The sequence below is a fragment of the Actinomadura sp. KC216 genome (assembly GCF_004348535.1).
Taxonomy (GTDB): domain Bacteria; phylum Actinomycetota; class Actinomycetes; order Streptosporangiales; family Streptosporangiaceae; genus Spirillospora.
The window spans coordinates 1-45,371 of sequence record NZ_SMJX01000029.1 but is presented as its reverse complement, the minus strand read 5'-3'; the positions used below and the strand labels follow the sequence as shown (position 1 = coordinate 45,371).

The following is a 45,371-nucleotide window of genomic DNA, read 5'->3' as shown; positions in this document are numbered from 1 at the left end:
CGCCCGGCCCGAGCACCAGCGCCCACCCGCCCGATTCTCTGCTCAGCGTCATGCCGGCGAGCCTAGGAAGCGCGGCACCCGCCCCGCATCCGGCGACCGGCCGAACCCGGCATCGGTCTCCGGACCGATCCGTTGTATCTTGACATCGAGACAAGTGCCGGGACACGTGAGGCGGACTATGAACACGGTGTGGGACCCAGCGCAGTACGAGGCCTTCGGCGGCGAACGCGCCAGGCCCTTCCGCGAACTCACCGGACGCCTCGACGGCGCCGACCCCGCCCGCGTGGTCGATCTCGGCTGCGGGACGGGGGAGCTGACCGCGACCCTCGCCGCCCGCTGGCCGGGGGCGGTCATCGACGCCCTCGACAGCTCCGCCGAGATGATCGCCGAGGCCCGGCGGCGCGAGATCCCGGGACGGCTGAGCTTCCGCGTCGGCGACGTCGCCACCTGGCGGCCCGAGGGCCCGGTCGACCTCATCGTCAGCAACGCCGTCCTGCAATGGGTCCCGGAGCACCTCGACCTGCTGCCCCGGTGGGTGGACGCGCTCACACCGGGCGGACGGCTCGCCTTCCAGGTCCCCGGCAACTTCGGCGAGCCCAGCCACGTCCTGCTGCGCGAGCTGGGCCGCTCCGACCGGTGGCGCGGCAAGCTCGGCGCGTTCCAGCGGGACGCTCCCGTCCTCGACGCCGCCGGCTACCTCGACCAGCTGACCCGCCACGGCTGCGCGGTCGACGCCTGGGAGACGACCTACATCCAGGTCCTGCACGGCGACGACCCGGTCCTCGAATGGGTCAAGGGCAGCGCGCTGCGGCCCGTCCTGTCCACGCTCGACCCCGCCGAGACGGAGGAGTTCCTCGCCGAGTACCGGGAGCGGCTGCGGCAGGCGTACCCGTCAGCGCCCTACGGCACCGTGTTCCCGTTCCGGCGGATCTTCGTGATCGCCACGCGCGTCGATTCTTGACCTCAAGATACCGTCTGGTGCATGCTGTCTCTTGATGTCGAGAGACACCGTGCCGAGCCGCGGCCTCTCGACGCCCAAGGACGGGGTGCCGCCAAGGCCCTGCCGAGGGACGCGAATCGTTCCCCTGCGGTGTGCCACCTCGGATGGTCCGGCGGCGTCCGGCGTATCCCGGCCTCGCGACCCGAGACCGGCGACCCCAGCCGGCGGCCATCCGGACGAACTCCGGACGGCCGCCGGTGCCGCCCGCCGGATACCGCCGCTTCTACGCTGACGACCCCGTGGGCAACCGTCTGGAATTCATGCAGGCGGACCGGTAGTCACGCGGCCTTCGGCCGTCACGCGGACGGGTCGGCGATCTCCGGGTCGCGGCGGCCCCTGCGCTGGGCCTTCTCCGCCTTGGCCGCGGCCTTCTCTTCCCTGGCGGCGGCCCTCTCCTCGGCCTTCTCCGCCTTCGCGGCGGCCTTCTCCGCGCGCTTCTCCGCGCGCTCCTGCTCCTTGCGCCGCTGGCGCGGATCGAGCGACGGCCTCGGCTCCAGCCCCGACAGGCCGTTCCACGCGAGGTTCACCACGTGCGCGGCCACGTCCTCGCGGCGCGGCTTGCGGACGTCCAGCCACCACTGGCCCGTCAGCGCCACCATGCCGACCAGGCTCTGGGCGTACAGCGACGCGAACTTGTCGTCGTAGCCGTGCCGGTCGAACTCCTGCGCGAGGATGTACTCCACCTCGCCGGCGATCTCGCTCAGCAGGCTCGCGTAGCTGCCGGTGCCGGTGCCGCCGTGCGAGTCCCGGACGAGGATCCGGAAGCCGTCCGGGTTCTCCTCGATGTACTTCAGCAGCGCCAGCGCGGCCTTCTCCAGCTTGCTCCGGTAGTGGACGGCCGAGTTCAGCGCCTCGGTGACGAGCCTCAGCAGCCGCTCGAACTCCCGGTCGACGACGACCGCGTACAGGCCCTCCTTGCCGCCGAAGTGCTCGTACACCACGGGCTTCGACACGCCCGCCGCGGAGGCGATCTCCTCCACCGACGTGCCGTCCAGCCCGCGCGCGGCGAACAGCGTCCGCCCGATGTTGAGCAGCTGCTCGCGGCGTTCCTTGCCCGTCATCCGCTTTCTGCGGGTCCGGGGTGCGGGATCTGTCACGGCATCAATTGTGGCGCTCACACCGCCTGCTTGGTGCGCTTCGCGGCCAGCCGGTCATCGTTCGGCCACCGGACGTCATAGGCCCAGCCCGCCTTCTCGAACAGCCAGATGATCCGCGCGCTGATGTCGATCTGCCCCTTCAGCACCCCGTGCCGCGCGCACGTCGGGTCCGAATGGTGCAGGTTGTGCCACGATTCGCCCAGCGAGGGGATGGCGAGCCACCACACGTTCCTGGACTTGTCGCGGACCTCGAAGTCCTCCTTGCCGAAGGTGTGGCAGATCGAGTTGATCGACCACGTGACATGGTGGACGAGCGTGATCCGGACGAACCCCGCCCAGAACAGCGCGGTCAGGAACCCGGCCCACGACATCGAGACCATGCCGCCGATCAGCGCCGGCAGCAGGAACGACACCGCCACCAGCCCGGGGAACGCGAGATGGATGCGCCTGATGTCGGAGTCGTTCAGCAGGTCCTTGGCGAACCGGCGCTTGGACGTCCGGTTCCCGTCGAACAGCCACCCGTAGTGCGCCCACGCCAGCCCCTTGGTCAGCGCCTTCCAGTCGTTGCCGAAGCGCCACGGGGAGTGCGGGTCCATCTCCTTGTCCGAGTGCTTGTGGTGCCGCCGGTGGTCGGCGACCCACATGATGACGGGCCCCTCGATCGCGAGGCTCCCCGCGAGCGCGAGGAAGACCTTCAGCGGACGCTTGGCCCTGAAGGACCCGTGCGTGAAGTGCCGGTGGTATCCGACCGTGATGCCGCCCGCGGACAGCACGTAGAAGACCGCCATGAGGATGATGTCCGTCCAGCCCAGGAACCTGCCCCAGGCCAGCGGGATCGCCGCGAACAGGGCCAGGAACGGGACGCCCGTGAACACGGCGACCAGCACGCGTTCGGCGTTCCCCTGGGGCACGGGCTCGGTCTCCGGGAGCCCTTGGCGGCGAGGAGGACCCACGGCCGGCGCTGTCGTCATTGCGTAACCACTCCCTGTGACTCGCGCTTCCTGCTACTGATGCCCTACCTACGCCACCGTAACCTACGGAACCGTAGGTTGGACACCGACGAACGGTAAATTCAGCAGGAAACTGCCCCACGAGCCACAAAACACTCTTCTCGCACCGACGTCCCGTTCCGGCCCGAGGCCGTCCCCGCCCGTCGCGGGGGCCGGTAATGGGTGTGGGCGCCGACCCTCCGACCGGTATCGTTGGTCCGGCAGGTGATCTCCGGCGGGGGGAATGTCCCGCCTGATCCGGCGTGGTGTAATTGGCAGCACCTGGGTTTTTGGTACCCATAGTTCAGGTTCGAGTCCTGGCGCCGGAGCCCTTGCGAGCGTCCGGGGCGCGCCGTCGATCGTCCAGGTCGGGCCATCGGTGGTGGCTGGATCGTGCCACGGGTGGGCGGCGGGGTGACAGGTCCGGAGCGGGCGGTATCCTGCCCGTGTCGGGTGCGTCCGGCCTGGTGGACAGGGATGTCGCGGGTGGACGTGCTCGCCGAACCGATCCCGTCCGCGATGCCGAGGAGCCTCCTTGTGAGTGCTGCGAGCCGACCGGCCGCCGTCATCGTTCTCGCCGCGGGCGAGGGCACCAGGATGAAGTCCCGTACCTCGAAGGTCCTGCACGAGCTGTGCGGGCGAAGCATGCTCGGCCATGTGCTGGCCGCCGCCCGCGAGCTGGAGCCCGAGCGGCTCGTCGTGGTCGTCGGGCACCGGCGCGAGCAGGTCGTGGAACATCTCGCCGAGGCCGCACCGGACGCCGAACCGGCCGTCCAGGAGCAGCAGAACGGGACCGGGCACGCCGTCCGGATGGCGCTGGAGCAGACCGGCGCGCTCGACGGGACCGTGGTGGTCCTGAACGGCGACGTCCCGCTGCTGCGGGGCGAGACCCTCACCGCGCTCGTCCGGACCCATGAGGGCGAGGGCAACGCGGCGACCGTCCTGACGACCGAGATGCCCGACGCGACCGGCTACGGGCGCATGGTCCGGGCGGCGGACGGCAGCGTCGAGGCGATCGTCGAGCACAAGGACGCGACCGAGGCGCAGCGCGCCATCAACGAGATCAACGTCGGCATGTACGCCTTCGACGGCGCCCTGCTCGCGGACGCCCTCAAGCGCGTCACCACCGACAACGCCAACGGCGAGGAGTACCTCACCGACGTGGTCGCGATCGTGCGCGGGGACGGCCACCGCGCCGGCGCGCACCTGGCCGCCGACTGGGTCGAGACGCAGGGCGTGAACGACAAGGTCCAGCTCGCGCAGGCGCGCAGGCAGCTGAACGACCGCATCCTCGAAGCGCACATGCGGGCCGGCGTCACCATCGTCGACCCCGCCACGACCTGGATCGACGTGCAGGTCACCGCCGAGCGGGACGCGGAGGTCCACCCGGGCACGCAGCTGCACGGCCGGACGCACCTGGGCGAGGGCGCCCGCGTCGGGCCCGGCTGCACGCTCACCGACACCCGGGTCGGCGACGGCGCGACCGTGACCAACGCGGTGTGCGTCGAGGCGGAGATCGGCCCCGAGGCGTCGGTCGGGCCGTACGCCTACCTGCGGCCCGGGACGCGGCTGGCCCGCAAGGGCAAGATCGGCACCTTCGTCGAGACCAAGAACGCCGACATCGGCGAGGGCAGCAAGGTCCCGCACCTGACCTACGTCGGCGACGCGGAGATCGGCGAGCACTCCAACATCGGCGCGAGCTCGGTGTTCGTGAACTACGACGGTGTGAAGAAGCACCGCAGCGTCATCGGGTCCCATGTGAAGACGGGCAGCGACAACATGTTCGTCGCGCCGGTGACGGTGGGCGACGGCGCCTACACGGCCGCCGGTTCGGTGATCGTCCAGGACGTCCCGCCGGGGGCGATGGCCGTCGCGCGGGCACGGCAGCGCAACGTCGAGGGCTGGGTCGAGCGCAAGCGCGCGGGCACGCCCGCCGCGGAAGCCGCCCGCCGGGCCCGCGAGGCGGAAGAGGCGGACGAAGCCCAAGAGGCTCATGAGGAGGACGCGCCGTAACCCGGCGCGTCCGGCGAAGACTGCCCCGCCCCAAGGCGGGGAGGTGGAGGACATCGGCGTCCTCCGCGAACAACAAGGCAACCCCGTGCCCCGGACTCTTGTGGTGCGCGGGGAGTGGGGACAACAACCCACGTGAAGGCATTTTCCATTGAGGGGGAGTTGTCAGAGGTGAGTGGGATCAAAGCGAGCGGCCAGAAGAAGCTGATGCTCTTCACCGGCCGAGCCCACCCGGACCTGGCCAAGGAAGTAGCCGACAACCTCCACGTCGACCTCACGCCGACGTCCGCGTACGACTTCGCGAACGGTGAGACGTTCGTGCGCTTCCTGGAGTCCGTCCGCGGCTCCGACGCCTTCGTGATCCAGAGCCACACCGCGCCCATCAACCAGTGGATCATGGAGCAGCTGATCATGGTGGACGCGCTGAAGCGCGCGTCGGCCAAGCGGATCACCGTGGTGGCGCCGTTCTTCGGGTACGCCAGGCAGGACAAGAAGCACCGCGGCCGCGAGCCGATCTCGGCCCGGCTGATGGCGGACCTGTTCAAGACCGCGGGCGCCGACCGGCTGATCACGGTCGACCTGCACACCGCGCAGATCCAGGGCTTCTTCGACGGCCCGGTCGACCACCTGTTCGCGCTGGACCTGCTGGCGCACCATTTCGAGAGCCGCCTGGACACCTCGCAGGTGACGGTGGTGGCACCGGACGCGGGCCGGGTCCGGGTGACCGAGCGCTGGTCGGACCGGCTCGGCGGCGTGCCGATGGCGATCATCCACAAGAAGCGCGACCCCGACGTGGCGAACGAGGTGAAGGTGTTCGACGTCGTCGGCGAGGTCGCGGGCCGCACCTGCGTCGTGGTGGACGACATGATCGACACCGGCGGCACGATCGTGAAGGCGGCGGACGCCCTGTTCGACCACGGCGCCAGCCGCGTCGTCGTCGCCGCCACGCACGGCGTCCTGTCGGGCCCGGCGGTCGACCGTTTGAAGAACTCGCGCGTCTCTGAAGTCGTGTTGACCAACACCCTGCCGATCCCGGAGGAGAAGCAGTTCGACAAGCTCACCGTCCTGTCGATCGCCCCCTTGGTAGCCCGCGCCATCAACGAGGTCTTCTCCGACGGCTCGGTCACCAGCCTCTTCGGCGGGCATTCTTAATATCTCCTCCTTCTGGCCCCGGCGTCGCAGGCGCCGGAGGGGCGGCTGCGGCTTGGGGTGGGTCTTCGATCGGCTAGACTTTGGCGACCGCGTTTGCCTCAGGTCGTTCAGTGCGTGCCGGTTAGGTCCCGCGCTCCCTGGGTAACGCAATGAGTCTTTGAGTCGCCCGCCCCCCGTTGGCGTGCGAGGATCGCTACTGTCCGTAGCGGACGTCCGATGGCGGACGGCCGTGGATCGCAACAATGAGGAGTTTTCGCCGTGTCCGAGGTACGCATCGCCGCCGAACCGCGCACCGAGTTCGGTAAGGGTGCCGCGCGGCGCACCCGCCGGGCCGGCAGGGTGCCCGCCGTGCTCTACGGTCACGGAACCGACCCGCAGCACATCTCGCTTCCGGGCCACGACCTGATGCTCGCGCTCAAGACGCCGAACGTGCTGCTGACGATCGAGGGCCTCGGCGGCGGCGCCGAGCTGGCGCTGCCGAAGGACGTGCAGCGCGACCCGATCAAGGGGTTCCTGGAGCACGTCGACCTGCTGCTGGTCAAGCGCGGCGAGAAGGTCACCGTCGACCTGCCCGTCGTGCTGGTCGGCGACGTGGTCGCGGGCGGCCAGGTCGCGCAGACGGCGGTGGAGATCTCCGTCGAGGCGGAGGCCACGCACATCCCCGAGTCCGTCGAGCTGGACATCAGCGGCCTGGAGATCGACAGCCAGGTGCTGGCCAGGGACCTGAAGCTGCCGTCCGGCACCACGCTGATGGCGGACGAGGAGACCCTGATCGTCCAGATCCGCGACGCGACCGTGTCCACGGAGCCGGAGGTCGAGGCCGAGGCGGAGGCCGCCGAGGGCGAGGGCGAGGCCGGCGCCGAGGGCGAGTCCGCCTCCGAGTGACGGAGGCGGCCGGGCGCCGGGTGACCGGCGTTCTTCGGGCCGCATAGTCCTTCACGGTCCCTGCGGGTGTGCGCACCGGCGGGGGCCGTCCTCGTTGTGGAGGAGTTCGGGTGAGCGCGGATCTCTGGCTGGTGGCCGGCCTGGGCAATCCCGGGCCGGGCTACGCGAAGAACAGGCACAACGCCGGGTTCATGGTGCTGGACGTCCTGGCCGCGCGGGCGGGCGGGCGGTTCAAGGCGCACCGGGCGCGGGCGGAGGTGCTGGAGGGACGGCTGGCGGGCGCGCGGGCGGTGCTGGCGAAGCCGCGCTCGTTCATGAACGAGTCGGGCGGCCCGGTCAAGGGGCTGTGCGACTTCTACAAGGTGCCCGCGGAGCGGCTGATCGTCGTCCATGACGAGCTGGACATCCCGTTCGGCGCGGTGCGGCTCAAGCTCGGCGGCGGTGACAACGGCCACAACGGGCTGCGGTCGATCACGAAGTCGCTCGGCACGCGGGAGTACCTGCGGGTGCGGTTCGGGGTGGGGCGCCCGCCCGGGCGGATGGACGCGGCCGCGTTCGTCCTGAAGGACTTCTCGGCGGCCGAGCGGAAGGACCTCGACCTCGACGTGGACCGGGCGGCGGACGCGGTGGAGGCGCTGATCGCCGACGGGCTGGGCGCGGCGCAGAACGTCTTCCACGCGGGCTGAGCGAACGGCCTGCGTTTTCCTACGGACTGACCGGATCCGGCCACAGAGCGGGACCGCAAGATCACGATGAGAGACGATCCCCGAGGTCCGGGGGCGGTTCCGCCGCACGTCCGGCCTGTTTTGCCGGTGTTCTCGTGGTTTTGGGGGTGTCTGTCCGCTGACCACGGCAAAGGCGGTCGTAGGATGCTGCTCGAACGAGGTTCGTGATGCTTGTGAACCTCACGCGACGTTCAACCGTCTTCGGTGTGAATCGCGCTGACGGGGCGCGCGTTACAGGGGATTGGTGAGTGGTTTATGGCCGTCGTTGACAAGGTCCAGGCCGAGTCATCGATCAGCCATGAGCAGCGACGCGTGACCTCCCAGAGCTGGAGCGGATCCTACCGCCGGTTCGCCGGATGTCTCGATTTCTTCAGCATGCTCCTGGCCGGTGTGATCGCGTTCGTGCTCCGCTTCCCGGGCGTGCCGGAGAACCCCACGGGGTCCTACACGGCGCCGTACGTGGCGCTGACCTTGGCGCTGCCCGTGCTGTGGGTGCCGACGCTCATGCTGTGCCGGGCGTACCAGCCGAGGTACATCGGCGTCGGCTACGAGGAGTTCCACCGGGTCCTGCGCGCCGGGTTCATCTTCACGGCCTCGCTGGCGATCATCGCGTACGCCACCAAGACGGAGGTCGCGCGCGGCTACGTGGTCATGGCGATGCCGCTTGGCACGCTCCTCAACGTGTTCGCGCGGTACCGGCTGCGCAAGTGGCTGCACCGCAGGCGCTGGAACGGCGAGTGCATGCGCCGCGTGGTCGCGGTGGGGCACCGCACGTCCGTCGCCGACCTCATCCGGGTGCTGCAGCAGAAGCGCTACCACGGGATGGACATCGCGGCCGTGTGCCTGCCGCCCGCGCTGGCCGCGGGCGACGACGCGGTGAGCGAGGTCGAGGGCGTGCCGGTGCTGGGCGACTTCAGCCAGGCGGCCGCGGTCGCCGACCGGATCGGCGCCGACTCGGTGGCGGTGCTGGCCTGCCCGGAGATGGACGGCACCGCGCTGCGCCGGCTGGCCTGGCAGATCGAGCGCGACGACGTCGAGCTGGTGGTCGCGCCCGCGCTGATGGACGTGACCGGCCCCCGCATCTCGATCCGCCCGGTGGCGGGCCTCCCGCTGCTGCACGTGGAGCACCCCGAGCTGGACGGCGTCCGCAAGGTCCTCAAGGGGATGTTCGACCGGACGGCGGCGCTGGCCGGGCTGGTGCTGCTGAGCCCGCTGCTGGCGGTGGTCGCGCTCATGATCAAGGTGACCAGCGCGGGCCCGGTGATGTTCCGGCAGGTGCGGGTCGGGCGCGGTGGCCGCGAGTTCACGGTGTGGAAGTTCCGCACGATGGTCCGGGACGCGGAGGCCCGCAAGGTCGAGCTGCTGCAGCACAACGAGAACGACGGCGTCCTGTTCAAGATCCGCGCGGACCCGCGGGTGACGCCGGTGGGCCGCTGGCTGCGCCGGTACTCGCTGGACGAGCTGCCGCAGCTGTTCAACGTGCTGCGCGGCGACATGTCGCTGGTCGGGCCGCGCCCGCCGCTGCCGGAGGAGGTCGCCCAGTACGGTGGCGACGTGTACCGGCGGCTCGTGGTGAAGCCCGGGCTGACGGGCCTGTGGCAGGTGAGCGGCCGTTCCGACCTGACGTGGGAGGAGTCGGTCCGGCTCGACCTGCGGTACGTCGACAACTGGACGCTCGCCCTCGACCTGCAGATCATGTGGAAGACGTGGTCGGCGGTCTTCCGCGGCTCCGGCGCGTACTGACCCTGCCTATCCGACCGCCCATGCCGGGATCGTCCACCCTGCCGCGCGGCGGCATCCTGGACGCATGAGAAAGTTGACCGAGCAAACCAGCCGAGCCGGGAACGTGATCAAGGAATGACGGTGCAAGCGGCGGCGGACGATCACGCGCTGGCGGCGGACCTCGCCGCCGCGGCGGGACGCCTGCTGCTGGACGTGCGGGACGAGCAGGGATTCGCCGACGCGCGGGCCCTGAAGGACACCGGCGACCTGCGGGCGCACGAGTACCTCATGGCGGCGCTGGCGGAGCGCTGTCCCGGCGACGCCGTCCTGTCCGAGGAGGGCCGCGCGTCGGTCGCGGGGAAGCGGGCGGGCGGCGACGACCGCGCCCCGACCCGCAACGCCTCCGACGCGGAGCGGCGCACCGCCGACCGGGTCTGGATCGTCGACCCGCTGGACGGCACCCGCGAGTTCTCCGAGGAGGGCCGCCGCGACTGGGCCGTCCACGTGGCGCTGTGGCGGCGTGACCCGTCCGGCGGCGGGCGGCTCGTGGCGGGTGCGGTCGCGCTCCCGGCGCAGGGCCTGACGCTTCGGACGGACGCGACCGGCGGCGCGTCCCTCGTCCGGGTCGATCCCGGCGAGCCCGACCCGGTGACGGCCGGGAAGGACGCGTCCCGCAAGGGGCAGCCGCGCGAGGTCCCGCTGCACGCCCCGGCGCCGGACGCGGGCAAGCTCCGCATCGCCGTCAGCCGCACCCGCCCGCCCGACTTCCTCCGGCAACTCGCCGACAGGATCGACCTGGACGTGGAGCTCGTGCCGATCGGGTCGGCGGGGGCGAAGATATCCGCGGTGCTGCTCGGCGAGGTCGACGCGTATGTGCACGCCGGCGGCCAGTACGAGTGGGACTCGGCCGCTCCGGCGGCGGTGGCGCTCGCCGCGGGGGCCCACGCGTCCCGGGTGGACGGGGCGCCGCTGGAGTACAACCGGGAGGACCCCCGGCTGCCGGATATCCTGGTGTGCCACCCCGTGTCGGCGCCGACGCTGCTGACCGGCATCCGGGACGTGCGCGGCGCCTTGCCCGACTGACCAGTCGGCCCGGGCGACCCGCATGGCCCGACCGGCCCGCACGGCCGGGCTGCCCGGCGGACCGCCCGAAAGGGCCACCGCCGGGCGGGACTGAATCACCGCGGGCCGGCGTTCGATCCGGTGTGGCCTCGTCCCGTCGGCCACCGGTGCATCTGCCACAACAGCGTGAAAAGAGCCCTAGAACATGCAGCGTTGCGACTATCTGCTGTCCCAGTTGGACATCCTTGAGGCCGAGTCGATCCATATCTTCCGCGAGGTGGCGGCCGAGTTCGAGCGGCCGGTGCTGCTGTTCTCGGGCGGCAAGGACAGCATCGTGATGCTGCGGCTGGCGCAGAAGGCGTTCTGGCCGGCGCCGATCCCGTTCCCGGTGATGCACGTCGACACCGGGCACAACTTCCCCGAGGTGATCGAGTTCCGCGACCGCAGGGTCGCCGACCTCGGCATCCGGCTGGTGATCGCGTCGGTGCAGGAGTCGATCGACAGCGGCCGGGTGGTGGAGGAGAAGGGGCGCCGCGCGTCCCGGAACCGGCTGCAGACGACGTCGCTGCTGGACGCCATCGAGGAGCACCGGTTCGACGCGGCGTTCGGCGGGGCGCGCCGCGACGAGGAGAAGGCACGGGCGAAGGAGCGGGTGGTGTCGTTCCGGGACGAGTTCGGCCAGTGGGACCCGAAGAACCAGCGGCCCGAGCTGTGGAACCTGTTCAACACCAAGATCGTTCAGGGTGAGCATGTGCGGGTGTTCCCGCTGTCGAACTGGACGGAGCTGGACATCTGGGACTACATCCGCCGGGAGGGGCTGGAGCTCCCGCCGATCTACTTCGCGCACACCCGCCGCGTGTTCGAGCGGGACGGGCTGCTGCTGGACGCGGAGACCGGGTTCGCGAACCGCGGCGACGACGAGCCGGAGTTCGAGGCGACCGTCCGGTACCGGACGGTCGGCGACGCGTCCTGCACGGGCGCGGTGAAGTCGTCCGCGGTGACGCTGGACGAGGTGATCGAGGAGATCGCGGCCACGCGGATCACCGAGCGCGGCCAGACCCGCGCCGACGACCGCACCAGCGAGGCCGCGATGGAGGACCGTAAGAAGGAGGGCTACTTCTAATGGCCGGAACCGAGCCCGAGCAGGGCCCTTCCACTGTGAAAAGCATGGACCTCCTGCGGTTCGCCACCGCCGGCAGCGTCGATGACGGCAAGTCGACGCTGATCGGGCGGCTGCTGTTCGACTCCAAGTCGATCTTCGAGGACCAGCTGGAGTCGGTGGAGAAGACGAGCGCCGACCGGGGCGAGGAGTACACGAACCTGGCGCTGCTGACCGACGGGCTGCGCGCCGAGCGGGAGCAGGGCATCACGATCGACGTGGCGTACCGCTACTTCGCGACGCCGCGCCGCAAGTTCATCATCGCCGACACCCCCGGCCACATCCAGTACACGCGGAACATGGTGACGGGCGCGTCGACCGCCGACCTCGCGATCATCCTGGTGGACGCCCGCAAGGGCATCCTGGAGCAGTCGCGGCGGCACGCGTTCCTGACCACGCTGCTGCAGGTCCCGCACCTCGTCGTCGCGATCAACAAGATGGACCTGGTCGACTACGACCAGGGCGTCTACGAGCGGATCGTGGACGAGTTCACGGCGTTCGCCTCCAAGCTGGAGGTGACCGACATGACGTTCATCCCGATCTCGGCGCTGCACGGCGACAACGTCGTCCAGCGCAGCGTGAACATGCCCTGGTACGAGGGGTCGTCGCTGTTGCACCACCTGGAGCACGTGCACATCGCGTCCGACCGGAACCTGATCGACGTGCGGTTCCCGGTGCAGTACGTGATCCGCCCGCACGCGTCCACCGACCCGGAGCTGCACGACTACCGCGGCTACGCGGGGCAGGTCGCGGGCGGCGTGCTCAAGCCCGGCGACGAGGTCGTGCACCTGCCGTCCGGGCTGACCACGACGATCACGCACATCGACGGGCCGCGCGGCCCGGTGGACGAGGCGTACGCGCCGATGTCGGTCACGCTGCGCCTCGCCGACGACATCGACATCTCCCGCGGCGACATGATCGCGCGCCCGCACAACCGGCCCGAGGTCGCGCAGGACATCGACGCGATGGTGTGCTGGATGACCCCCGACCGCACCCTCGCGCCCCGGTCCAAGCTGATCATCAAGCACACGACCCGCACGGCCCGCGCCCTGGTGAAGGACCTGCACTACCGCCTGGACGTCAACACCCTGCACCGCGACGAGCAGGCCGCGGCGCTGGAGCTGAACGAGATCGGCCGCGTCTCCCTGCGGGTCACGCAGCCGCTGTTCGTCGACGACTACGGCCGCAACCGGCTCACCGGCGGCTTCATCCTCATCGACGAGGCCACCAACAACACCGTCGGCGCCGGCATGATCACCGGCGCCCGGTAGCCAGGAGAGGCCACCACAAAGCAGACGCATCACACTGAACCGGGTCACACCGCCCGGTGAGGTGCGGAACAATGGGCTCCCTACACCCCCCGAACCTGCGAGGTCGAGCCGATGACGCATGTCCCCCCACCGGAGCGCGGACGTGTCCGCTGAGCCCGCCGGAAGCGAGACCGGGCCCGCGGACCGGACGGACCCGCCCCGCGTGCTGTTCCTCGGCGGCCTCGGCCGCAGCGGCACCACGCTGGTCGAGCGGCTGCTCGGCGAGCTGCCCGGCGCGATGGCGCTCGGCGAGGTCATCCACCTGTGGGAGCGCGGCGTCCACGCGGGGGAGCGGTGCGGCTGCGGCGTCCCGTTCGGCGAGTGCCCGGTGTGGCGGCGCGCCGGGGAGGCGGCGTTCGGCGGCTGGGACGTGCTCGACCTGGACCGGCTCGCCGAGCTGCGCGCCGCCGTCGACCGCACCCGGCACATCCCGATGCTCGCCCGCGACCGGCTTCCGGCCGACCGCGCGGCGCTCGTCGCCGAGTACGTCGACCACTACCTGCGGCTGTACCGGGCCGTCGCGGGGGAGACGGGCGCGTCCGTCCTGATCGACTCCAGCAAGCAGGCGTCGCTCGCGTTCTGCCTGCGCTGGGCGGCCCGCACCGGCCGCCTCGACCTGCGGGTCCTGCACGTCGTGCGGGACAGCCGCGGCGTGGCCTACTCGTGGACGCGCGAGGTGCGGCGCCCGGAGGCCGACAAGGGCGGCGACGAGTTCATGACGCGGTGGTCGCCGCCGCGCACCGCCGTCCACTGGAACGCCGAGAACGGCGCCTACCAGCTCCTCGCCCGCCGCGGCGTGCGGGTGCGGCGGATGCGCTACGAGGACTTCGTGGCCGATCCGCGCGCCCGGCTCCGCGACATCGCCCGGTTCGCGGGCCTGCCCGCGGGCGACGAGGCGCTGGCCTTCGTCGGGGACGGCGGCGCGGAGCTGACCGCCAACCACACGGCGTCCGGCAACCCGATGCGGTTCCGCACGGGGCACATCGACGTCCGGTCCGACGACCGGTGGCGGACCGCGCTCCCGTCCGCCGACCAGCGCAGGGTCACCGCCATGACCCTGCCGCTGCTGCGCCACTACAGCTACCTCGGAGGCGACGCATGACGCGGGAGCGGGACGGGCATCCGTCCGTCGGCGTGGTGATCCCCACGCACAACCGTCCGGAGCTGCTGCGCGCGGCGCTGGACGCCGTCCTGACCCAGGACTATCCCGGCGAGCTGCGGGTCGTGATCGTGTACGACCGCGCCGAGCCCGACCCGTCGCTCGCGGACGTGCCCGGCGCGGACGGCCGCGTCAGCGTCGTCACCAACGACCGGACCCCGGGCCTGGCGGGGGCGCGCAACACCGGCATCCTCGCGCTGGACACCGAGCTCGTGGCGTTCTGCGACGACGACGACGCGTGGCTGCCGGAGAAGCTGTCCGCGCAGACGGCCGCGCTCGCGGAGCGGCCGGACGCGGTGCTCGCGAGCTGCGGCATCCTCGTGGAGTTCCGCGGCGGCGGCAACGCGCGCCTCGCGGGCGCCGCCGAGGTGACGCACGCGGACCTCGTCCGGTCCCGGATGGTGATGGTCCACTCGTCCACCTACCTGGCGCGCCGCGCGGCGCTGACCGGGCCGGACGGCATCGGGCTGGTCGACGAGACCATCCCGGCGGGCCAGAACGAGGACTGGGACTTCGCGCTGCGCGCCGCCCGCCGGCACCCGATCGTGAACGTCGACGAGCCGCTGGTGCGGGTGCTGTGGGGCCGGACGTCGCTGTTCGCCGGCGAGTACGCCACCAAGATCGACGGCCTGCGGTGGATGCTGGAGCACCACCCGGAGCTGGCCGCGGACCCGGTCGGGTCGGCCCGCGTCTACGCGCAGATCGCGTTCTGGAAGGCGGGCCTCGGCCAGCGCCGGGAGGCGCTGACCTGGTCGCGGCGGGCGCTGCGCGCGAACTGGCGGGAGCGGCGCGTGCCGTTCGCGCTGGCGGTCGCGTCCGGCATCGTCTCCGACGAGCGGGTGCTGCGGACCCTGCACTCGCGGGGGCACGGCATATGACCGGCCACGCGGTGGAGGACGCGTCCCGGATCGTCCTGCGCGGTGTGCCGTTCGACGCGCTGACCGAGGAGCAGGTGGTCGAGCGGGTCGCCGCCGGTGTCGCGGGCGGCGCGGGCGGCCACCTGGTGACGCCGAACATCGACATCGTGCGGCAGGCCCGGCGCGACGCGGAGGCCCGGTCGCTCGTCACCGGCGCCGACCTGGTCGTCGCGGACGGGACGCCGATCCTGTGGGGCGCGCGGCTCGCCCGCCGGCCGCTGCCCGCCCGCGTCACCGGGGCGTCGCTCATCTGGACGCTGAGCGAGGCCATGGCGCGCGACGGCCGGTCGATCTACCTGCTGGGCGGGGGCGCGCCGGGCGTCCCGGAGCGGGCCGGAGAGGTCCTCGCCGAGCGGTATCCGGGGCTGCGCGTCGCGGGCGCGTCGGCGCCGCCGATGGGCTTCGACCGGGACGCGGACCAGGTCGCCGCGGTCGCCGCCGACCTCGCGGCGGCCAAGCCCGACCTGGTGTTCGTCGGCCTCGGGTTCCCCCGCCAGGACCGGCTCATCACCGTCCTGCGGCCCGCGCTGCCCGGCGCCTGGTTCGTGGGGTGCGGCGCCGCGATCCCGTTCGCGGCGGGCGAGATCGAGCGCGCGCCGGAGTGGATGCAGCGGTCGGGCCTGGAGTGGCTGCACCGGCTGGCGAGCGAGCCCCGCCGCCTGTTCAGCCGCTACATCCTGCACGACCTGCCGTTCGCGGCGCGGTTCCTCACCGGCTGCGCGCGCGACAGGTTCCGCCGCTAGACCACTGCCCCGGGGGCGCCCGCACAGCGAGCGCGCGCCCCCGGACGGTCAGCTATGCGGACGGCCGCGGCGCAGGATCGAGCGGGCCGCCTCGTCCAGGCGCAGCGGGCGCCGCAGCAGGTAGAGGCCCGCGACGTACCCGACGGTGCCGACCGCCGCGGCCGCGACCAGCTCGGCGAGCCCGTCGCCCGCCGTCAGCCGCACCGCCAGCGGGACCGCGCCGAAGCACACGCCCGCGAGCGCCGCGGACGCCAGCGAGCCCCGCCCGAACGGGTGCAGGCTCAGCTTCATCTTGAGCTGCAGCAGCGGGATGACGTTGCGGGCCAGCAGCGCCGCGCCGTTGCCGAGCGCCGCGCCCATGATCCCGATGTGCGGGATCAGCAGCACGCTGACGCAGACGTTCACGCCGAGCGCGAGCACGATGTTCGCGAGGTTCCAGGTGGTCTTGCCCGCCATCATCAGGACGACCTCGACCATGCCCGTCCCCGCGCGGAGCAGCATCGCGACCGCCAGCACCACGATCACCGACACGCCGTCGCGGTAGCCCTCCCCGAACAGCCGCAGCAGCGGCTCGGCGAACATCACCGCGAGCAGGAACAGCGGCCAGTTCGCCAGCATCAGCCAGCTCGTGGCGGTCTGGTAGAGGGTGTTGGCCGAGCGGCGGTCGTCGTGCGCGAGCACCTCGGAGAGCTGCGGCTGGACGGCCTGCGAGATGGCCTGGTTGGCGAGCTGCCCGACGACCCGCAGCCGCGACGCCGCGGTGTAGATCGCCGCGTCGCGCGCGCCGAGCATCGACGCGACCAGCAGGATGTCCATGCGCTGCAGCAGGATCTGGGTGATGCCCGCGAGCCCGCGCGGCAGCGCGTAGCCCCAGAACCGGCGGCCGAGGTCCGGCGGGACGTCCGCTCCGGCTCCGTCGGCCGGTGCGGTGCGGCGGACCATCGCGAGCATCGCGAGGACGGCCAGCACCGCGGCGGGCAGGTACGGCCCGACCCACGCGACCGCGATGAGCCCGGACGCCCCGGCGACCGCCACCGCGCCGACCGCGGCGAGCTGCAGCAGCGGGCGGCCGATGTTCTCGATCAGCACCGCCGGCCGCATCCGCCGGAACCCCTGCGTCGCCGCCAGCGACCCGGCCGACAGGTTCATCACCGGCAGGAACACCGCCAGCACCCGCAGGTAGGTGACGCCGTCGCCGGAGTCGCCGCGGATCATGGCCTCGGCCACCCACGGCGCCGCGACGAACAGCGCGACGCCGAGCAGCGCGGAGAACAGCAGCATCGGCCGCAGCGCCAGCCGGACGAGCGGACCGATCCACTCCTTGCGGTCGAGCGACCGGTACCGGGCGATGAAGTACACCAGGCTCGTCTGCGTCCCGAGCTCGCTGATCGCGCCGAACAGCAGGAACACCGACGTCGCGGCGAACAGGATGCCCGCCTCGTCCTGCGAGAACGCGTTGGTGATGACGGCGACGACGACGAGCTGCGTCACCGCCGAGATCCCCGCGCCCGCGATGTTCAGCGCGCCGCCGCGGGCGAGCGACCCGACATCGGACCCCTTCGATCCCTTCGCGCCCTTCGGGGCCGCGCCCTCGCTCGGGCCCGGGGCCGCGCCGGTCGTGGGGGCGCTCACCGGCGCCAGGACGGGGTGCGGCCGAGCCACTCCGCCAGCCGCTCGTCGTACGGGCGGAAGTACTCGTCGAGGCGCGCGTGCAGCTCGTCCGGCAGCGGGGAGCGGCTGCGCGCGTTGTGCCGCTCGAACACCGGCGAGCCGAGCGGCGGGACGCCGAGGAAGTCCAGGACGCCCTTGTACACGGTCTCCGGCTCGGTGAAGAACTCGTGGCTGTCCACGACGTGGAGGCGGTCGCGGCCCACCAGCTTCTCCAGCCGCTCGATCTGCTCGATGTACCGGCTCCGCGCGAGGTAGGCGTTGTGCTGGAGGGCGTGGCTCGTCGCGGACGGGTCGGCCGCGAGCCGCTCGGCCTCGCCCGCCAGCCGCTCCTCCTCCAGCTCCACCGCCTTCTCGAACGGCTCGGTCTCGAAGCCGCGTCCCAGCTCGTGGGAGTGCGCCGAGTACGCGCGCTCCACCGGGTCGCGGACGAGCATCAGCAGCTTCACCTGCGGCAGGTCGGCGGCGATCCGCGCGCCCGCCAGCGGGTGGAACCCGTAGTACGGCGACGACTCGAACGCCAGCGGCTTCACCCCGTGCCGGCGCTCGACGCGCGCCGCCGTCGTCCGCAGCGGGAAGTGCCCCTGGTACCAGGCAGGGCCCTTGTCGTAGCCGGTGTCGAAGTAGTGGACACCCTTGTGCCACAGGGCCTTGAGCAGCGCCGGGTGCTGGCTGAGCGTCCGGTACATCGACGTCGTCCCGCAGCGCTGGCCGCCGACGATGAGGAATCCGGGCAGCATGCGGGCGCGGTGGGTGGCCTTGCCCGCGGTGACGGCGGCGGCCTGGGCCAGCCGCTTGTGCCCGGGGGGACGCGCTGCCTGGTGCTTGTCAGCCATTCGTTTCCTTCGTTTCGTGCAAACCCTCGGTGAGGGCGGGAAGAAGCCACGCCCCGACGTCGCCGAGGCGGGCGCCCGCCTCGGCCTGCCGGTCGGCGAGATAGCGCGCGGCGAGTTCGGCGAGGTACAGCCGCGCGACGAGGGGGGCCCGCGCGGGCTCCACGGCGAGCGGGGCCAGGGTGCCGGCCGCGTCGCGGACGCAGCCGGACGCCGCCCGCGCCGGGTCCGCCGCCGGGTCGGAGACCGCCCGCTGGAGGCGGTGGTGCAGCGCGTCGAACCCCACGGGGACGTCGGAGGCGAACCGCTCCCAGTCCCACACCAGCAGCCCGCCGTCCGAGCCGCAGGCGTTCCAGGGCGTGAAGTCGCCGTGCCAGGAACCGAAGACGAGTTCGTCGTCGCCGTGCCGCTCACCGATCGCCGCGAGCGCCGCGCGCAGCCGGTCCGCCGCCTCTCCGGGCAGCGCGGCGGCGCGGTCGTTGAGAACGCTCCAGTATGGGGAGGCCGCCAGGCGGACGCGCTGCGTCCCGGCCGCCTCGGCGATCTCGCGCAGGGCGGCGGCCAGCGTGTCGGGCGCGACCGGGTGGGCCGGCTCCCACGTCGGCAGCGGGGTCAGCGCCAGGATGTCCAGCCCCCGCCACGACCCGAAGTGCAGCACCTCCGGGGCGCGGACGACGGCGTCCGCCGGGCGCGGCAGCTTCGCCAGCGCCTCCGCCTCGGCCCGCACGAGCCGTCCCGTCAGCTCGTTGATCCCGACCTTGACGAACGCGACCGGGGGCCCGCCCGAGCCAGGGGACAGCGCCTGCAGAACAGGCTTGTCGTTGGCGCGTCCGGCGGGCCGGGCATAGAGCGCCGCGCACACCGGGCGCCCCAGCGCCGCGCTCAGGTACGTCTCCACGGTCTCGGCGCCTTCGGGGACGTCCACCCGCATACCGCGCCGCAGCACCGCCCGCCCGACACCGCCGCGCAGCGACCAGATCAGCCCGGCCGTCACCGCCCGCGCGGCGCGCGACTCGACCCGCCCGTAGGCGCGCAGCGCCGCGACGGACGCCGCCCGGTCGGCGGGCAGCAGCATCCTGGGCCGGCGGGCGCCGGGCGCCAGCAGCCGGTCGCCGGAGCCGAAGGTGACGCGGGCCGGTTCGGGCCACAGCAGCCGGGCCGTCTCATTCAATGCCGCCAGCCGGTCCGCCGTGTCGCTCACGTTGCCCCTCCCGAGTACGAACACGCTGCCCTTCCCCGATCCTCACCGGCCTGCCGCTCGTGCGCGTCGACAGCGCGGCCCGGCGCGTCTTCGTCTCCAGCAGCCGCCGTGTCCGGGCGGCGCTGAGCGCCTTGTCGCGGGCCCGCTTGGCGCGGACGGCGACCGGCTCGACGCGCGGCGGCGCCAGGTCCATGCCGTTGCGCCACAACACCGCGAAGGACAGCAGGTAGAGGGGCATGGGCGTGTAGAGCCCGTCATAGATCGTCATGTAGTACAGCACGAGCAGCATCGTCAGGACGCCGCCCGTCGCGATCGGGGAGATGTCCCGCCAATATCGCCGGATCGCGTTCAGGAAGAACAGGACGTACAGGCCCGCCCCCACGAAGCCCTGCGAGATCAGCAGCAGCCACAGCTGGCCGTCCGAGCCGAGCGGCGGGTGCTTGCACTGCGGGCACGCCTGCGTCTTGCCGGTCACGACCGTCTTGTCGCTGCCCACGGCGTAGCGCGTGTTGCCGTAGCCGATGATGGGCGAGGTGAACGTCGCCTCGATCGTCTTCTCGCGCGTGTAGGCGCGGATGCTGTTGCTCTGCGGGTTGTCGAGCCTGGTCTCGACCTGGGCGTACAGCGGCGACATCACGAACGCGGTACCGCCGAGCACCAGCGCGACCGCCCCCACGCCGAGCGCCATGGCCCGGCCGCGCAGCGCCAGCCGGACGAGGATGTAGAGGGCGCTGACCCCGATGCCGAGCCACAGCCCGCGGTTCAGCCCGTACACCACCGGGATCAGGGACACCGCGAAGATCCCCACGCCCAGCATCCGGCGCTTGCGGGACGCGTACACCCACCAGCCGATGACGAACCAGATCAGCAGGATCGAGTAGTTGTTGCCCCAGGTGTTGGCCCACTCGAAGGGGGCCTCGGGGCGGACCGCCTTGACCGCGCCGACCCAATGGATCTGCGAAGCCGTGGGGTTGATGATGTTCTGCACGAACGAGTCGGAGCGCACCCGTCCGGGCAGCAGCATCCCGAACAGCGGCGTGACGGTGAAGTTCGGGAACACGACGCCGAGCAGCCCGCCGAACGTGGTCGTGACGAACATCGCCCCGAGCATCCGCACGAGCAGCAGGCGCGGCAGTTCCCGCTCGCTGAGGTTGCCGACGTACAGCACGATGACCGCGGACGCGAGGTACATCGCCAGCCGCACCAGGACCGAGATGATCCGCCCCATGCCGAACTCGCCGTACGCGCCGGGCGGGTTCTCGCTGAGCATGGTGAGGCTGACCAGGTACCAGATCAGGAACAGCACCCACAGCCCGAAGCCGGGCGGGACCCGCATCGGGCGGCGATTGAGCAGCACCAGCGCCATCGGCACGGCGCAGATGACGAAGCTGAACACGCCGAGGCCGACGAGCCACCACACGGGGTAGCCGACGAGCAGCGCGATCAGCGGCCAGGTCGAGCGCGGCAGCTGGCGCAGCCGGGTCGGCAGCGGCTCCTCGCTCCGCGTCGGCGGCGCGAGGCCGCCGCCCGGCGCGGTTTCCGGCGCAGGGCTCGCGGGCGTACTCGGGGGGGACGGCATCTGTCGTCGGATCGTCGAGACGGCTCAGGGGCGGCCGGACTCGTCGTCCGAGTCCGCGTGCCCGCCGCTGAAGCGGGGGATCACCGACGTGGTGTCCGGTTCGCTGCCGTTGGCCGGTGGGCGGTGCTCGGTCTCCCCCTCGTCGGGCTTGGCGATCGTCCGCCGCGGCCCGGCGACGGCACGGTCGCGGGGCGGGTCGACGAGGGTGCGGTCCGCGGGCCCGTCCCCGAACGCCTCGAGGTCGATGCCGGGGCCGGATGTGGCCGGGCTGGACGAGGGCGAGCCGGACGGCGACCCGGCCGCCGAGCCCGCGCCGGGCGCCGGGCGCGGGACGCGGCGCGGCTGGAGGCGGGCGGTGGAGTGCGGCTGGGCCGGGACGACGAGCGTGCCGAGCACCGCGACGCTCATCCGGTCGAGCGCGCGCACCGACTCCTCGACGTCCTTGCGCCTGGCGTCCGGGACCTCCACGACGACCAGCGCGGTGTCGGCGGCCTCGGCGATCGCCTGCGCGTCGGCGCTGCTGGCGGTGGACGGCGCGTCGATGACGACGTAGTCGGTGTTGGAGCGGAGCTGGTCGATGATGTGGACCATCTGCCGCGTCTGGAGCAGCTCGTAGGCGAGGTCGGTGTCGATGCCCGGCGGGACGACCCACAGCCGCTTCTGCACGGGCGAGCGGACCATCGCGTTGCGGAGCGACCGCTTGCCGAGCAGGACCTCCGCGAGCCCGACGCTCGCCGGGGCCTCGGTGAGCCGCGCCGACTCCTGGGAGTGCAGGTCGGCGCAGACCAGCGCCACGCGGGACTGGGTGCGGGCGAGCGCCGCGGCCAGGTTCGCGGCCGACAGGCCCGCGCCGGGGCCCTCGGTGGCGCTCGTCACGAGGATCACATGGTTGCCGTGCCCGAGGACGGCGTTGAGCTGGTGGCTCAGCTCGTGCACTTCCTGCCCGTTGCGGCTTCGGGCGGGCAGCAGCCCGAGCCGGTCGCCCTTGCCGGCCGGGTGCAGTTCCAGCAGGACGGGCATGTCGAGCATCCGCTCCACGTCCCCCGCGCTGCGCAGCCGGGTGTCGAGGCGGTCGCGGACGGCGCCGGCGCCGAGCCCGGCCAGCAGCCCGACCATGAGCCCGCCGGTGAGGTAGAGCGGCACGTTCGGGCCGCTCGGCCGGGTGGGCGTGGAGGCGGTGCTGATGATCCGGCCCGGGTTGATCGTGGTGGTGGTGAGCGAGCCCAGGCGACCGGTCAGCTCGGTGATCTGGCGGCTGATGATCTGCTGCTGGCTGCGCGCGTAGGTGCGGGCGGCGCCGCTGTAGCGGGGGATCTTGTCCAGCAGGACCTTGTTCTCCTCGCTCAGCTCCTGGATCTTCTTGCTGATGACGTCCATCTGGGCCTTCATGTTGGCCTGCGCGGACGCCGTGCGCTGGTTGAGGTACGCCTGGGCGAAGAGGTTCGCGCCGTTCGCGGCGGCACGGGCCGTGTCGTCGGTGAAGGCGATCGTCAGGACGCCCGAGTTCGGCGGGACCGAGACCGTGACGTGCGACAGCAGGTGGTTCTCGCTGTCCTCGTACTTGAGCAGCCGCTTGGCCTCCTTGGCGACCTCGAGCGACTTGGCGACCTGTGCCTCGGTGTCGAGGTTGACGTCGAGCTTGCTCTTGGCAGCCTCGGGCGCCGAGTCGTCGAACCCGGTCGGCGCGACGAGGACCTGCGCCTCGGCGGTGTAGGTCTTGGCCAGCGTGAACGTGTATGCGGCGACGCCCGCGAAGACGAACGCGGCGCAGCACAGAACGATCCCCCAGCGTCGCCGAATCAACCCTGTGTAGTCGACGAACTCTCGGGAGGGTGCTGGTCTAGACGACACTTCAGTCCCCTTCGCGGTCACCGCCCCGCCGCCGCGCGAACTGCCGGGCCGATGGGGCTGGCTGCTGGATGAGGTGGGGGGCGTGGCGTCGCGGTCACTATATCGATTCGGCGGGCATGCTTCCGACAATCGGCGTGCGCCCGGACATCACCGGCGCGGATCCGATGTATGTGGACGGGGCCATTCCTCCCGCGTCCGTCACCGTCCGTTATCGCCCTGTCGCCGCGTGCCGTCCGGGTGCCGGATGTGGCCTGGCGGCCGGGCCGAGCCACCGCTATGCTACCGCAGGCTCCCCCCATAGGTATCAGTCGGGTAACTCTCGTCTCAAGAGCATGTACCTGCGACACGATGGGCGCATTGGTCACCACTTTCTTCTTACCGATGATTTCCCCGCCAAGGAGGCATAAGTGTCGCGTCTGCGCCGTGAAACCGCGGTTGCGGTGACGGCATTGGCAGGGATCGGCCTCGTGGCCGCCCCCCAGTTCGCCGAGGACCGCCAGGTCCCGGTCGTCGCCAGTGCCGCGCTCGCCGCCGGGAAGATGCCCGTCGAGACGCCCTACGGCGGAACCCCCAACATCGAGCCGAACCAGGGCGGCTGGGCCGGCGTGGTCTACGCGATGGCCCAGGTCGGCGACAAGATCATCGTTGGCGGGAAGTTCCAGTCGGTCAAGCAGGGCGAGACGACGTACCCGGTGACCCACCTGCTGGCCATCAACGCGACGACCAAGCGGCTCGACCCGTCGTTCCGTCCGCAGCTCGACGGCACGGTCGAGGCGCTCGCGCCCGGCGCGGACGGCAAGTCGGTGCTCGTCGGCGGCAAGTTCAACAAGGTCAACGGCGCCGCCCGGCCGAAGCTCGCCCGGCTCGACGTGGCCACCGGCAAGGAGACCGCCAACGGCACCTGGAAGACGCCGGGGATCCAGGGCGGCGCGGTCTTCGACATCGAGGTGGCGAAGGGCAGGGTGTACATCGCCGGGCAGTTCACCTCGGTCGCGGGCGCGAACCGCAAGGGGCTCGCGGCGCTCAGCCAGACGACGGGCGGCCTGTCGACCAAGTTCGGCATGGTCCCGTTCACCGGCGTCCACAACGGCGGCACCTCGCGCGTCCGGCGGATCGAGGCCACCCCGGACGGCACCAAGATGTACGCGATCGGGAACTTCCGGACCGCCGGCGGTCAGGAACGGCGCCAGTTCGCCCGGCTGACCCTCGGCGACGCCACCGACGCGCTCGACACGAACTGGAAGACCGACGGGTTCGCCTCCTCGTGCGCGACCGTCTTCGACAGCTACGTCCGCGACATGGCGATGTCGCCGGACGGCAAGTACGTGGCGGTCGCCACGACCGGCGGCCCGGGCGGCACCACCCAGCTCTGCGACAGCGCGACCCGCTGGAACACCGATGACAGCGGCCTGAACGTGAAGCCGGTGTGGACGAACTACACGGGCGGCGACACGCTCGACTCGATCGCGATCTCCGATTCGGCGGTGTTCGCCGGCGGGCACCCGCGCTGGTCCAACAACCCGCTGGGCCGCGACAGGTCCCGCTACGGCGCGGTGACCCGGCCGGGTCTGGCCGCGCTCGACCCGCGCAACGGCATCCCGTTCTCCTGGAACCCGGGCCGCGACCCCCGCGGCGACGGCGCGTGGTCGCTGCTGGTGACCGACGATGGCCTGTGGGTCGGCAGCGACACCAACTACTTCCTGCCGCCGTCGTCGCAGAAGTTCCGCGGGAAGATCGGCTACTTCCCGTTCGCGGGCGGCTCGACGCTGCCGGAGGACGTGACCAAGCAGCTCCCGGGCAAGGTGTACGTCGCCGCGCCGGGGACGGTCCTGCAGCCCAACAAGCTCGTCTCGCGCACCGTCAGCGGCACGACGGTCGGCCCCGAGGTCACCGAGACCGTCGCGGGCGGCATGAACTGGTCGGACGTGCGCGGCTCGATGCTGATCGACGGCGTCCTCTGGTACGCCAAGGCAGACGGCGCGCTGTACAAGCGCACCTTCAACGGCACCGCGGTCGGCGCCGAGCAGGTCGTCAACCCCTACGCGGACGCGCAGTGGGACGCCGACGAGCCGTCCTGGAAGGGCACCGCGCCAGACTTCTACAGCGCGGTGGCGGGCGGCCTGACGCTCGGGATGTTCTACGACAACGGCCGGATGTACTACACCCGGACCGGCAGCGACTCGCTGTTCTACCGCTCCTTCACGCCGGAGAGCGGGATCATCGGCTCCGAGAACGTCGCGGTGAGCTCGGGCTGGTCGAACGTCCGCGGGATGTTCGTCTCGGGCGGCAAGCTCTACTACGTCGCCCCCGACGGCAAGCTGAACGCGGTGACGTTCACCGGCGGCGTGCCGAGCGGAAGCCCCACCGTGATCAGCACGGAGGACTGGCGAGGCCGCGGCCTGTTCGTCGGCTGATTGGCAGCCCCGGCCGATCCGTAACGCGGTACAGATGTTGGGCCGGGCGCCCGCCCGAATACGGTGGGCGCCTGGCCCTTATCTACGACGCCCTTTTGTGCGACTGGAGTTCTGTTTTTGTTTGCGATGACGAGGAAGGTGCGCTGGGCCCTCGCCGCGGCGGCGAGCGCCGTCGCGTTGGTGGTGGGCGTCGCGATCGGCATCTCCATCGGGGAAGAGCCCGAGAAGGGCCCCGGCTGCGCGGTCTCCGCGAAGCTGGTGCCGGAGTGCGGCCGGTGGTGGGGCGTGGCGCCGGGCGTGTTCACGACCAAGTCGACGGAGAAGGCCCTCGCCGACTGGGAGGACAAGACCCGCCGCCCCGCCGACGCCATCCACATGTACCACCGGGACGGGGAGATCTTCCCGACCGACCGCCAGATCGCGATGGCGCGCGACGGCGCCCGGCCCCGGCTGCTGTTCCTCAACTGGAAGCCCGAGCTGGGACGGACGTGGGCGCAGGTCGCCGCCGGTGACCCGGTGGTCGACCGGCACATCGACGATGTCGCCCGCCGCATCCGCGACGTCTACCCCGACCGGTTCTTCCTCGCCGTCCACCACGAGCCCGAGGAGGAGGTCCGCCCGGCGCCCGGGTCGGGCTTCACCGCCCGCGACTACGCCGCCATGGTCCGGCACGTGGTCAAGCGGCTGCGGGACGGCGGCGCGGACAACGCGGTGACCGTGATGGCGTACATGGGCGTCCCGAACTGGGGCGCGCAGCCCTGGTTCAACGACCTCTACCCGGGCGACGACGTGATCGACTGGGTCGCCGCCGACCTGTACGCGGACAAATGGGTGAACGACTTCGCGACCCTGGTCAACAAGACGCGCCCGGACTATCCGGCATGGCCCGGGTTCTATGAATGGGCCTCGAAGCGGTTCCCGGAGAAGCCGCTCATGCTCGCCGAATGGGGCACCGTGAACCGCAAGGACGACCCGGATTTCAGCCGGCGGTTCTTCGCGTCCGTCCCGCGGCAGCTTCCGAACTACCCCCGGCTGAAGGGGCTCCTCTACTTCGAGTCGCCGAAGACGCCCGTGGGTGACACGAGGTGGAACGCCACGGGCGCCTCGGCGAACGCGTTCCGGCAGATCGCCAGAATGCCGGACTTCAACCGCCTGACGCCGCCCTGACCGGCTCGCGCTCAGCGTCCCCGGACGGGCGTTCCCCGTCCCCGGGCTCGGCGAGCAGCGACCAGCCCGCGAACACGAACACGGCCAGCAGCAGGTAGCCGTAGATCCAGCCGGCGTACACGTCGGTGATCCAGTGCTTGCTGAGGTGCCAGCGCGTGTACCCCTCAAGGAACGCGAACGCGGCGAGCCCGCCCCACACGATGGCGCGCAGACGGGGACCCGCCCTCATGTAGGACAGCGTGATCAGCACGATCACGCCGTAGATCGAGATCAGCCGGGCGCACCCGCCCGACGGGTAGGTGCCGAGCGTCGTCGGCGGGTGGCCCCGGTCGACGAGCTTGGCGAGCCCGGTCTGCTGGAACCGCTCCACCAGGATGACCGTGCCGATCAGCAGCATCGGCACCCACGGGCGGCGGCGCAGCCGGAGCGCGACGAGCGTCAGGACGACGGCCGCGCCCAGCCCGACGAACCGGGTCTCCCACACGTTCCCCGACCGGGTGATGAGATTCATCGCGTCCGTCCACGCGCCGGGCCGCACGTGGCGCTGCGCGAGGTCGAACATCGGGACGTCGTGGGCGTTCAGGAGCCGCTGGCACAGCTCCCCGAGGGGCAGGCACACCGCGGTCACCAGGAACGTGCCCGCGCCGAGGAAGACGACGAAGGAACCGGTCGGGCCGAGCGTCCGGTCGAGCTGCGCGCGGGCGGTGCGCAGCCGCACGACCGGCCCCGCGCCGGCGCCCGCCGGACGGACCGTCCAGACGTACCCGAGGACGAACGAAAGGATCATGCCCAGCGCGCAGAACGCGATGAGCGCGGCCATCAACGGGCCTCAGGGCAGTCGTCGCCGCTCGCGGGGCCGCCGGGCCGCGGATGCGGCGGGTTGCCGCCCCCGGGTGGCGGGACGCTCCCCGGCGGGACGGAGCCCGGCGGCGGGACGGAGCCCGGCGCCTGCGGCCGTCCCTGCGCGGCGGCGCCGGGGCCTCGGGAGGCACCCGGCCGCCGACCGCCCGGACCTGACGCGCCGGACGCGGGTCCGCCGGCCGGGGAGAGCGCGGGCTTCCGCTTGCGGCGGAGCAGGAACACCGCGCCGCCCGCCGCCACGGCCACGGCCGCCGCGCCGCCCGCGATCAGGCCGATCGGGGACCCCTCGTCCTCCGGTGCCGCGCCGGGGTCGGTCGCGGCCTTCTCGTCGGGCGGGGGCGGGGGCGTCGCGACGGGGCTCTCCGTGCCGACGTCCGGCCCGGGCCCGGCCTTGCCGGGCGCCGCGCTGCCCGCGTTCTGCGCGAACAGCGAGAGCTCGTTGATCAGGCTCCCGCCGCCGCTGCGCCGCGCGCTCGCCCACGCCTTCGCGGTCGTGCTCGGCGCGAAGCTCCACGAGTAGGCGCGCACCGTCTTGCCGACCACGACGGCGTAGGTGCCCTTGCGCTTCACCTGCTGGTAGATGTCCACGATCAGCTGGTTGAAGGCGGTGTTGCGGGCGGGCAGCGTCCCGGCCGGGAAGATCGCGATGTAGACCGGGAGGCGGGCGCGCTCCAGCGGGCTGCGCAGCCGGTCGAGCTGGCCGTCGCTGAGGTCCTGGACGCCGGGGGCGATGTAGAGCCCGCCGTGCTCGGTGAGGCCCTGGACGACGTCCTCGAGGTCGATGCCGTTCGGAGCCGCGGCGAGCGCGCCCGGAACGGCCCGCGGCGCGGCCAGGGCCGCGGTGTCATCGGCCTGTGCGGCGGGCGGCCCGGGGACGGCGAGCAGCGCCACGCAGGCGGCCAGGACGGCGGGCGTCAGGCGGCGGACTCGCCCTGCCTGGACGCGCCGGATGGAATGCGGCATCACGGATGACGGTCCTTCTTGCTCAGGGCGGGGGGTTTCTCAGAGTGAACGGATAGGGGAACCACGGTACTGGTGGTTAGCGGGCTTCTGGTCGTGTTTCCGCCTATTTCCGGTGCTCAGCGGACGAGCTCGTCCGGCGGGACCGTGACCGTTTCCGCCTCGGCGCGGAGGGCCCGGGCCGTGCGGTGACGCAGGACGAGCCAGACGGCGCCGGAGACGGCGAGCAGGGCGGTCATCGTCCACGCCAGCGGGACGGCGCCCAGGCCGAACATCTTCAACGAGGACGCGACCAGGACGATCGTCAGGATACGGCGGATGATGCCGCCGGGGGCGCGCGAGGAGATCCGCGAGCCGAGGTAGACGCCGGGGATGGAGCCGACGAGCAGCGCGGCCGTGACCTCCATCCGGAAGTCGCCGAACAGCAGGTGGCCGATTGCGGCCGCGAACACCAGCGGGACGGCCTGCAGCAGGTCGGTGCCGACGAGCTGGTTGGCCTTCAGCGCCGGGTAGAGGGCCAGCAGCGCGACGATGATGAGCGAGCCGGAGCCGACCGAGGTGATGCCGACGACGAGCCCGCCGATCGCGCCGACCACCACGGTCGGCACCGGACGCACCTTGACCTTCGGCACCGTCCCGCCGCTCTTCCCCTCTGATTTCTCTTCCGTGGCGCCGGGGGCGGCGCCCGCGCGGCGGGACAGGTAGCCGCGCAGCACGAGGCCCACGGCGGCGATCATGAGCGCGGCGCCCATGGCCTTGCTGATGATGTCCTCGACCTCGCCGCCGTGGCCGAGCGCCCGCGCGAGCAGCACGCCGGAGAACGCCGCCGGTACCGAGCCCGCGCACAGCCAGCCGACCAGCCGCATGTCGATGGTGCCCTGGCGGTAGTGCACCGCGCTGCCGACGGGTTTCATCACCGCCGCGGCCACCAGGTCGCTGGACACGGCGGCGAGCGGGCTGACCCCGAAGAACGTCACGAGCATCGGCGTCATCAGGGCGCCGCCGCCCATGCCCGTCAGCCCGACGATGATGGCGACGAGGAACGAGCCCAGCGCCATCGTCCAATCGAAGTCCATCGGCATGACCTACCTGGTTTGTAGGGAAACTCGTCCATCAGAGTAAAGGAGGTCATCCAGACCTGGTAACCCTGGTATCCCCGAGCGAATCCCTAGGTTCGGTATTTATCGTGTTTCCGTAGCCGGATCTACGCGGAGCGTACCCAGCCGCCGTCCACCAGTAGATCGAGGACCTTCGCGACCGCCTCGTCCGGCGTCATCCGGGACGTGTCGAGCGTCAGGTCGGCGTCGTCCGGGTCCTCGTAGGGGTCGGAGATGCCGGTGAACTCGGGGATCACGCCCGCGCGGGCCTTGGCGTACAGGCCCTTGCGGTCGCGCCGCTCGCACTCCTCCAGCGGCGTCGCGACGTGCACGAGGATGAAGTCGCCGACGGCCGACACCATCCGGCGGACCTCCGCGCGGGTCGCCGCGTACGGCGCGATCGGCGCGCAGATCGCGGTGCCGCCGTGCCGGGTGATCTCGGCGGCGACGAACCCGATGCGCCGGATGTTGAGGTCGCGGTCGGCGCGCGAGAACGTCAGGCCGGACGACAGCATCCGCCGCACGACGTCGCCGTCCAGCAGCGTGACCGTCCGGCCGCCGCGCTCGATCAGCGCGTCGGCGAGGCCGCGCGCGACCGTCGACTTCCCCGACCCCGACAGGCCGGTGAAGAACACCGTGATGCCGCGCGACAGCTTCGGCGGCCGGGCCAGCGCCAGCTCGGCGGCGACCGCGGGCGGGGTGAACCAGTCGGGGACCGGCTCGCCGGCGTCCAGCAGCTCGTTCAGCCGCTCCTGGGTCAGCTCGGCCTGGACGTGGTCGGGCTCGATCCGCGCGACCGGCCGCCAGACCTCGACGTCGGCGTCGTAGGCCCACGGCTCCGGCACGACCACCGGGATCGCCGTGTCTTCGACCTCGTGCTCGCAGAACAGGTGCGTGGCGCCGTAGGCGGCGGCGACGTGGGCCTGGAGGAAGACGTCCCGCTCCTTCTGGATGCCCTGCTCAGCGCGCGCCGGGAGCGGGACGGGGATGATCTGCGCCCCGTCCGGCAGCTCCTTGCGGACGCCGAGCAGCGCCCGGACGAGCGACTCGTCGTGCTCGCCGCCCAGCAGCGGCAGCACGAGGACGGACCCGGCGCCGAGCCGCTCGGCGACCTGCCTGAGCTGCCCGAGCTGCTTGCGGTGCAGCGGGTCGCGGACGGCCACCGCTAGAACGTTCCCTTCGACGGGCTCCAGCTCGTCGGGGCGGCGGCGCAGGCCGTGGAACGGCCCGTGGGCGGGGGCGCGGAGGGCCTCCAGCGGCCCGGCGAGCCGCCAGTCCCGGGTCGTCGGGTCCTGCCACGCCTCGTCCACCTTCAGGACGGCGACCGGCACGCCCTCCGGGTCTTGCAGGACGATCCGCTCCTGGTCGGTCAGCTCCTTCGGGACCGACAGCGTGACCGGGACCGGCCACGGGGTCCCGTCGGCCAGCCGCCCGCCGGCGATCACCATGGCGGTGTCGTAGGAGCCGAGGAACCCGGTCAGCGGCCGGTACACGCCGGCGAGGACCAGCTCCAGGTCGGCGAGCTCCACCGGACCCGGGGTCCAGGCGGGCAGGTCGCGCAGCGTGTCGGGAAGGCCGGGCTCGGCGGTCACCGCGATCTCCGATCTCGCGTCAGCGCCGCCGGGCGGAGCGCGGCGGCCGGACTGAACAGAATGAATGGAGTTTCCGCAGGAAAAATACTGCGCCGCGCCGGGCGCACGCACCACCGCCCCGCCTGTGCGGGGGAGTCAGATGACCCTGGCGAAACGGTTCTCTGGCTTGCGGATCACGAGCGTGACCTCGCTGTGGTCCGCCGGAAGGCGGCCCCGGCCGATCATCGAGACCAGCCGGCACAGCAGCTCGGCGAGGCCGGTTCCGGCCCCGAGGGCCTTGATCGCCTGCCGGGACGTGTACTCCTCGGCGATCACCAGCCCGCGCATGACGCAGTACCACTGCATCCCCGACCGCGACGCGACCCGGTCGTAGATCGCCGGGGGCAGGCCCGTCCGGCCGCCGACGTGCATCCAGTTCGGGACCGTGCGGTCGAGGAAGCCGAACGCGGTGTTGCGGTCGCGGAGCCGGACCAGCAGCAGCCCGCCGGGCTTCAGCGCGGCGACGAACCGGTCCAGGACCAGCTCGGCGTGCGGGACGCGCTCGATCAGGAACGAGGCGTGGACGATGTCGAAGGCGCGCGGCGGCAGCGGCACGGTCCGCAGGTCGCCGAGATGCCAGGCGTCCAGGTCGGGCCGCGCGGCGGTGTGGGCGCGCAGGTCGGGCGAGTCGATGTCGACGCCCGTGACGTGGTGCTCGCGGTCGCCGAGGTCCAAGCCCGTCCCCCAGCCGCAGCCCGCTTCCAGGATGTGGATCCGCTGCAGGGGCTTCTCTTGGGCGTACTGGCGAGCGCGTTGCGAGAAGAGATCGCCGTCGCTGACCGGCGGCGTACGCAGATCGGTCACAGTATCGCAGCGTAATCGCTCGACTGCGTTCCGTCCGCTATTTGCCTATTCTTGGTAATGGCCGTGTCGCGCTGCGTTGCCATGCTCGTCCCTCGGCCGTCCTGTCCATGAGCTGCGGCATCGCCTGAACGAGCGGGTGCGGCGGCGCGTACCCTGGAATCCGGTACCGGGATCCGCGTGGGATTCCGGGTTTTCGGGCTGCCCTGCTCCCGCTGACGAACGGCCCCGCTGACGAAACGGCCTGCTCACGGAAACGGCGAAGATGACGCTTTCTGGACTTGTTGATCTCGCGTGCACCGATCCCGGGTTGGAGCGCGCACTCAAGGCGGCGCGGACGGATCAGGAGATCGTCGCGCCGTCCTCGCTGTGGCCGATCCTGGCGGCGGCGCTGAGCCGCCGCGTCGCCGGGGACGCCGGCGGCGGTGTGGTCCTCGCGGTGACCGCCACGGGACGCGAGGCCGAAGACCTGACCGCGGCGCTGTCGAGCCTCCTCGACCCGGACCGCGTCGCGCACTTCCCGGCGTGGGAGACGCTGCCGCACGAGAAGCTGTCGCCGCGCTCCGACACGGTCGGGCAGCGCATCGCCGTGCTGCGCCGACTCGTCCACCCCGGCGCGGGCGGCCCGCCCACCGAGGAGGGTCTCGGCGGCGCGGGCAAGGGCGGGGCGCTGGACGTCGTCGTCACGCCGATCCGCGCCGTGCTCCAGCCGATCGTGTCCGGCCTCGCCGACCTGGAGCCCGTCCGGCTGGTGTCCGGCGAGGACGCCGACATGGACGACGCCGTCCGCAGCCTCGTCGACGCCGGGTACCACCGCGTCGACCTGGTGGAGAAGCGCGGCGAGATCGCGGTGCGCGGCGGCATCCTGGACGTGTTCCCGCCCACCGAGGAGCACCCGCTCCGGGTGGAGTTCTGGGGCGACACCGTCGAGGAGATCCGCTACTTCAAGGCCGCCGACCAGCGTTCCCTCGAAGTCGCGCAGGACGGGCTCTGGGCGCCGCCGTGCCGCGAGCTGCCGCTGACGGAGCAGGTCAGGGAGCGCGCGAAGCGGCTCGCCGAGGAGCACCCGGCGCTGGAGGAGATCCTCGGCCGGATCGCGGACGGCGACACCGTCGAGGGCATGGAGGCGTTCTCGCCCGTCCTCGCCGAGAGCATGGAGCTGCTGACCGACCTCCTGCCGGACGGCTCGGTCCTGCTGGTGTGCGAGCCGGAGCGGATCCGCACCCGCGCGGAGGAGCTCGTCCGGACGAGCCAGGAGTTCCTGGAGGCGAGCTGGGTCAACGCCGCGGCCGGGGGAGAGGCGCCGATCGACCTGGGCGCCGCCGCGTTCCGGTCGCTGGAGGAGGTCCGCGCGCACAGTACGGAGCTCGGGCTGCCGCGATGGGGCGTGACAGCGCTGAACCCCCTGACGGCGAGCGGAGCGAGCGCGGGGGGTACAGGGGGGTCGTCCCCCCTGAGTGATGAGGGGGACGCGCTCAATCTGGGCGTGCAGCCGGCGGAGGCGTACCGGGGCGACACGATGCGGGTCGTCGGCGACCTCAAGGGCTGGATCGAGGGCGGCTGGCGCGTGGTGATGGTCACCGCCGGGCACGGACCGGCGGAGCGGCTCGTCCAGCTCGCCGGGGAGGAGGGCGTCGGCGCGCGGCTCGCCGACCTCGCCGGGCCGCCCGACCCGTCGGTGGTCACCGTCACGACGGGTCTGCTGGAGACCGGGTTCACCTGGGAGTCGGTCAAGCTCGCGGTGCTGACGGAGACCGACCTGTCGGGGCAGAAGTCGTCCACCCGGGACATGCGGCGGATGCCGTCGCGGCGGCGCGGCGGCATCGACCCGCTGCAGCTCAAGGCCGGCGACTACGTGGTGCACGAGCAGCACGGCGTCGGACGCTACGTCGAGATGGTCAGCCGGACGGTGCAGGGCGCCACCCGCGAGTACCTGATCCTGGAGTACGCCAAGAGCGACCGGCTGTTCGTCCCGACCGACCAGCTCGAGGAGCTGACCCGCTACGTCGGCGGCGAGGCCCCGAGCCTGCACCGGCTCGGCGGCGCCGACTGGCAGAAGGCCAAGTCCCGCGCCCGCAAGGCCGTCAAGCAGATCGCCGGGGAGCTGATCCGGCTGTACTCGGCGCGCATGGCGAGCCCGGGCCACCCGTTCGGCCCCGACACCCCGTGGCAGCGTGAACTGGAGGACGCGTTCCCGTACGTGGAGACGCCCGACCAGCTCGCCGCGATCGACGAGGTCAAGCAGGACATGGAGAAGCCCGCCCCGATGGACCGGCTGATCTGCGGCGACGTCGGCTACGGCAAGACCGAGATCGCGGTGCGGGCGGCGTTCAAGGCCGTCCAGGACGGCAAGCAGGTCGCGGTGCTGGTGCCGACGACGCTGCTGGTGCAGCAGCACATGTCGACGTTCACCGAGCGGTTCGCGGCGTTCCCGGTCGTGGTGAAGCCGATCAGCCGGTTCCAGTCCGACAAGGAGATCGAGGAGACGCTGCGCGGGATGGCGGACGGCACCGTCGACGTCATCGTCGGCACGCACCGCATCCTGTCGTCGCAGACCAGGTTCAAGAACCTCGGGCTGGTGATCATCGACGAGGAGCAGCGGTTCGGCGTCGAGCACAAGGAGGAGCTGAAGCGCCTCCGGACGCAGGTGGACGTCCTCGCGATGTCCGCCACCCCGATCCCGCGGACGCTGGAGATGGGCCTGACCGGCATCCGGGAGATGTCGACGATCCTGACCCCGCCGGAGGAGCGGCACCCCGTCCTGACGTTCGTCGGGCCGTACGAGGAGAAGCAGATCGCCGCGGCGATCCGCCGCGAGCTGCTGCGCGAGGGCCAGGTGTTCTTCGTGCACAACCGGGTCCGGTCGATCAACAAGGTCGCGGCGAACCTGGCGAGGCTCGTCCCGGAGGCGCGGATCGGCATCGCGCACGGCCAGATGAACGAGAACGAGCTCGAAAAGGTCATGGTCGACTTCTGGGAGAAGAACTACGACGTCCTGGTCGCGACCACGATCGTGGAGTCCGGGCTGGACGTGCCGAACGCCAACACCCTGATCGTCGACCGCGCCGACATGTACGGCCTGTCGCAGCTCCACCAGCTCCGCGGGCGCGTCGGGCGCGGCCGGGAGCGCGCCTACTCCTACTTCCTCTACCAGCCGGAGCAGCCGCTCACCGAGACGGCGCACGAGCGGCTCGCGACGCTCGCGCAGCACACCGAGGTCGGCGCCGGGATGTACGTCGCGATGAAGGACCTGGAGATCCGCGGCGCGGGCAACATCCTCGGCGCCGAGCAGTCCGGGCACGTCGCGGGCGTCGGGTTCGACCTGTACGTCCGGATGGTCGGGGAGGCGGTCCGGGACCTGAAGGAGGGCGGCCGCGAGCCGGAGACCGTCGAGACGAAGGTCGAGCTGCCCGTCGACGCCCACCTGCCGCACGAGTACGTCCCGGGCGAGCGGCTCCGGCTGGACGCCTACCGCCGCATCGCCGCGATCACGTCCGAGGACGAGATCGGCGCCGTCCACGACGAGCTGAAGGACCGGTTCGGGCCGCTGCCCGTCCCGGTGCTGAACCTCCTCGAAGTGGCGCGGTTCCGGACGAAGGCCCGCCGCGCCGGGCTCGCGGACGTCACCGTCCAGGGCAACTTCATCAAGTTCACCCCGGCGCGGCTGCCGGACTCCAAGCAGGTCAGGCTCCAGCGGCTGTACCCGAAGAGCATCCTCAAGCCCGCGACCGACACCCTGCTCGTCCCGGCGCCGAAGACCGCCCAGATCGGCGGCCGCCCCCTCCGCGACCAAGACCTCCTCCGCTGGGCCACGGACCTGATCCAAGCGCTGTTTCTGGAGGCGCCCGCCGCCTCTGGCAGCCGGTAGTCTGGCGCGACCCAGCTGATCTACAACCCCGACGGGTGACGACGACGAGACGAGGTTTCCGTGGCTGGTAAGTCCGTGAAGGTCGCGGCGGCGGCCGGCGCCGCCGTGATCGCGGCCGGCGCGCTGACCGGCTGCGGCGCTTCGCCGAAGGTCGGCACCGCCGCGCTCGTCGGCGACGACCGCATCACCGTCACCACGCTCAGCCAGACCGTCCGCGACTGGCGCGAGCAGTTCCGGACCGACCCGCGCGCCAACGAGCTGCGCGCCAACCCGGGCAGCCCGGGGCAGCAGCTCGGCGGGGAGTCCGAGTCCGATCTGCGCGGCGCGCTGACCCTGATGATCAACTTCCGGGTCGCGGACGAGGTGGCGGAGAAGGCGGGCGTGACGGTCACCGGGGCGGAGGTGGACGGCGCCGTCGACTCGCTGAACCGGCAGGGCGGGGCCGCGTCGATCACCCTGGCCAGCGGGCTGCCCCGCGCGCACGTCCGCGACCTCGCCCGGCTGGTGGCCACGCAGCGCGCGGTGATGCAGCGGTTCGGCGCCGACCTGAGAAGCGAGCTGAGCCCGGCGACGCAGCAGGCCGGGCAGAAGTGGAACGAGCTGTTCCGCAGCACCGCGGACGGCATGGACATCGAGGTCAACCCGCGCTACGGCAGCTACGACCCGGGCCAGTTCGAGGTCGGGCCGGTCAGGTTCCGGCTGTCCAGCCCCGATTCGGGTACGCGGGGCGCATGAGCCTGACGCTGCTCGCGACCACGCACCGCGTGGCGCCGGGCCTGCTGACCTGGCGCGCGTGGGACGCGCTCCGGTCGGCGTCCGCCGTCCGGGTCCGGGCGGGGCATCCGCTGCTGCCCTCCCTCGCCGACGCCGGGATCGTCCCGGAGCTGGTGGACGAGCCCGACGCGGCCCTGCTGGTCGCGGACGCCCGCCGCGCCGACGTCCTGTGGATCGCCGCGCCCGAGGGCGACGAGGCCCTGATGCGCGGGATCGGGCACCTCGTGGTCGACGACCCGCTGGACGTGGAGGTGCTGCACGGGTCGTACGACCTGCCCGGCGCGCGGCTCCTCGACCTCGTCTCGGTGATGGACACGCTGCGCCGCGACTGCCCGTGGGACCGCAAGCAGACCCACGCGACCCTCGTCCCGTACCTGCTGGAGGAGGCGTACGAGGTCATCGACACCATCGAGTCGGGCGACTACGGCGCGCTGCGCGAGGAGCTCGGCGACGTGCTGATGCAGGTGGCGTTCCACTCGGTGGTCGCCGCCGAACGGGACGACGAGACCGCGTTCACCATCGACGACGTGGCGGGCGCGATCGTCGACAAGCTCGTCCGGCGGCACCCGCACGTGTTCGCGGACGTGACCGTCTCCGGCGCCGACGAGGTCAACGCCAACTGGGAGCAGATCAAGGCGGCGGAGCGGGCGGAGAAGAGCGGCGAGGAGGCCTCGGCGCTCGACGGCGTGCCGATGGGGCAGCCCGCGCTGTCGCTCGCCGCGCAGCTCCAGCGCCGCGCCGCCCGCATGGACGCCCCGCCGAGCCTCGCCGACGATCTCGCTGACACGGGCGATGACCTGGGCGAACGGCTTTTCGCGCTGGTCCGGGAGGCGGCGGAGCGGGGGCTGGACGCCGAGTCGGAGTTGCGGGCGGTTTCGCGGGTATTCCGCGATCGTGTCCGAGCCTGGGAGCGAGGGAACCGGTCCGACTGATTCGCGAGGTATCTACCCGAATATCGCGGATGGGGTAGTCCGGTGGGGTCGGCGCGTCTACTCTGAGCGCGTGTCGGCTGGGGCTGATGGTGACTCCGGGGACCCCGAAGTACTACAGGGCGTCCCCACGGGCGAGCGCGCGCCCGTAAGACAGGACGTCCTGACCCCGCCACGCCGCCCCCGGCGCGTGTTCACCGCGTCCACGACCCGCGCCCAGAAGGCCCGCGCGCTCCGCAACCTGTTCACGCTCGGCGGCCTCGCCGGCGGCCTCGTCGCGCTGATGCTGCTCCCCACCACCTGCGCCGCCGGGATCGGGGCCCGCGACGCCGCGAGCTGGTTCTTAAGGGAGCCGGAGGGGCTCACGACGTCCGGCGTCCCGCAGCGGTCCACGATCCTCGACGCTAGCGGCCGCACCATCGCCACGTTCTTCTACCAGAACCGCGTGGACGTCCCCATGGACAAGATCGCGCCCGTGCTCCGGATCGCCGTGCTCGCCATCGAGGACAGCCGCTTCTATAACCACGGCGCCATCGACGCGCAGGGCACGCTGCGGGCGCTCGCCAGCAACCTCGGCCACGGGCAGGTGACGCAGGGCGGCTCCGGCATCACCCAGCAGTACGTCAAGAACCTGCTGGTCACCCAGGCCGACTCCGACGCCGAGCGCAGGGCGGCGCAGGAGGTGTCCGCGGCGCGCAAGATCCGCGAGCTCAAGTACGCGGTCGCGCTGGAGAAGCGGTTCAGCAAGGACGAGATCCTCCGCCGCTACCTCAACATCGCCTACTACGGCGACGGCGCGTACGGCATCGAGGCGGCGTCGCGGCACTACTTCTCCAAGCACGCGTCCGAGCTGAACCTCGCCGAGGCGGCGCTGCTCGCCGGCGTCATCCGCTACCCCTACGCCTACGACCCGACGCAGCATCCCGAAGAGGCCCGCAAGCGGCGCAACGTCGTCCTCAACCGGATGGCCGAACTCGGCTGGATCGAGCGCGCCACCGCCGACGCCACCGCGCGGCTCCCGATCAGGCTGGACGTCGACGAGGTCAAGAGCGGCTGCGTGACCAGCAAGGCGCCGTTCTTCTGCGACTACGTCCAGCGGGAGATCCTCACCAACCCGGTGTTCGGCGAGACCGCCGAGGCGCGGGAGAAGCTGCTCAAGCGCGGCGGCCTCACGATCCGCACCACGATGGACCGGCGGGCGCAGAAGGCCGCGCAGCGCGCGGTGGACCGGCACGTCCCGCAGAAGAACTCCGCGGGCAAGGCGGCGGCGGAGGCGATGGTCGAGCCGGGCACCGGCGAGATCAAGGCGATGGTCGTCGACCGCCGGCTCGGCCCCGACAAGGAGCGCGGCAAGACCTGGATCAACTTCGCCGCCGACGCCAGCCACGGCTCCAGCATCGGGATGCAGGCCGGGTCCACGTTCAAGGCGTTCACGCTGGCCGCCGCGCTGGACGAGGGCATGCCGTTCGGCACCCGGCTGATGGCGCCCCGCAGGTACACGCCGGTCGGCTACCGCAACTGCAAGGGGCAGCGCGTCGGCGACGCGTCCAGGACGCTCGGCAACGCCGCCGACGGGGAGGGCGGCAAGAAGTTCAGCCTCGTCACCGGCACCCAGCACTCGGTCAACACCTTCTTCCTCGCGCTGCAGAAGGAGGTCGGCCTCTGCGACACGGTCAAGATGGCCGAGCGCCTCGGGATGCGGCAGGCCAGCGGGGAGCCGCTGGAGCAGTTCCCGTCGTTCACGCTCGGGTTCAACCCCGTCTCGCCGCTGCGGCTCGCGGCGGCCTACGCGGCGTTCGGCGCGCGCGGCGAGTACTGCAAGCCGATCGCGATCAGGTCGATCGTCGACGCGTCCGGACGCCGGCTGAAGGTGCCGCCGCGCGACTGCGACCAGGTGATGGACAAGGGCGTCGCGGACGCCGTCAGCCACGTGCTCAGCGGCGTCCTCACCAAGGGCACGGCCCGTGGCATGGGCCTCGGCCGCGACGCCGCCGGCAAGACCGGCACGGTCGACAACTTCTCCGCCGCCTGGTTCGCCGGGTACACGCCCGACCTCGCCGCCGCCGTCTGGGTCGGCGACCCGCGCGGCGGCTACAAGTACCCGATGGAAAGCCTCTGCATGGACGGCCGCTGCTACGGCTCGGTGTTCGGTGCGACGATCCCCGCGCCGATCTGGCGGCAGAGCATGCTCGGGGCGCTGGCCGACACGTCCCCGACCTCGTTCGTCCGGCCGCCGTCCCACTTCTTCAGCAAGGGGACGGGCGAGGAGAAGGTCGAGCTGCCCGACGTCCGCGGCATGAAGCCGGACGAGGCCCTCAGGAAGCTCCGCGAGGCCGGGTTCGAGCCCCGTATCGAGAGGCCCGCCGTCGAGTCCCGCGAGTACAAGAAGGGCACCATCGCCGAGATGGACCCGGGCCCCGGCAGGGCCGAGCCGGGCGAGACCATCGAGCTGCGCGTCAGCAAGGGCCCCGGGCCTCGCGACGGCGACCCGCCGGTCCCGCCGATCACCCCGCCGCCGACCTTCCCGCCCTTCCCGGCCGCGCCCGGCGACCGCTCCCAGCTCGCGCCACCCTGATCCAGAGCTGGCCTGACCTGCTGTTTTGTGTGATCGTCCGGCGTACGGGTAGATCACCGGTGGGGTGCTCACCCGCGTTGGGCGTCGCGAAACCTAAGCTGTGCGAAACAAGCGTGCGACATATGCGTGCGTATCCGTTCGGGGGGACGATCGTCATGCGAGCCATCGCCGTGTCCGAGTACGGCGCCACACCGGCGCTGATGAACCTGCCGCGCCCGGAGCCGGGTCCCGGGGAGATCCTGGTGAAGATGATCGCGGCCGGGCTGAACCCGTTCGACTGGAAGCTCGCCGACGGCATGGTGAAGGACTCCGTCGACACCACGTTCCCGCTGATCCTGGGCGTGGACGGCGCGGGCGTCGTGGAGGAGGCCGGCGAGGGCGTGACCCGGCTGCGGGAGGGCGAGCCGGTCTACGGGACGTTCGCCGCGATCGGCCGGGGCCTCGGCTCGTACGCCGAGTACGCCCTCGCCCGGGAGGACGGGCCGGTCGCCGCCATGCCCGAAGGGATGATCTACACGCAGGCCGCGGCCGTGCCGACCGCGAGCGGCGCCGCGCTCGGGATGGTGGACCAGGCGCGGGTCGACGAAGGGCAGACCGTCCTCGTCGTCGGGGCGACCGGCGGCGTCGGGCAGGGCGTGGTGCAGCTCGCGTCCCTCGCCGGCGCCAAGGTGATCGCCACGGCCCGCGACGACATGGCCGGGACGATGCGCCGCCTCGGCGCGGACGAGACCGTCGACCACACCCGTGGCGACGGGGCCGACGGCCTCAACGCCCAGGTGCTGGCCGTCCACAACGACGGCATCGACGCCGTCCTCGACATGGTCAGCGACACCCCCACCACCGAGGACATCGCGCAGCTGCTCCGCCCCGGCGGGACCTACGTCAGCTCCATCTGGGCGGTGAACCCCGACGCCATGGAGGCCAAGGGCCTGCGCGGCGTCAACCTGGAGGGCGGGCTCAGCTCCGGCACCCTCGACCGGCTCTCCGACCTCATCGACGCGAGCCAGTTCCGCGTCCAGGTCGAGCGCGAGGTCCCCCTGGAGGACGCGCCGGACGCGCTGGCCGCCAACCGGGCGGGCGGCGCGCGCGGCAAGACCGTGATCCGCATCTGATCCGCCGCCGGCGAGGCGCGGGTCGCCGCGGCACGTGTGATCCGAAGCACGGGTGAACCGTCCCGCCACGGGCATGCAGACCCACGGGAGGAACACATGAACCAGAGCAGCCCGGACGACGACCGCCCCGCCGGGGACGACCGGTCCGCCGACGACGACCGGCTCGCCCGGCTCCGCGACATCGACGCGTCCCTCGACCGCCTCCGCGCCGACATCACCCCGCCGCCCGCCGACGCCGGCGACAACATCGACTCAGGGCAGTACCTCGCCGCCCGGCAGGAGCTGGAGGGGCAGATCGAGCTGCTGGAGTACGAGCGCGAACGCCTCCGCGGCGAACTCGGACTCTCCTGACGCCCTTCTTTGAACCAGGGCTTCAGCGGGGGAGACGGAGAACGAACCGGGCGCCAGGGACGCCGTCCAGGCGGTCGGTGAGGACCAGCGAGCCGTTGTGCGCCTCGGCGATGTCGCGGGAGATCGCGAGGCCGATGCCGGTTCCGCCGGCGTCGCGGTGCCGGCCCTCCGCCAGCCGCGCGAAGCGCTCGAACACCCGCTCGCGGTCCGTCTCCGCGACGCCGGTGCCGTCGTCGATCACCTCGACCACGGCGGTGGACGGCTCCTCCACGCTGATGATGACCGTCACCTCGGACGTCGCGTGCCGGTCGGCGTTGTCGATGAGGTTCGTCAGCACCCGGGACAGCTCGCTGCGGCCGCCGTTCACCGTCACCGCCCCCTCCGCGAGGACGGTCACCTGGGTGCGGAACGGGCGGCGCAGCACCTCCTGGTCCGCCAGCTCGGTCAGGTCCACCGGCTCGCGCGGGAAGTTCCGGTCGGCCTCCAGGCGCGACAGCGCCAGCAGGTCGTCCACCACCGCTCCCACCCGGTCGGTGTTGATCAGGATGGCCTGGAGCGTGTCGCGGACGTCGGAGTCGTCCGGGGCCGACAGGGCCAGTTCCAGCTCCATCCGCAGCGCGGCGAGCGGGCTGCGCAGCTCGTGGGACACGTCGATGACGAACGCGCGCTGCCGCGCCACCGCCCGCTCCAGCCGGTCGAGCGTCGCGTTGATGCTCATCGCGAGCATCCCGACCTCGTCGCGGCGGGCCGGCACCGGCACGCGGCGCTCCAGGTCCGTCGCGGTGATCTCGTCGAGCTCCTGGCGGATGTCATTCACCGGGCGCAGGGTGCCGCCCACCGACCGCCACGTCCCGTAGCAGACGATGCCGGTGCCGACGAGGACGCCGATCAGCAGCAGCAGGGCGAGCTTCGGCTGCGGCAGCAGCCCCGGCTCGGGCGCCAGCGAGTAGACGTACTTGGCGTTCGCCCCCGTCCCCACGCGGAACTCGACGATGAGGAAGCAGGGCCCGCCGGGCAGGTGGCGGCTGCAGACGCGGCCCTCCCGGCGGTCGTCCCCCGGCGGCGGCGGGGGGAACCGCGGCGGCTGCCGGCCGCGCATCCGCGGGGACGCCGCGAGCACCCTGCCCCGCGCGTCCACGACCATGAGCAGCTCGCGGCCGGTGGCGCCGAGCTCGCGACCCGCGATCCCGGCGTTGACCGCGACCGACACGCGGCGGCCGTCCTGCGATATCTCCTGTATGGAGTCGTCCAGCGTCTGCTTCCGGGCGCCCGACAGCACCAGCCCCGCCATCGCCGTGGTCAGGCCGAAGGCGACCAGCGTCGAGGTGAGCGTCACCCGGAGCCGGATCTTGGGCGGGTGCAGCATGGTCCGCCAGAACCGGCCGCCCGCGGCCGGCTCGCCGCGCTCGCCGCGTCCGCCGCGCCCAGCGATCCTGGGCCGGGGGAGCCTGGGCCGGAAACGCCCTGGCCGGAGGCGCCGGTACCGGCGGCGCCTCGGCCGGAAGCGCGAGGACCGGACGCGTATGACGACCTCCCCGGGACGCTCCTGCCAGTACCTGATCTTTCTTGCCTGAAGCGGGCAAACACGACCGTGGGGGACGGGTAAAAGATCGTTCAGCCGGAACCGGGCGGGAACCGAGCCGGAACCGGCCCGGAACCGGCCCGGGACCGGCCGGGCGTGCCGTGAATGCTCCGCGATCGTCCGGTTTGTACGGGGTCGCACGGAAGACGGCGAGCCCGTTCGGCGGTGCGGGGGCCGCGCGGCTAGGCTCGGTGGCTGCACTCAGACACTCGCCATCATCATCAGGGGGTTCCCCGTGTCGTCGATCGAGGCCGTACTCGCCCGGGAGATTCTGGACTCCCGCGGCAATCCGACCGTCGAGGTCGAGGTGCTGCTCGCCGATGGGACCGAGGCGCACGCGGCCGTGCCGAGCGGGGCCTCCACCGGCCAGTTCGAGGCCGTCGAGCTGCGCGACGGCGGCGAGCGCTACGGCGGCAAGGGCGTCCGGAACGCCGTCCGGGCCGTCAACGAGACCATCGACGAGAAGCTCGTCGGCTACCCGGCGTCCGACCAGCGGCTGATCGACCAGCTCCTGGTGGACCTGGACGGCACCCCGGCCAAGTCGGCGCTCGGCGCCAACGCGATCCTCGGCGTCAGCCTCGCCGTCGCCAAGGCCGCCGCCGACTCCGCCGGGCTGCCGCTGTTCCGCTACGTCGGCGGGCCGAACGCGCACCTGCTGCCCGTCCCGATGATGAACATCCTGAACGGCGGCGCGCACGCCGACACCAACGTCGACGTCCAGGAGTTCATGATCGCGCCGATCGGCGCGGCGACCTTCGCGGAGGCGCTGCGCTGGGGCGCCGAGACCTACCACGCGCTGAAGTCGGTGCTGAAGTCCAAGAGCCTCGCCACCGGCCTCGGCGACGAGGGCGGCTTCGCGCCCGACCTGCCGAGCAACCGCGACGCGCTCGACCTGATCATGGAGGCGATCCGCAACGCGGGCTTCACCCCCGGACGCGACATCGCCCTCGCGCTGGACGTCGCCGCCACCGAGTTCCACGCCGACGGGCAGTACACCTTCGAGGGCGCCAAGCGGTCCTCCGACGACATGGCGGCCTACTACGGCGAGCTGATCAGCGAGTACCCGCTCGTCTCCATCGAGGACCCGCTCGACGAGGAGGACTGGCCCGGCTGGGAGGGCCTGACCGCCGCGGTCGGCGACCGCGTCCAGATCGTCGGCGACGACCTGTTCGTCACGAACCCCGAGCGGCTCGCCCGCGGCATCAAGGCCCGCGCCGCGAACGCGCTGCTGGTCAAGGTCAACCAGATCGGCACGCTCAGCGAGACCCTCGACGCCGTCGCGCTCGCGCAGACCAGCGGCTATCGCTGCATGATGAGCCACCGGTCCGGCGAGACGGAGGACACCACGATCGCCGACCTGGCCGTCGCCACCAACTGCGGCCAGATCAAGACCGGCGCGCCCGCGCGCAGCGACCGCGTCGCCAAGTACAACCAGCTGCTGCGCATCGAGGAGCTGCTCGACGACGCCGCCCGCTACGCCGGCGCCGCCGCGTTCCCGCGCTTTGACGGCCAGGGCTGACATGACGCGCCCCTGACCGAGCCCGGGGAGCCCGGTCCGAGACCGGCGACGCCGGGGACCGGAACGTCGTTCCGGTCCCCGCCACGGCCGGTTTTCGGACAGATGGCCCCGGCCGCACACCGGAGACACGCGAGTCCAGGACGACCACGCAGGGGACACGATGGCTGACGGCAAAGCCGCCCCCAAAGGCGGGCACGACGGCGACGACACCGGCCGCGAGGCCGCGCACGGCGGCGACGCGCGCCGCGGCAACCCAGCCCTGACCAGCCGAGCCGCCATCCTGGCGGTGGTGGTGTGCGCCATCGCGCTGAGCCTGGCCTACCCCGTCCGCGAGTACATCGCGCAGCGCAAGGAGATCGCGGAACTCCAGCGCAAGGAGGCCGTGGCCCGGCGGCAAGTGGAGATCCTTGCCCAACGCAAGCAACAACTGGGCGAGAAGTCGTACATTGAGCGTGAGGCGACGCGAAGGCTCCATTACTGCCGCCCTGACGTGAAGTGCTACATCGTCCTGGACGGCAGCGGAGGGGACGGACGGCAGGCCCGCAAGGGCGGACCGACGACCAGGCCGCCCTGGTACGAGACGCTGTGGCGGTCGGTCGAGTCCGCCGACAGGCCGCGCTGACCCGTCCACGGGTCCGGCGCGACGTGTTCGACCGGCGCCGAGGGAC

35 protein-coding genes and 1 tRNA gene are annotated in these 45,371 nt (G+C 72.1%); 23 read left to right on the top strand and 13 right to left on the bottom strand.

Annotation, left to right across the window (positions count from 1 at the left end; genetic code table 11):
- The first annotated feature begins 178 nt into the window (after nt 1-178).
- Nucleotides 179-961 (top strand): trans-aconitate 2-methyltransferase, encoded by a 783-nt coding sequence (locus tag E1264_RS07890; protein WP_132171116.1) that lies wholly within the window; start codon nt 179-181, stop codon nt 959-961.
- A gap of 335 nt (nt 962-1,296) precedes the next feature.
- Here E1264_RS07890 and E1264_RS07885 read toward each other — a convergent pair whose 3' ends face one another.
- The gene (locus E1264_RS07885; RefSeq protein ID WP_243710812.1) at nt 1,297-2,097 is read right to left on the bottom strand and encodes a TetR/AcrR family transcriptional regulator; all 801 of its coding nucleotides are present in this window, start codon (nt 2,095-2,097) and stop codon (nt 1,297-1,299) included.
- Nucleotides 2,098-2,114: 17 nt separating this feature from the next.
- Nucleotides 2,115-3,068: an acyl-CoA desaturase gene (locus tag E1264_RS07880; protein WP_132171114.1), complete on the bottom strand. Its 954-nt coding sequence runs from the start codon at nt 3,066-3,068 to the stop codon at nt 2,115-2,117.
- A gap of 275 nt (nt 3,069-3,343) precedes the next feature.
- Between E1264_RS07880 and E1264_RS07875 the strand changes: the two genes are divergently transcribed.
- The 12 genes from E1264_RS07875 to E1264_RS07820 all read left to right on the top strand — a co-directional run bounded on the left by E1264_RS07875 (nt 3,344) and on the right by E1264_RS07820 (nt 15,930).
- A tRNA-Gln gene (locus E1264_RS07875) sits at nt 3,344-3,415 on the top strand.
- Nucleotides 3,416-3,605: 190 nt separating this feature from the next.
- On the top strand, nt 3,606-5,099 hold the full coding sequence (glmU, locus tag E1264_RS07870; RefSeq protein WP_132171122.1) for a bifunctional UDP-N-acetylglucosamine diphosphorylase/glucosamine-1-phosphate N-acetyltransferase GlmU: 1,494 nt from the start codon (nt 3,606-3,608) through the stop codon (nt 5,097-5,099).
- Nucleotides 5,100-5,267: 168 nt separating this feature from the next.
- Nucleotides 5,268-6,248 carry a ribose-phosphate diphosphokinase gene (locus tag E1264_RS07865; RefSeq protein WP_132171112.1) on the top strand — a complete coding sequence of 327 codons (981 nt, stop codon included), beginning with the start codon at nt 5,268-5,270 and terminating at the stop codon, nt 6,246-6,248.
- Nucleotides 6,249-6,506: 258 nt separating this feature from the next.
- The gene (locus E1264_RS07860; RefSeq protein WP_132171110.1) at nt 6,507-7,133 is read left to right on the top strand and encodes a 50S ribosomal protein L25/general stress protein Ctc; all 627 of its coding nucleotides are present in this window, start codon (nt 6,507-6,509) and stop codon (nt 7,131-7,133) included.
- 110 nt (nt 7,134-7,243) lie between these two features.
- Entirely contained in the window at nt 7,244-7,819 is a 576-nt protein-coding gene (pth, locus tag E1264_RS07855; RefSeq protein ID WP_132171108.1) for an aminoacyl-tRNA hydrolase, read from the top strand.
- 294 nt (nt 7,820-8,113) lie between these two features.
- A complete protein-coding gene (locus E1264_RS07850; protein WP_132171106.1) occupies nt 8,114-9,601 on the top strand; it encodes a sugar transferase in 1,488 nt (495 codons plus the stop codon).
- Nucleotides 9,602-9,715: 114 nt separating this feature from the next.
- Complete coding sequence (locus E1264_RS07845) at nt 9,716-10,663, top strand: 3'(2'),5'-bisphosphate nucleotidase CysQ (protein ID WP_132171104.1); 948 nt, start codon at nt 9,716-9,718, stop codon at nt 10,661-10,663.
- A gap of 184 nt (nt 10,664-10,847) precedes the next feature.
- Nucleotides 10,848-11,765: a sulfate adenylyltransferase subunit CysD gene (gene cysD, locus E1264_RS07840; RefSeq protein ID WP_132171102.1), complete on the top strand. Its 918-nt coding sequence runs from the start codon at nt 10,848-10,850 to the stop codon at nt 11,763-11,765.
- Between the two features lie 44 nt (nt 11,766-11,809).
- Nucleotides 11,810-13,072 carry a GTP-binding protein gene (locus E1264_RS07835; RefSeq protein WP_132171100.1) on the top strand — a complete coding sequence of 421 codons (1,263 nt, stop codon included), beginning with the start codon at nt 11,810-11,812 and terminating at the stop codon, nt 13,070-13,072.
- 142 nt (nt 13,073-13,214) lie between these two features.
- Complete coding sequence (locus E1264_RS07830) at nt 13,215-14,213, top strand: sulfotransferase (RefSeq protein ID WP_347813368.1); 999 nt, start codon at nt 13,215-13,217, stop codon at nt 14,211-14,213.
- Entirely contained in the window at nt 14,210-15,148 is a 939-nt protein-coding gene (locus tag E1264_RS07825) for a glycosyltransferase family A protein (protein WP_132171098.1), read from the top strand. Before E1264_RS07830 ends, E1264_RS07825 begins: the two co-directional genes overlap by 4 nt.
- Complete coding sequence (locus E1264_RS07820) at nt 15,145-15,930, top strand: WecB/TagA/CpsF family glycosyltransferase (RefSeq protein ID WP_132171096.1); 786 nt, start codon at nt 15,145-15,147, stop codon at nt 15,928-15,930. Before E1264_RS07825 ends, E1264_RS07820 begins: the two co-directional genes overlap by 4 nt.
- A gap of 48 nt (nt 15,931-15,978) precedes the next feature.
- Here E1264_RS07820 and E1264_RS07815 read toward each other — a convergent pair whose 3' ends face one another.
- From E1264_RS07815 to E1264_RS07800, 5 genes are read right to left on the bottom strand one after another with little or no spacing between them, the layout of a single operon-like run.
- Complete coding sequence (locus E1264_RS07815; protein ID WP_165964062.1) at nt 15,979-17,562, bottom strand: flippase; 1,584 nt, start codon at nt 17,560-17,562, stop codon at nt 15,979-15,981.
- Nucleotides 17,559-18,434, bottom strand: a complete 876-nt coding sequence (locus tag E1264_RS43200; RefSeq protein ID WP_165964061.1) for a sulfotransferase domain-containing protein — start codon at nt 18,432-18,434, stop codon at nt 17,559-17,561. Before E1264_RS43200 ends, E1264_RS07815 begins: the two co-directional genes overlap by 4 nt.
- Nucleotides 18,427-19,632: a hypothetical protein gene (locus E1264_RS07810; RefSeq protein WP_132171092.1), complete on the bottom strand. Its 1,206-nt coding sequence runs from the start codon at nt 19,630-19,632 to the stop codon at nt 18,427-18,429. The genes E1264_RS43200 and E1264_RS07810 overlap by 8 nt, the downstream gene beginning before the upstream one ends.
- Complete coding sequence (locus tag E1264_RS07805; RefSeq protein WP_207935779.1) at nt 19,595-21,211, bottom strand: hypothetical protein; 1,617 nt, start codon at nt 21,209-21,211, stop codon at nt 19,595-19,597. The genes E1264_RS07810 and E1264_RS07805 overlap by 38 nt, the downstream gene beginning before the upstream one ends.
- Before the next feature lie 24 nt (nt 21,212-21,235).
- Nucleotides 21,236-23,014 (bottom strand): AAA family ATPase, encoded by a 1,779-nt coding sequence (locus tag E1264_RS07800; protein WP_165964060.1) that lies wholly within the window; start codon nt 23,012-23,014, stop codon nt 21,236-21,238.
- Nucleotides 23,015-23,529: 515 nt separating this feature from the next.
- Between E1264_RS07800 and E1264_RS07795 the strand changes: the two genes are divergently transcribed.
- Nucleotides 23,530-25,476, top strand: coding sequence for a hypothetical protein (locus E1264_RS07795; RefSeq protein ID WP_132171088.1), 1,947 nt, complete (start codon nt 23,530-23,532; stop codon nt 25,474-25,476).
- Nucleotides 25,477-25,602: 126 nt separating this feature from the next.
- Nucleotides 25,603-26,643: a hypothetical protein gene (locus E1264_RS07790; RefSeq protein WP_165964059.1), complete on the top strand. Its 1,041-nt coding sequence runs from the start codon at nt 25,603-25,605 to the stop codon at nt 26,641-26,643.
- On the opposite strand, the gene E1264_RS07785 is transcribed toward E1264_RS07790, so the two are convergent.
- The 5 genes from E1264_RS07785 to E1264_RS07765 form a co-directional block, all read right to left on the bottom strand.
- Complete coding sequence (locus E1264_RS07785; protein ID WP_132171084.1) at nt 26,621-27,463, bottom strand: phosphatase PAP2 family protein; 843 nt, start codon at nt 27,461-27,463, stop codon at nt 26,621-26,623. The genes E1264_RS07790 and E1264_RS07785 overlap by 23 nt on opposite strands.
- Nucleotides 27,463-28,467: a hypothetical protein gene (locus E1264_RS07780; RefSeq protein WP_132171082.1), complete on the bottom strand. Its 1,005-nt coding sequence runs from the start codon at nt 28,465-28,467 to the stop codon at nt 27,463-27,465. Before E1264_RS07780 ends, E1264_RS07785 begins: the two co-directional genes overlap by 1 nt.
- A 116-nt stretch (nt 28,468-28,583) precedes the next feature.
- Nucleotides 28,584-29,540, bottom strand: coding sequence for a sulfite exporter TauE/SafE family protein (locus tag E1264_RS07775; RefSeq protein ID WP_132171080.1), 957 nt, complete (start codon nt 29,538-29,540; stop codon nt 28,584-28,586).
- Between the two features lie 128 nt (nt 29,541-29,668).
- Nucleotides 29,669-31,153 carry an adenylyl-sulfate kinase gene (cysC, locus tag E1264_RS07770; RefSeq protein WP_132171077.1) on the bottom strand — a complete coding sequence of 495 codons (1,485 nt, stop codon included), beginning with the start codon at nt 31,151-31,153 and terminating at the stop codon, nt 29,669-29,671.
- A gap of 135 nt (nt 31,154-31,288) precedes the next feature.
- Nucleotides 31,289-31,996 carry a class I SAM-dependent methyltransferase gene (locus tag E1264_RS07765; RefSeq protein WP_132171075.1) on the bottom strand — a complete coding sequence of 236 codons (708 nt, stop codon included), beginning with the start codon at nt 31,994-31,996 and terminating at the stop codon, nt 31,289-31,291.
- Between the two features lie 262 nt (nt 31,997-32,258).
- Here E1264_RS07765 and mfd point away from each other — a divergent pair, with 262 nt between their 5' ends.
- From mfd to E1264_RS07735, 6 genes are all read left to right on the top strand, one after another.
- A complete protein-coding gene (mfd, locus tag E1264_RS07760; RefSeq protein ID WP_132171073.1) occupies nt 32,259-35,861 on the top strand; it encodes a transcription-repair coupling factor in 3,603 nt (1,200 codons plus the stop codon).
- A 60-nt stretch (nt 35,862-35,921) separates the two neighbouring features.
- The gene (locus tag E1264_RS07755; RefSeq protein ID WP_132171071.1) at nt 35,922-36,596 is read left to right on the top strand and encodes a hypothetical protein; all 675 of its coding nucleotides are present in this window, start codon (nt 35,922-35,924) and stop codon (nt 36,594-36,596) included.
- On the top strand, nt 36,593-37,567 hold the full coding sequence (locus E1264_RS07750) for a MazG family protein (protein ID WP_132171069.1): 975 nt from the start codon (nt 36,593-36,595) through the stop codon (nt 37,565-37,567). Before E1264_RS07755 ends, E1264_RS07750 begins: the two co-directional genes overlap by 4 nt.
- Nucleotides 37,568-37,637: 70 nt before the next feature.
- Nucleotides 37,638-40,139 (top strand): transglycosylase domain-containing protein, encoded by a 2,502-nt coding sequence (locus tag E1264_RS07745; RefSeq protein ID WP_243710811.1) that lies wholly within the window; start codon nt 37,638-37,640, stop codon nt 40,137-40,139.
- 155 nt (nt 40,140-40,294) lie between these two features.
- Nucleotides 40,295-41,251, top strand: a complete 957-nt coding sequence (locus tag E1264_RS07740; RefSeq protein WP_132171067.1) for an NADP-dependent oxidoreductase — start codon at nt 40,295-40,297, stop codon at nt 41,249-41,251.
- 96 nt (nt 41,252-41,347) lie between these two features.
- A complete protein-coding gene (locus E1264_RS07735; RefSeq protein WP_132171065.1) occupies nt 41,348-41,602 on the top strand; it encodes a hypothetical protein in 255 nt (84 codons plus the stop codon).
- Nucleotides 41,603-41,624: 22 nt separating this feature from the next.
- Here E1264_RS07735 and E1264_RS07730 read toward each other — a convergent pair whose 3' ends face one another.
- Nucleotides 41,625-42,968, bottom strand: a complete 1,344-nt coding sequence (locus E1264_RS07730; protein WP_132171063.1) for a HAMP domain-containing sensor histidine kinase — start codon at nt 42,966-42,968, stop codon at nt 41,625-41,627.
- A gap of 451 nt (nt 42,969-43,419) precedes the next feature.
- On the opposite strand from E1264_RS07730, the gene eno reads away from it, so the two are divergent.
- Both eno and E1264_RS07720 read left to right on the top strand, forming a co-directional pair.
- A complete protein-coding gene (eno, locus tag E1264_RS07725) occupies nt 43,420-44,703 on the top strand; it encodes a phosphopyruvate hydratase (RefSeq protein WP_132171061.1) in 1,284 nt (427 codons plus the stop codon).
- Between the two features lie 160 nt (nt 44,704-44,863).
- Nucleotides 44,864-45,325 carry a septum formation initiator family protein gene (locus E1264_RS07720; protein WP_132171059.1) on the top strand — a complete coding sequence of 154 codons (462 nt, stop codon included), beginning with the start codon at nt 44,864-44,866 and terminating at the stop codon, nt 45,323-45,325.
- Nucleotides 45,326-45,371 lie beyond the last annotated feature (46 nt).

Bases quoted from the DNA above. Each gene is read 5' to 3' on its own strand.
- E1264_RS07890 (WP_132171116.1), top strand. From the start codon at position 179: ATGAACACGGTGTGGGACCCAGCGCAGTACGAGGCCTTCGGCGGCGAA.
- E1264_RS07880 (WP_132171114.1), bottom strand. From the start codon at position 3,068: ATGACGACAGCGCCGGCCGTGGGTCCTCCTCGCCGCCAAGGGCTCCCG.
- glmU (WP_132171122.1), top strand. From the start codon at position 3,606: ATGCCGAGGAGCCTCCTTGTGAGTGCTGCGAGCCGACCGGCCGCCGTC.
- E1264_RS07850 (WP_132171106.1), top strand. From the start codon at position 8,114: ATGGCCGTCGTTGACAAGGTCCAGGCCGAGTCATCGATCAGCCATGAG.
- E1264_RS07845 (WP_132171104.1), top strand. From the start codon at position 9,716: ATGACGGTGCAAGCGGCGGCGGACGATCACGCGCTGGCGGCGGACCTC.
- cysD (WP_132171102.1), top strand. From the start codon at position 10,848: ATGCAGCGTTGCGACTATCTGCTGTCCCAGTTGGACATCCTTGAGGCC.
- E1264_RS07835 (WP_132171100.1), top strand. From the start codon at position 11,810: ATGGACCTCCTGCGGTTCGCCACCGCCGGCAGCGTCGATGACGGCAAG.
- E1264_RS07825 (WP_132171098.1), top strand. From the start codon at position 14,210: ATGACGCGGGAGCGGGACGGGCATCCGTCCGTCGGCGTGGTGATCCCC.
- E1264_RS07820 (WP_132171096.1), top strand. From the start codon at position 15,145: ATGACCGGCCACGCGGTGGAGGACGCGTCCCGGATCGTCCTGCGCGGT.
- E1264_RS43200 (WP_165964061.1), bottom strand. From the start codon at position 18,434: ATGGCTGACAAGCACCAGGCAGCGCGTCCCCCCGGGCACAAGCGGCTG.
- E1264_RS07805 (WP_207935779.1), bottom strand. From the start codon at position 21,211: ATGCCGTCCCCCCCGAGTACGCCCGCGAGCCCTGCGCCGGAAACCGCG.
- E1264_RS07790 (WP_165964059.1), top strand. From the start codon at position 25,603: ATGACGAGGAAGGTGCGCTGGGCCCTCGCCGCGGCGGCGAGCGCCGTC.
- E1264_RS07785 (WP_132171084.1), bottom strand. From the start codon at position 27,463: ATGGCCGCGCTCATCGCGTTCTGCGCGCTGGGCATGATCCTTTCGTTC.
- E1264_RS07780 (WP_132171082.1), bottom strand. From the start codon at position 28,467: ATGCCGCATTCCATCCGGCGCGTCCAGGCAGGGCGAGTCCGCCGCCTG.
- E1264_RS07775 (WP_132171080.1), bottom strand. From the start codon at position 29,540: ATGGACTTCGATTGGACGATGGCGCTGGGCTCGTTCCTCGTCGCCATC.
- mfd (WP_132171073.1), top strand. From the start codon at position 32,259: ATGACGCTTTCTGGACTTGTTGATCTCGCGTGCACCGATCCCGGGTTG.
- E1264_RS07750 (WP_132171069.1), top strand. From the start codon at position 36,593: ATGAGCCTGACGCTGCTCGCGACCACGCACCGCGTGGCGCCGGGCCTG.
- E1264_RS07740 (WP_132171067.1), top strand. From the start codon at position 40,295: ATGCGAGCCATCGCCGTGTCCGAGTACGGCGCCACACCGGCGCTGATG.
- E1264_RS07735 (WP_132171065.1), top strand. From the start codon at position 41,348: ATGAACCAGAGCAGCCCGGACGACGACCGCCCCGCCGGGGACGACCGG.
- E1264_RS07730 (WP_132171063.1), bottom strand. From the start codon at position 42,968: ATGCTGCACCCGCCCAAGATCCGGCTCCGGGTGACGCTCACCTCGACG.
- E1264_RS07720 (WP_132171059.1), top strand. From the start codon at position 44,864: ATGGCTGACGGCAAAGCCGCCCCCAAAGGCGGGCACGACGGCGACGAC.